The sequence below is a fragment of the Leucobacter sp. CX87 genome (genome assembly GCF_018682295.1).
GTDB lineage: Bacteria > Actinomycetota > Actinomycetes > Actinomycetales > Microbacteriaceae > Cx-87.
The window spans coordinates 57,672-113,107 of sequence record NZ_JAFIRI010000007.1 but is presented as its reverse complement, the minus strand read 5'-3'; the positions used below and the strand labels follow the sequence as shown (position 1 = coordinate 113,107).

Here is a 55,436-nt window from a genome sequence, read left to right as displayed (position 1 = left end):
CACGCTCACCCGCGGAATCGGCGAGGGTCTCGGCGTGCGCGGCCCTGTCACGAGCCCGACCTTTGTGCTCGCCCGTACCCATCCGTCGCTGGTCGGGGGCGCGCCGCTCGTACACGTCGACGCGTACCGGCTCGCGAACGCGCTCGAACTCGACGACCTCGACATTGATTTTGCCGGTTCGGTGGTCGTGGCCGAGTGGGGTGCGGGGCTCCTCGACGACCGCGACTCTTGGCTCGAGCTCGTGATCGAGCGGCCCTTGGGCGGGGCTGCCGACCGCGGGGGAGTTGACGGAGCAGTCGACGCGGACGAGGACGACACGGACGAGGCGCCGGTTGAGCCACGCATCATTCGGATTGAAGGACACGGCCCGCGCTGGGCAGACGGGGTTGCACTGTGACCGAACACGCGCTCTCCGCGGCGGCACACCCACAGGCTGAAGGCTCGGCGGAGGGGCTCACCGTGCCCCTCGCCTTGCGCGACGAACTGCGACTCGACTCGCCCCGCTCGCGCGAGGTGGCGGCTCCAGAGCTCGCCGGCCGCACCCTGCTCGCAATTGATACCGCGCTCGGCACGAGCGTGGCGCTCGGCAAGGACGGGATCATCTACGAGGCGTCGAGCGATGACCCGATGCGCCACGCCGAGGCGATCGGCGGCCTGCTCGCGCAGGTGCTCGAGCGCGCGGGCTGCGACCCCGCGACGATCGACGGTGTCGTCGCCGGGGTAGGCCCCGGGCCGTTCACCGGACTGCGAGTGGGCATCGCGGCGGCGCACGCCTTCGCCCGTGGCCGCGAGCTCCCGCTGCTCCCGCTGCAGGGGCACGAGGCGGTTGCCCTCGCAATGCTCGAGTGGGGCGCGGCGCCGAGCGAACTCCGCGTCGTGCAGGACGCGCGACGCCGGGAGCTCTTTGTGACCGAGTACGGCGGACTTGATTGGGCGGGCCTCCCCGTGCGCGCGGCCGGCCCCCTGCTTGAGGAGCGCGTGGCACACCGGCCCCGTCCGGGCGATGTCTGGCCCGCGCGGATCCCGGCCGCCCGGCTCGTGCAACTCGCGGCCCGTCGCCTGGCCGCGGGACGCGAGTTCGAGGCGGATCGCGCGGTCTACCTGCGCGTGCCCGACGTCCGCGCCCCGAGCGCCCCGAAGCGGGTCGTGCCGTGAGCGGGCGTGCGGGGGACGAGCTGATCCTGCGGGACGTCACGCTCGCCGACCTCGACGTACTGGCCGCGATGGAAGCCGAGCTCTTCGCGGGCGAGGCCTGGAGCCGCGACCTCGTGCGCGACGAGATCACCGGTAAGCACCGCCGATACCTCGCCCTTGAAGACGCCGCGACGGGCCAGATTGCCGGGTACGCCGGGCTGCTCGCCGTCGGCACCGAGGGCGACGTGCAGACAATCGCCGTCGCACCGGAGTACCGGGGGCAGGGGGCCGGCCGTCGGCTCATGCTCGAACTGCTCGCGGCCGCGCGCGAATGTGGCGTCCGCGAGCTCTTTCTCGAGGTCCGCGCCGACAATCCGGTGGCGCGCACGCTCTACACCTCGCTGGGATTTGCCGAGATCGGGCTGCGCCCCGGCTACTATCAGCCGGGCGCGATCGATGCGGTGGTGATGCGGCTGAGCCCGTTGCCGCCGACGCAGAACACCGACACGCACACCGAAGGAGAGGGGCGCTGATGGGCCACGAGCCACTCGTGCTCGGCATCGAGACGAGCTGCGACGAGACCGGAATCGGGATCGTACGTGGACGCACACTGTTGTCCAACGCGATCGCCTCGTCGATGGACGAGCACGCCCGCTACGGCGGCGTGGTGCCAGAGGTTGCGGCCAGGGCCCATCTCGAGGCGATGGGCCCGACCATCGACCAGGCCGTCGCCGAGGCAGGCATCAAGCTCGACGACCTCGACGCGATCGCGGTGACCTGCGGTCCCGGCCTCGCCGGCGCGCTCATGGTCGGTGTCGCCGCGGCGAAGGCGCTCTCGCTCTCGCTCGGCAAGCCGCTCTATGCCGTGAACCACCTCGTCGGGCATGTCGGTGCGGATCTGCTCGACGACTCGGCCGGTGAGCTCGAGCTGCCAACGGTCGCCCTGCTGGTGTCAGGCGGGCACACTTCGCTCCTGCTCGTGCGCGACCTCGTAGGGGACGTCGAGCTGCTCGGTGAGACGATTGACGACGCCGCAGGCGAGGCGTTTGACAAGGTCGCCCGCGTGCTCGGCCTGCCCTACCCGGGCGGGCCGGAGATCGACCGTGCGGCCGCCACCGGAAACCCCACCGCGATCCGCTTCCCGCGCGGCCTCAGCCTGCCCAAAGACATGGCGAAGCACCGCTACGACTTCTCGTTCTCAGGCGTCAAGACCGCCGTCGCCCGTTGGGTGGAGAAGGCGCGCGATGCCGGGACCGAGGTGTCCGTGCCCGACGTCGCGGCGAGTTTCCGTGAGGCCGTCGTCGACATCCTCACGGCGAAGGCCATCGCGGCCTGCCTCGACCACGGGGTGCCGCGCCTGCTGCTCGGCGGCGGCGTGGTGGCCAATGCGCGACTGCGCGAGGTCGCTCAGGAACGGGCCGACTCCGCGGGCGTCACGCTGCGCGTGCCGCCGCTCTCGCTGTGCACGGATAACGGCGCGATGATCGCGTCGCTCGGCGCCCAGCTCGTCATCGCGGGCCACGCCCCGTCGAGCCTGGACTTCGGCGCCGACTCGTCGCTACCGGTCACCGAGATCCAGGTGCGCTAGCGTCGGCCGCGCGGGCTGCAGTTGAGATTCGTTCGGCGAGGTACGCGACGTGCCGGCCGGCGGCCCGCGTCACGATGAGGGTGCCGGAGGCGTCGCCCCGAAGCTTCAGCCGGGTGCGCAGGGCGGCAGGATCCACGTCCACTGCGCGCTTCTTGATCTCGAGACGGCCGATGCCGCGTTCGGCGAGCGCGCGACGTAGCTCTTTCTCCTTGGAGGGAAGTTCCTCCAGCAGGCGGAACCCGGTCGCGAAGGGCGTGGACACCGCGCGGTCCGAGGTGAGATACGCGATGCCCGCGCCGAGCATCCCCGCGTCCAGCTCGTGCGCGAGTAGGCCGATGAGGCGCGCCCGGATGACAGCGCCGTCGGGCTCGTACAGGTACTCGCCGGGCTCGCGCACCTCGACATCGGGGGAGTCCGCGGGGGCCGACAGCTCGTGCGCCTCGCCGCCCCGGAACACGAGCGCTGAGCGTCCGACGCCCGGGGTCTGGGCTGCCCCGAACCAGACGCCGGTCTCGACGACCGCGCCGTCCACCGACACCCACTGGGCCTCGGCGTCCGCGGGGAGCAGGTCCCGGTCGAATCCCGGCCCAAGCTTGACGCCGGTCGGCAGGTCCCGGCCGTGCCCGAAGGCGAAATCGAGCGGGGGCAGATAGTCTTCAGGCGCGGTGAGTCTGCGGGTGTCGCGGTGCCCGGATGTGCGGCGCGCGGGGTCGAGAAAGACCGCATCGGCGTCCCCCCGGCCCAGCAGCACCGCGTCGCCCGTGAGCACTTCGAAGTCGCCCCCGCGCGCCTGCCCCGCGAGCCCGACGTTGTGTGCGGCGATCCGCGCGGTGAACGGGTCGATCTCGACCGCGCGCACGCCGAGGCCGGCGGCTAGGAACGCACGGGACTCGGCCCCGATCCCGCACCCGAGATCTGCGACGCGGGCGGATCCTGCCCGCAGGAACCGGGCCGCGTGGTGCGCCGCAACGAGCTGGCGCGTCGCCTGCTCGAGGCCAGCCTGAGTGAAGAGCATCGCGCGCGCAGCGTCGCCGAACTTCGCGACGCCTGCCTGCCGCAGTCGCGCCTGTGTCAGCAGCGCCGCGATGAATGCCGGGTCGACGCCCTCCTTGCGCAGCGTCGCGCCGACGCGGTCGGAGGGGGTGCCAGACGAAAGGGCCTCGCCCACGCGATCAAGCGCGGCGAGGCCCTCTGGGCTCGGAAGCTCGTCCCAGCCGGGGAGTGCGGTCATGCCTAGTAGTTGTAGCTGCTCGAAGCGCCAGCCAGCACGACCACGAAGATGATGAAGATGATGTACAGGACCCAGAAGGCCGTGAACACGTACCCGCAGATGAGGCCCGCGAGCGCCATGCCGTGGCCGGCCTCGCCCGTGCGCTTGATCTGCTTCAGGCTGATGTGGCCGAGGAAGATGCCGACAATCGGGACCAGGATGCCCGTAATGAGGGCGGCGATGGCCATGCCGTTGGTCGGGCGAACCGGGCCCGCGGGGTAGGGCTGCGCGGCCGCGTACTGGGGCGCCTGAGCCTGGGGCGCCGCGTAGGGCGAGGCGGGCTGCTGGGGCGCCGCGTACTGCGGGGCAGGCGCCTGCGGGGCGACATACTGTGGGGCAGCGGGCGGCTGCTGCGGGGCCTCGGGCGTTGCGCCGTAGTGCGGAACGGGCGGCACCGGGGGGATGCCGGTCGGCTCGGAAACGTTTGGATCGTTCGGGTTCGACATTACGAACACCCCTTCGTCGGTTCGGTGGCGGGCGGCCCGATGCCAGGTCCCCCGTCAATTCTGCCACTTGTCGCCACGGTCTGCCGCAATTCGGGGATTCCCGCTTGGCACTCGCCTTGCGTGAGTGCCAACTCGACCCCTAGAATCTGAATTAGCACTCTCGCATCGAGTGTGCCAATGCCAGCCTTCGTCGTTCAGAAATGAGGTCAATCGTGTCGGTCGCTATCAAGCCGCTCGAGGATCGTATCGTCATCCAGCAGGTCGCCGCTGAGCAGACCACCGCCTCTGGCCTGGTCATCCCGGACAGCGCCAAGGAGAAGCCCCAGGAGGGCGAGGTCGTGGCCGTGGGCCTCGGCCGCATCGATGACAACGGTAACCGGGTCCCCATGGACATCGCCGTTGGCGATCGCGTGATCTACTCGAAGTACGGCGGGACCGAGGTCAAGTACGCCGGCGAGGAGTACCTGGTGCTCTCCGCTCGCGACGTCCTTGCGGTCGTCGTTCGCTAAATTTCTTTCGCATACGGGCGGGGTCGACAGTGTCGGCTCCGCCCGTTTGTTGTTTCCGGATCCCGGCGGGGCCCCGCACCGCGTGGTCGTGAGGGGTCCCGGGGCGGAGTAGCCTGGGGACGTGCGGGATCGGATCGGCTATGTCTATGGGGTGAGCGCTTACCTCCTTTGGGGGCTTTTCCCGCTCTACTTCCTCACCCTTACTGACATCAACCCGTTCGAGTTGATCCCGTGGCGCGTGCTCGCATGTTTATTCTTCTGCGCCGTGTTTGTCGCGGTGCTGCGTAAATGGGGGCCGCTGCGAGAGGTGCTACGGTCACCGAAATCACGCGGATGGTTCGTGCTTTCGTCGCTGCTGCTGTACGCGAACTGGCAGATCTTCGTCATCGCGGTGATGACGGGCCACGTGATCGAGACCGCGCTGGGCTACTTCATCAACCCCCTCGTTACGATTCTGCTCGGCGTGGTCATTCGACGCGAGAAGCTGCGGCCGACGCAATGGGTCGCGGTGGGAATCGCCACGGTCGGCCTCGTCGTCACCGCGGTCGCCTACGGCACGATGCCATGGATCGCCCTGGGGCTCGCGGGCACGTTCTCGCTTTACGGTTTCGTGCGCAAGCAGGCGAACGAGCGAATTGATGCCCTGAGCGGGCTGACGGTCGAGACCCTCGCCGCCGTTCCGTTCGCGCTCGTGCAACTCATCATCGTCGGCGCGCTGGCCGCGGGGGCAGGGCTCCCGGTCACGGGGCTCTCTTTCGATGCCTTCCAGCACGGCCACTGGGTCTTCCTGCTTGTTCTCGGGAGCGGTCTCGTGACCGCAATACCGCTGCTGTTGTTCGGCGCGGCGAATCGCCGACTGCCGCTCACGCATATGGGTTTTCTCCAGTTCATCACGCCGATTCTGAACTTCATTACGGGAGCCTTCATCCTGCACGAGCCGATGGATCCGGCCCGCTGGATCGGCTTCACCCTCGTCTGGGTCGCGCTCGGGATACTCATGACGGAGGCCGTGCGCAGCTCGCGCCGTCGATGACTCGATCGTCGCTCGCCCGGCCGGGTGCGCGACGTCGACGCGGTGTCGCATTCCACTAACGTGGTGGCAACGCGGGGCGTGAGTCGCCCTCGATACCGTGACGAGGAGTGCCATGCCGACGATGCCAGACACCTGGGACGATGTCGACCGACAGATTGCCGCTGTACTGCAGATCGCCGGTCGCGCGTCCTGGGGAGCGGTTGCGCGCTTTCTTGACCTCCCGGAGCGAACGGTCGCGCGGCGCGGGCAGCGACTGATTGATCTCGGCGTCATCAAGGTCTCCACCTATCTCGACGCGATCACCGCATATGCCGCTCGGTCCGTGGTCGTGCGGCTGCGCGCGGCATCGGGTCAGGCGCGGGCGGTCGCTGCGTCCGTGGCAGAGCGCGCAGACGCGTCCTCCGTGTCGATCCTTGAAGGCTCTCGCCAGGTGGTGGCGCTGCTGATCCTGTCCGATCAGGCGCGCGTGGCGACGGTGCTGCTTGACGAGCTTCCCGCCATCCCCGGGGTGGTGAGCTCGGAATCGACGACGGTGCTGCGCCCGTACCGATCCGGTTATGACTGGATGGCGACCGGCGTTATCTCGGCCGGGGTGCGTGCCGAGGTTGAAGCGGAGATCTTGGGCGCGCTGGACGACGGGACGGGTCCCGTCTCGGGCCTGACCGAGGCGGACGAGCGACTCATCGCGCTCCTGGCGGAGGACGGACGGATGCCGGCTACGCGTTTGGCCGAGCAGCTCGGCCTGAAGACTGGCGCGGTGCGGCGTCGGATCGAGCAGCTCATCGCGACCGGCACGTTGCGGGTGCGGGCGGAGGTGCGGCCGAGCCTCTTCGGGTTGCACGTGGAGGCGATGGCGTGGCTGCGCGTGCCGCCGAGCAGGGTAGATGACCTCGGACGCCGTCTCGCCGAGTCGGGCTCGGTCAGATTCTGCTCGGCCACGACGGGCGAGTTTCAGCTCATGGTCGACGTGCTCGCTCGCGACGAACACGAGCTGCTCGAGTTTCTGGCGCAAACGGTTGGGTCAGTTGACGGTGCGCGTACGGGCGAGGTGGAGCTCGTGCTCGCCCCCGTTCGGCGCGGCCCACTCAGCATCAATGTAGGAGAATTCGCCTAGGAATCGCATAGGAATTAAAGTTTTGGCCACAAAGTTCGTAGAAGTTGCAATTCTCGGCCAATGATGGTGGAATGACCTCAGTCAACGATTGGACTGAAGATGTCACCCACCTCGCTTGCTCCCGCAGACCGGGACGCCGCCGCAAGCGCCCGAGTTTCGGCGCAGCTTGCCCCGGTGATTGGCATCACGGTGTGGCGGCGATCGCTGCCCACGTATCTCGGCGAACAGACGGACCTGTTCACGCTGGGCAGCGAGTACGCCGCCCGCGTGGCGGAGGCGGGCGGAATCCCGCTGCTGCTCGCGCCGGTGCCGGAATCGGCCGTGTCCGCGCTGCTCTCGCGTGTCGACGGGCTGCTGCTCTCCGGCGGACAGGATCTCTGCCGTGCCACCCGGGGGCTGCCTCCGGGGCCCGAGGAAGCTGGCGACGTTGACCCCGAACGTGACGCGTTTGAGCGCGCACTGCTGCTCGCGGCGCGGGCGGCGGGAACGCCGGTGCTCGGCATCTGCCGGGGGCTGCAGCTCACCAACGTCGTATTGGGTGGGAGCCTCGTCGAGGACATTCCACGCACGAGCACGCACCCGCTGCAGGACGCGCCCGAGGCGTTTCTGGGTGACCGGCACTCCGTAGCATTTCCCCAGGAAAGTCGGCTTGCCGCGCTGTATGGAACGTCCGAGCGGATGGTCAATAGCATCCACCATCAATCGATTGAGCGCCTCGGAAGCGACCTCGCGGTCGCGGCAGTCGCCCCCGACGGGATCATCGAAGCCGCCGAGTCGACCGATCCCGCATGGTCGTTCACCGGCGTGCAGTGGCACCCGGAAAAGCTGTCCGGCGCGAACGAGCTGGCCGAGGAACGCGCGCTCTTCGCCGCGCTGATCGCCGCAGCCCAGTAAACCTCTCCTCCCCAAAGCCGGCATCGCCGGAGACACCACTACGAAAGAGCATGATGACCAAGCAGATCTCCCTGACCTTCCCCAACGGCGCGCGGGCAATCGCAGACCTGAACCTCTCGAACGCGCCCGTGACGGCGCAGACGATCTGGGACGCACTGGAGACCCCGGTCGAGGTGCTCGCCGTGCACGCTGCGTTCGCGGGTCCCGAGATCATGACGGGCCTGCCCGAGTCGGCGCAGACCTTCGACCCCGAGTCGATTCCGGTCGAGAACCAGACGTGCTTCCCGGCCGCTGGCGACCTGCTCTGGTACTACCAGGCCCCCAACCAGATGAAGAACATGTCCGAGGACCTCTGGGAGATCGGGGTATTCTACGGCGACGGGGGACGAATCTTCGGCCCGCTCGGCTGGACTCCCTGCAACATCTTCGCGTCGATCACCGAGGGCCTCGACGAGTTCGCTGCCGCGTGCGGCAACACCCGCATCGACGGCGCCAAAACCATCACGATCGCTCGCGTGAGCTAGCCCCCACCCACCCTTCGCTTGAAAGTTAGGTCAGAAATGAAGAAAGCAGTGTCGCTTATCGCCATGGCGGGTGCAGCCGCCCTGGCGCTCACCGGATGCGCTTCCGGGAGCTCCGCCGAGGCAGGGTCTTCCGACCTTCCCTTCGCCGGTCAGACGATTGTCGTGAACTCCTTCGGTGGTGACTACGAGGCCACACTGCAAGAGGCCGTGATCAAGCCGTTCGAGGCTGAGACCGGCGCAAAGGTCGAGGTGGTGACCGCGTACAGCGCGGACGCGCTCGCGCAGCTGACCGCGCAGAAGGGCAAGCCGCAGCTCGACGTCGTGACCTTCTCGGGCGGCCAGGAGGTCGTGGCCGCGGCCGACGGGCTCCTCGCCCCGATCGCCGAGGGCGACATTGAGCTGGCGTCGGCGCTTGTGCCGACGGCGCTCGACGGTGTCAAGCGCGGCAAGGGCGAGGGTCCGGTCATTCAGATCGCACCCATGGGTCTGATCTACCTCAAAGATCAGGTGAAGAAAGCTCCGACGAGTTGGGACGCGGTACTCGAGCCCGAGTTCGCTGGCCACGTCGCGCTCACGGACTTCTCGAACTCGTACGGTCTGCTGACTTTCCTCGCGCTGAACGGCGTGCTCGGTGGCGACACCGATGACATTCAGCCCGGGCTCGACGCGGTGGGCGGCCTGCTCGCGCAGAACGATGCAGTCGTGACGGCGACCAGTCCCGAGATCCAGCAGGCCTTCACACAGCGCGACATCTGGCTGGCGCCGTACGCGCAGGACTACGCGTACACGCTGACCAAGGCCGGTCTGGACGTGGGGTTCTCGGTTCCCGAGAACAGTCCGGCGTCCTACATCACGGCCAGCGTCGTCGCGGGGAGCGGCAACGAGGAGCTCGCCACGGCGTTCGTGAACTACCAGCTGCGCCCCGAGGTGCAGCTCGCCTGGGCGGACGCACTGCGCTACTCGCCGACCAACATGGAGGTGGAGATCCCGGAGGAGTTCGCCGCCGAGGTCATCTCGGGTGACGCGTTGACCGACCTCGTACGGTTCGATCCGACCGAGATCGACGCCAAGCGCGCCGAGTGGGTCAAGGCCTGGAACAATCTCGTCGCCTCATGACCCAACCGTTGCACTTAGCAGCACGCTCCAGCCGCGGACGCCAGCGTCCGTGGCTGGAGCCGCTGCTCCTCCTGTCTCCGGCCATCGCGCTCATGGTGATCGGGTTCTTCCTGCCGGTGTTGCAGATGCTCGCCTCGTCAGTGACCAGCTTCCAGGGCACCAGCGGATTCTCGCTGGCCAACTACGCGGAAGTGTTCCAGAGCCAGTACTACCTGTCCGCGATGGGTCGCTCGCTGCGCCTGTCGCTCATTCAGACCCTGATCACGCTGGTGTTGGCGCTGCCGCTCGCGTATCTCATGACGCGGGTCTCGGGACGCATCTCCGGGATCCTGATGGCCATCATCATCCTGCCGCTCATGACGAGCGTGGTGGTGCGCACCTTCGGCTGGGTGGTGCTGCTCGCGCCGAACAGCGCGCTCGGCCAGCTTGCGAAGAGTATCGACCCGGTGGCGTTTAGTCAGGGGCTGCTCGGGACAGAAACCGGCATCGTCATTTCGATGGTCCAGGTGCTCCTGCCGTTCGCGGTGCTCACCCTGTTCGGGGTCATGCAGAATATTGACCCCAAGCTCGAGGAGGCCGCCCGCACGATGGGGGCCGGCTTCCTGCGGACACTGCGCACCGTGGTGTTCCCGTTGTCGCTGCCCGGGATCGTTGCCGGTGCGACCCTCGTGTTTGCGCTGTCAGTGAGCTCGTTCATCACCCCGCGCCTCGTCGGCGGCTCGCGCCTGCCGGTGCTCGCGGGAACGATCTACAACGACGCCACGGTCAACCTCGACTGGCCGTTCGCCGCGGCGCAGTCCACTCTGCTCTTCCTGGCGGTCGTGATGCTGATCTTCGCGACCTCCCGCATCGGATCGAGGAAATAGCCATGGTCAAAGCTGTCCCCGTATGGGTCCGCGCGATCGCCACGCTGCTGGCGGTCGTCGTTGGCCTCTACATGCTGCTGCCGATCGTGGTCGTCGCGATCTCGTCGGTGAACTCCGAACGGTTCCTCAGCTTCCCGCCGAAGGGCTTCAGCCTGCAGTGGTACGAGCTCGTCCTCACGACAGACACCTACCTACAGCCGTTCTTGACGAGTCTCTGGGTGGGCCTGCTGGTCACGGCGGTCGCTGCGGTCGTCGGCACCGCCGCATCGATTGCCCTCACCCGGTTCCAGATCCCCGGGTCGCAGGCGATCCTGAGCTTCCTCATGGCGCCCATCATCGTGCCGAGCATCATTCTCGGTATTGCGCTGCTCGCCTTCCTCTCCGTCTACGCGGACGGGGCGTCGCTCGGCGGCATCATCATCGGTCACATCGTGCTGGCGATCCCGTACGTAGTGCGCACCGTCTCCGGTGTGCTGCTGCAGCAAGACCGGTTCACGGAGGAGGCCGCCCGGACGATGGGTGCTCGCTGGTGGCAGCGATACCTTCTTGTGCTGCTGCCGATGTGCAAGTCAGGCATCTTCGCGGGGGCATTCTTCGCGTTCAACATCTCCTTCGATGACGCGGTGGTCGCGCTCTTCCTGCGCAGCCCGTCTGTCGAGACCCTGCCGCTCGCGATTTACGGACGGCTGGAGTTCAGCCCGGATCCCTCGGTCGCCGCGGTCTCCACTCTCATGGTGCTCGTCACCGTCCTGGTGCTCATCGGCTTCGAGCGCACCCTCGGACTCGGAAAGGTAATGGCCTAATGGCTGATCTGCTCATCTCAGGGCTCCGCAAGGAGTTCGGCTCCTCGGTGGCGCTGTCGGAAATCTCCCTCGACGTCGCCTCGGGCACGTTCATGTCGCTGCTCGGCCCATCGGGCTGTGGCAAGTCCACGCTCTTGCGCTGCATCGCGGGGCTCGAGACCGTCACTCAGGGCTCGATCCACATCGGTGCGGAGGACGTCACTCAGCTGCCGCCGGAGAAGCGCCGGCTGGGCATGATGTTCCAGTCCTACGCGCTGTTTCCGCACATGAGCGTGCTCGAGAACGTGCGTTTCCCCCTGCGCATGCAGGGGGAGGGCAGCAAGGCCGAGCAGCTCGAGCGGGCCGCCTTCGCGCTTGAGCGCGTGCAGATGGGACACCTGGCCGGGCGAAAGCCGAAGCAGCTCTCGGGCGGGCAGCAGCAGCGCGTCGCTCTGGCGCGCGCGATCGTCTCGCAGCCACGCATCTTGCTGTTGGACGAGCCGCTGTCGAACCTCGACGCCCGCCTGCGCGAGGACATGCAGATTGAGTTGCTCGAGCTCCACCGCGAGTTGGGTCTCACCACGGTGTTTGTCACCCACGACCAGGATGAAGCGATGAGCTTGTCGGACCTGGTGGTGCTGATGAACGTCGGCCGGATCCAGCAGATCGGTCGTCCCGAACAGATCTACGGCACCCCGGCAACGGTCTTTGCCGCAGACTTCCTGGGCGCAGCAAACCTGCTCGCGGGAACCGTGGGCGAGGCGGACACGCTGCGACTGACCGGCGGGCACGAGGTGCCCGTCCCGAAGCATCAGCTCCGCGCAGGCGCCGACGCGGTGCTGGGACTCCGGCAGGAGGACCTCCGCCTCGTCCGCGGCGCCGAGGACGACGCGAGCGTGCCGGTCGAGGTGATCGCGCCGGTCTTCCGTGGCGCGGAGGTGCAGTACGTGGTGGCCTACGGCGACCAGCGACTGCGCTTGGTGGCGGGTAAGCGCGGGGCGGTCATCCCGGCTGGCCCGGCACAGTTGAGCTGGCGTTCGGCCGATTCCTTCGTGTTGGAGCCCGCCGCACCGGTCAAATAGGACAAATCGGAGATGCGCCGGGGGCGCCTTGCGCCGCGGCCGACTCCGCGCGAGAAGTGTTTCCGGTACGCGACTCCGGCCCGGGCATAAAACCCGGGCCGGAGTCGTTTACGATGGTACAACCGCCACCACTCGCTGGACGAAGACGTTCCGCAATCAACACTCAGTAAAGAGGTCTTCATGGAACAGCGTGATCCGTTTGCGTTCACCGGGCTCACCTACGACGACGTGCTGCTGCTTCCTGCGCACACTGATGTCATTCCGAGCGAGGCGGATACCTCGACTCGGCTGACACGAAACATCAGCCTGGGCATTCCTCTGATTTCCGCGGCGATGGATACCGTGACCGAGACGCGCATGGCGGTGGCGATGGCGCGCAACGGCGGCCTCGGGATCCTGCACCGCAACCTCTCCATCCAGGATCAGGCCGAGATGGCCGACCGGGTGAAGCGCAGCGAGGCCGGCATGATCACGAACCCCGTCACGACGTCGCTCGAAGCGACCGTCGCCGAGGTGGACGCGCTCTGCGGCGAATACCGCGTGAGCGGACTTCCCGTGGTCGACAAGCAGGGGATCCTGCTCGGCATCATCACGAACCGCGACATGCGCTTCATCGAGCCGAAGCGCCGTGCATCGGTGCGGGTCGCCGATGCCATGACCCAGATGCCGCTGATTACGGCGCCGGTCGGCATTAGCCGCGAGGACGGCGCAACGATCTTTGCGACGCACAAGATCGAGAAGCTGCCCCTCGTGGACAGCGATGGCAAGCTCACCGGACTCATCACCGTCAAGGACTTTGACAAGGAAGAGCAGTACCCGAACGCGACCAAGGACGATGCCGGACGCCTGCGCGTCGGCGCGGCAATCGGCTTCTTCGGCGACGCCTGGAAGCGTGCGGGCGCGCTCGTCGACGCAGGCGTGGACCTCCTCGTCGTCGATACCGCCAACGGCGACAGCCGCGGCGTGCTCGAGATCATCGCGAAGCTCAAGGCCGACCCGGCGTTTGCGCACATCGACATCATCGGCGGCAACGTCGCGACCTACAACGGTGCCCGCGCGCTGGTCGAGGCTGGCGCCGACGCGATCAAGGTGGGCGTTGGCCCCGGGTCGATCTGCACCACGCGCGTCATCGCCGGCGTCGGCGTGCCCCAGGTGACCGCGGTCTACGAGGCAGCGAAAGCGGCGACGCCGGCTGGCGTGCCCGTCATCGCGGACGGCGGCCTGCAGTACTCGGGCGACATCGCGAAAGCCCTCGTGGCTGGCGCGAGCTCGGTCATGATCGGCTCGCTCTTCGCTGGTACGGACGAAAGCCCCGGCGACCTCGCCTTCGTGGGCGGCAAGCAGTTCAAGAACTACCGCGGCATGGGCTCGCTTGGCGCGCTCCAGACCCGTGGCGAGCGCACCTCGTACTCGAAGGACCGCTACTTCCAGGCGGACGTTCCGAGCGACGAGAAGCTGATTCCCGAGGGCATCGAGGGCCAGGTGCCCTACCGCGGCCCGGTCGGTTCGGTCGCGCACCAGCTCATTGGCGGCCTGCGCCAGTCGATGTTCTACGTCGGCGCGCGGACGGTTCCCGAGCTCAAGGAGCGCGGACAGTTCGTGAAGATCACGGCTGCCGGCCTCAAGGAATCGCACCCGCACGACATCCAGATGGTCGTTGAGGCGCCCAACTACAAGAAGTAGCAGTGCGAGGCGGGCCCGCCTGTCTGCGGCACCGGATAGACTCGATGTGTGAGCAACGAGATCGAGATCGGCCGCGGCAAGCGGGCCCGCCGCGTGTACACCTTCGACGAAATCGGCATTGTGCCGACCCGACGCACTCGGGACCCCGAGCTGGTGTCGACCAGTTGGGGTATTGACGCCTTCCACTTCGACATCCCCGTGCTGGGTGCGCCCATGGACTCGGTGATGTCGCCGGCCACCGCCATCGCGCTGGGACGCCTCGGTGGACTCGGGGTATTGAACCTCGAGGGCCTGTGGACCCGACACGAAGACCCGCAGCCCCTGCTGGACGAGCTTGCCGGGCTCGGCGACGGCGTCGAGACCACGAAGCGCATGCGCGAGCTGTACAGCGCGCCCATCCGCCCCGAGTTGATCCAGGAGCGCCTCCGCGAGGTCCGCGAGGCCGGGGTCACCGTCGCCGGCGCGCTGTCGCCACACCGGACGGCCGAGTTCTCCGACACCGTGATCGCCGCGGGCGTCGACCTGTTCGTGATTCGCGGCAACACCGTCTCGGCCGAGCACGTCTCGACCGATGACCGCGAGCCGTTGAACCTCAAGAAGTTCATCTACGAGCTCGACGTGCCCGTCATCGTCGGCGGGGCCGCGACGTACCAGGCCGCGCTGCACCTCATGCGCACCGGCGCGGCCGGTGTGCTCGTCGGCTTCGGCGGCGGCGCGTCATCGACCACGCGCGCCACGCTCGGCATCCGCGCACCCATGGCGTCGGCGATCGCCGATGTGGCGGGCGCGCGCAGCGACTACCTCGACGAATCGGGCGGGCGCTACGTGCACGTCATCGCCGATGGTGGCCTCGGCACCTCGGGCGACCTCATCAAGGCCGTGGCCTGCGGCGCAGATGCGGTCATGCTGGGTTCGGCCCTTGCCCGCGCCACCGACGCCCCGGGCGCCGGCTGGCACTGGGGCCAGGAAGCTCACCACGACGACCTGCCCCGTGGCACGCGCGTGCGCGTCGGCGCGGTCGCGCCGCTCGCGGAGATTGTGAACGGCCCCGCGCACGTCGCGGACGGAACGGCGAACCTTATCGGCGCGCTGCGCCGTGCGATGGCCACGACGGGTTACTCGGAGCTCAAGGAGTTCCAGCGCGTCGACATCGTGCACGCGCAGCGTTAGCGGGCGTCACGCTCCACCGGAGACCCTGAAGGGGGCGGCATGAGTCGGAAGAGAACTCAAGAAGCGAGTCGGACACTGCGACTCGGCCCGGAGGAGCGTGCCGCCGCCATCGCGGCGCTGCGGGATCCCGAGCGCGAGCTCGACGTCCTGGTCATCGGAGGCGGCATCGTCGGCACGGGCTCGGCGCTCGACGCCGTCACCCGGGGGCTCTCGACCGGCATCGTAGAGTCCCGCGACTGGGGGTCGGGCACCTCGAGCCGCTCGTCGAAGCTCGTGCACGGCGGGATCCGCTACCTCGAGCAACTCAACTTCGGGCTGGTGCACGAGGCCTTGATCGAACGCGGCCTGTTGCTGCAGCGCATCGCCCCGCACCTCGTGCATCCCGTCCGCTTCTTGTACCCGCTCACCAAGCCGGTCTTCGAGCGCGTCTATGTCGGCGCCGGCATGCTGCTCTACGACCTCTTCGCGCGGACGAGCCGGCGAGGCCCGGGCGTCCCGTTCCACACCCACCTGTCGCGGAAGCAGCTGCGGCGCGCGTCGCCGGGGCTCCGCAAGGACGCGTTCCGGGGCGGCCTCAGCTACTCCGACGGCCAGGTCGACGACGCGCGCTACGTCGCGATGGTCGCCCGCACCGCCGCCGCCTATGGGGCGCACGCCGCGAACCGGGTGCGGGTCGAGGGGTTTCTCAAGGTGGGAGAGCGCGTCGTCGGCGTGACCGCACGGGACCTCGTCACGGACGAGACATTCGAGATCCGCGCCAAGCAGGTGGTGAACGCCACCGGCGTCTGGACCGACGACACCCAGGCGATGGTGGGGGAGCGCGGACAGTTCAAGGTCCGCGCGTCTAAGGGCGTGCATCTCGTGGTGCCGCGCGACCGCTTCCAGTCGAAGCTCGGGCTGCTCCTGCGCACTGAGAAGAGCGTGCTCTTCGTCATCCCCTGGGGGCGGCACTGGCTGATCGGCACGACCGATACCGATTGGGACTTGGACAAGGCCCACCCTGCGGCGACCGCCGCCGATATCGACTACCTGCTCGAGCACGTGAATGCGGTGCTCGCGGTGCCGCTGACCCGCGACGACGTCGAGGGCGTCTTCGCGGGGCTGCGACCGCTCCTGTCGGGTGAGTCGGACGACACGTCGAAGCTCTCGCGCGAGCACATCGTCGCGCACGCGGTCCCCGGACTCGTCGTGGTCGCGGGCGGGAAATGGACGACCTATCGCGTCATGGCGAAGGACGCGATCGACGCCGCGGTCGACGCCCTCGAGGGGCGTACCCCCGCCTCGATCACCGAGGACGTGCCGTTGCTGGGCGCTGAGGGGTACCGGGCCGCCTGGAACCGTCGTGCCCGCGTGGCGCGCGCGTTCCAGGTGCACCCGGCGCGGATCGAGCACCTGTTGCACCGCTACGGCTCGCTGACGAACGAGGTCCTCGACCTCATCGGCGAGCGCCCCGAACTCGGCGAGCCGCTGCCCGGGGCCGATGACTATCTCGCCGCCGAGGTCGTCTACGCGGCGAGCCACGAGGGCGCGTTGCACCTCGACGACGTACTCGCGCGGCGCACCCGCGTCTCAATCGAGGCCTGGGACCGGGGCATTGCGGCGGCACCGGTCGCCGCCCGCCTCATGGGTGGCGTGCTCGGCTGGGATGAGGCACGGATCGAGCTTGAGACGGCACGATACCTGGAGCGGGTCGCCGCCGAGCGGGCGAGCCAGGATCAGCTCACCGACGCGGACGCCGACCGCGTGCGGCTGCAGGCGACGGAGCCCGGCGCGCCCGCGCTCGGTACCCCCTAACGCGCGCGCCGGGATCCTGCCGAGTTTCGCTCGCACCGAGCTTCGCCGACCACCAGGAAAAGCCCATTCTGGGCTCGGTAGACTGGCTGGACTCATTCCTCTTTCGTCCAGGAGTCCCGATTACATGAGCCGCACCTCGGCACCCACGCTCGGTCAGGTGATGCGGCGGCCCCGCTGGATCGGCGCATTGCTGCTTGCACTGCTGGTCGGCGGCGGCTTCGCCGGGCTGGCGCAGTGGCAGATGGGCCACGCCGTCAAGATCAACTCTGACTCGGCGATTGACAGCGAGACGCCGCTCGCCATCGAGGAGCTCAACCGCCCGGGCACTCCCGTGAATGACACCGCCGCAGGGCGTATGGTCACGGTCTCGGGCACCTTCGCACCCGGCGACTTCCGCGTCGTGGAGAACCGGGTCAACGACGGCAAGACGGGCGCCTGGGTCGTGGGCCACCTGGTCACCGACGACAGTCCCGCCAGCCACCTGTCGGTCGCGATCGGCTGGGCACCGGACACGCAGGGCGCCGAGCGCGCGCTCGCAAAGATCGATGTCGCGGATCTTGCGCCGGTCGAGCTCGAGGGCCGGTACATGCCCGCGGAGGGACCGGTCGTCCCGAAGCCAGACCAGGATCCATGGGTGCTCCGCACCATGATGCCGGCGCAGCTCGCGAACCTGTGGGCCGAATTCGACGGGCCCGTGTTCGCCGGGTACCTGGTGTCGCACACGCCCGAGGGCGGGCTTGCGGAGATCAATTCCGTGCCGCCGCTGCCCGAGGAGACGGTCAACTGGCTCAACCTCTTCTACGCGCTCGAATGGGTCGTGTTCGCGGGCTTCGCGCTCTTCTTCTGGTACCGGATCACGCGCGATGCCTGGGAGAAGGAACTCGACCAGCTCGCGATCGACGCCGAGGCTGAAGACCAGGCGGCAGGCTCGCCTGAAGAGACCGCGGCAGGCATCGGCGCCGGCGCGGATCCTGCCCCGAAATTTGCACCCCCCAGCCAGCCGTAGAATGGACCTCATGGCACTTCAGCCCAAACCCGCCGACTTCCCGCGCATCCGCAAGGCTCTGAGCGTGTACAAGGTGACCTCGGTCATCACCGGCACCATGTTGCTGCTGCTCTGCGCGGTCATGGTGATGAAGTACGCCTTCAAGGTCGAGCTGTTCCTCTTCACGCCGAACGGCTTCGCTGAGTTCATGCCGATCGTGCCCGAGGGCCAAGAAGAGGCCTTCGTGCGGCCCGGGTTCAACCTGTTCAAGGCGTTTCTCGTAGCCCACGGCTGGTTCTACGTCGTCTACCTGATCAGCAACTTCATGCTGTGGAGCCCGATGCGCTGGCCGTTCTGGCGCTTCCTCGTGCTCGCGCTCGGCGGCGTCGTCCCGTTTCTGTCCTTCATCATGGAGGGACGCGTCGTCCGCGAGGTCAACGCCGATCTCGCCCGCCGGGAAGCGGCTCTCGCCGCCGAGGCACCCCAGATTCCGATTGCTGCCCCCACGACCCCGGAAGGCCGTTCATGACCCAGACCCCTCACACCGCGCAGCGCCCAGTGCTCGTGGTCGACTTCGGAGCGCAGTACGCGCAGCTGATCGCGCGCCGCGTGCGCGAGGCCGGCGTGTACTCCGAGCTGGTGCCGCACACCATCACGGCCGCCGAGGTCGCCGAGAAGAACCCGCTCGGCATCGTGCTCTCGGGCGGCCCTTCGTCCGTCTACGCTGACGGCGCACCGGCGTTCGACGAGACGATCTTCGATCTCGGCATCCCGACGCTCGGCATTTGCTACGGCTTCCAGGTCATGGCGCGCGCGCTCGGCGGAAAGGTCGGCAACACCGGCGACCGCGAGTACGGCGCGACTGACGCCGAGATCATCGCTGGCGGCGGCGCGATTCTAGGCGACGGCCCCGCTGCGCAGAACGTCTGGATGAGCCACGGCGACGCCGTGCAGCAGGCGCCCGAGGGCTTCGAGGTGCTTGCGAAGACCGCGGTCACCCCGGTCGCCGCCTTCGGTAGCGCCGAGCGCCGCCTGTACGGCGTGCAGTGGCACCCCGAGGTCAAGCACTCGGCGCACGGTCAGCAGGTGCTCGAACGCTTCCTGCACGACGTCGCGGAGATCCCCTCAGACTGGAACTCGGGCAACGTCATCGCCGAGCAGATCGAGCTCATCCGCGCGCAGGTGGGGAACGCCCGCGTCATCTCGGCGCTGTCGGGTGGCGTTGACTCGGCCGTCTCGACGGCCCTCGTGCACCGCGCAATCGGTGACCAGCTGACGGCGGTGTTCGTCGACCACGGGCTGCTGCGCAAGGGCGAGCGGGAGCAGGTTGAGAAGGACTACGTCGCATCGACGGGCGTCCGCCTCATCACGGTTGATGCCGAGGACACGTTCCTCGGCCACCTCGCCGGCGTCACCGACCCCGAGGAGAAGCGCAAGATCATCGGCCGCGAGTTCATTCGCGCGTTCGAGAAGGTCCAGCTTGACCTCGTCGCCGAGGCGAAGGCCGAGGGCGAGAAGGTCAAGTTCCTCGTCCAAGGCACGCTCTACCCCGACGTCGTCGAGTCCGGCGGCGGATCCGGCACCGCGAACATCAAGTCGCACCACAACGTGGGCGGGCTGCCCGAGGACCTTGACTTCGAGCTCATCGAGCCGCTGCGCACCCTCTTCAAGGACGAGGTGCGCCAGATCGGCCGCGACCTCGGCCTGCCCGAGGCCATTGTGGGGCGCCAGCCCTTCCCCGGCCCCGGCCTCGGCATCCGCATCGTCGGAGAGGTCACCCGTGACCGCCTCGAGATCCTCCGCGAGGCCGACGCGATCGCTCGCGCCGAGCTGAGCGCGGCGGGCCTCGATGGCGAGATCTGGCAGTGCCCGGTCGTGCTGCTCGCCGACGTGCGTTCGGTGGGCGTGCAGGGCGACGGTCGCACATACGGTCACCCGATTGTGCTGCGCCCCGTCTCGTCCGAGGACGCCATGACGGCCGACTGGACGCGCCTGCCGTACGACGTGCTGGCGCGGATCTCGAACAAGATCACGAACCAGGTGCCCGAGGTGAACCGAGTGGTGCTCGACGTCACGTCGAAGCCGCCGGGAACGATCGAGTGGGAGTAGCCCTACTGAGGTAGGTCAGCAAAACGGGGGTGCTTCGGCGCCCCCGTTTTGCGTCTCTGGGACCGCGCCGCATCGCCCGGGCGGGAATCATGTCGGAAACGGGAATCATGTCGGAATGAACGGGCCTGAGCCGTGCAGAAAGATTCGCATTTCCGGCATGATTCGCCGGGCGTGTGGCGTGGGGCGTGGGGCGTGGGGCGTGTGGGGTGTGGGGTGCGGCGCACGGGGACCGTGCGACGCGAGGACCTGCCCCGGGCAGGATCCGCCCTAGTCGCGGGGCGGCATCATCGCCGCCACGATGCGGGACGCCGGTGCGGCAATCGCCTCGGCGAAGCCCGTTCCGGCCCAGAGGCAGGCGAACTCGGGGTGGTCGCTCGCAAGGGCCGCGGCGCGCAGCGGCGCCACGAGGGAGTGGATCTCGGGGAAGCCCGCCGGGGCGAACAGGTCCATCGCGGAGGCGAACTCGGTGACGAGCGCTCGCCCGTAGCGGCCCGAGAAGACCCGCGTCGGCGCGGTCTCGTGAGGGAGGGCCAGCGCCGTACGGTGCACAGCGTGCGTGCCCGCCTCGTCGGCGAGCAGGAACGCCGTGCCGAGCTGGGCGGCGACCGCGCCCGCCGAGAGCACCGCGGCGACCGCAGCGGGGGAGGAAATGCCGCCAGCGGCGATCACGGGAGTGTGCCCGGCCGTCGCGAGCACGTCGTCGAGCAGTATGGCGAGGGGCGTCGCGTCGGGCACGGCCATCTGGTCAAACGTGCCGCGGTGGCCCCCTGCGTCCGGTCCCTGGAGCGTGAGCGAGGTGGCCCCGGCGGAGAGGGCGGCCTCTGCTTCGGCGCGGGTCGTTACGGTGACGCTCGTACAGATGCCCTGCGCGCGCAACCAGCCCAGGGTATCGGGCGTGGGACAGCCAAACGTAAAGGAGACGACCTCGGGCGCCAGCTCACCGACTAGCGCGAGCTTCGCCTCGTAGTCTTCGCGGTCCTGCCCGACCCGAGGCAGCTCGAGCGTGACGCCCAGCGCCGCCGCGTAGGGAGCGAGCCGCGCCGCGTAGTCCTCGAGGGCTTCCTCGTCGATGACGGTGGGCCCGGGGACAAACAGATTGATGCCGAGGGCGCCGGGCCCCGCGAGCTCCCGCGCGCGGGAAAACCGTGAGCGCAGCTCGGCTGCGGTGAGATAGCCGCCCGCAACGAAACCGAGCCCGCCGCTGCGGGAAACCGCTGCGGCGAGCTCGGGAGTCGTCGGGCCGCCGGCCATGGGCGCGGCGATGATGGGTGCGGGAAGTGAACGCAGATCGAACATCTCAGTCAGCTCCCGCGGATGTGGCTAGTCGCCGCGCAGGATCGCGAGGATGCGCAGGATCTCGACGTAGAGCCAGATCAGCGTGACCATCAGGCCGAACGCGGCAGACCAGCCGTAGCGGCGGGGCACCTTGTTGCGGACGCCGTTCTGGATGAACTCGAAGTCCATGACCAGCGAGTAGGCCGCGAGGAACACGGCGAGGAGGCCGATGATCACGCCGAGCGGAATACCCATAACCTCGACACCGCGAACGCCCCACGGGTCAGTGACGGCACCCGTCATCATGAGGATCATGTTCAGGACCGAGAAGACGAGGTAGCCGACCATCGCGATGAGCACGATCTTGGTCATCTTGGGGCTGGTGCGAACCTTGCCGCTGCGGAACAGCAGCAGGGTGACACCGAACACCGAGAGGGTGCCGATGACGGCCTGCGAGACGATGCCGGGCCACTGTGCCTCGAAGAAGCTGGAGAGGCCTCCGAGGAAGAGGCCCTGTGCGACGGCGTAGCCGAAGATTAGGGCGACGTTCGGCTCCTTCTTGAACGCGTTCACCAACCCCAGGACGAGGCCGACGATCGCTGCGGGCAGCATCAGCTGCGGCAGGAACATCCAGCCGACCGCGGCAAAGGCTACGACGGTGACGAAGAGGGCCGCCGTCTTGGCGATCGAGTCTTCCATCGTCATGGGGTCGTCTGAGGGCAGGATGACGGGAGCGGCGGGAGCCTGTGCGGCGTCGACGCCAGGGCGCTCAACCTGCGCTGCGGGCTGGTCGTAGATGCGGCGAAGCTCCTCAGCGCTGAGGGACTTGCCGTTCAGCGCCGGGTTGCTGGTAAGGGCGGGGTTGCTCATGAGCAGGTGGTCCTTTGGTCGTTGCGGCCGGAGGGCCCTCTCAGCCTATCGAAAAGGGGCGCCCTGGCGGCTGGGATTTAGTCGGGTGTTCGCCCGCGGCGATAGGCTTGACGCATGCCGAACCCCCGGATTTCTTCAGCGCTGCGGGACGGCTTCGGCCGCCCGCTCGTCATCGGGCATCGCGGCGCCCCCGGGTATCGCCCGGAGCACACTGAGGCTGCGTACCGACTCGCGTTCGAGCTCGGCGCTGACGCGGTCGAGCCCGACGTCGTCGCAACGCGCGACGGCGTGCTCGTCGTACGGCACGAGAACGAGATCTCGGGGACGACCGATGTCGCTGATCACCCCGAGTTCGCGCGTCGCCGCACGACCAAGAAGATCGACGGCGTCAAGCTCACCGGGTGGTTCACTGAGGACTTCACCTGGGCCGAGTTGTCGACCCTCACCACGAGGGAGCGGCTGCGCAAGACCCGCCCCGACAACGCCGACTACGACGGCGAGGGCAGGATCCTGCGCCTTTGCGACGTGCTCGCCATCATCGATGAAGAGAGTGCCGCACGCAAGCGTCCTTTGGCAGTCGTCGTCGAGATCAAGCACGCCCACTACTTCGCAGGCATCGGCCTGCCCCTCGACGAGCTCCTGCGAGCCGAGCTCGACGCGAGCGGGTGGGCGGACCGTCCCGAACGACTCATCATCGAGTGCTTCGAACTCGGGGTGCTTGAGCGCCTGCGGGCTGTTGGGGCCGCCGCTCAGTTCATCTTTCTGACCGAGACCGAGGGGTCGCCGCCCGACGACCGCGCGCTGAACGGACGTGCTGCGCGACCGTATTCCTGGTACCGCAGTGATGACGGCCTCGACTGGCTGGTGGGCCGTGTCGACGGGATCAGCGTCGCGAAGGCCGATCTGCTCAGTGTCGCCCGTCGCGGGTTCGCCAACGGGACGACCGACCTCGTACAGCGGGCGCACCGGCGAGGGCTTGGGGTCTTTGTCTGGACCCTGCGCCCGGAGAACCGGTTCCTGAACCCTCGTTTTCGCCCGAGGGGAATGGCGACGGTGCCCCGTGGCGGGGAGGCCGCGATGTGGGGCGACTGGCCGGGCGAGTTCCGCCTCGTGTTGGAATCGGGGGTCGACGGAATCTTCGTCGATCACCCGGACCTCGGCGTCGCCGCGCGCGAGAGTATGGACGCCACGTAGAGCTGCCTGTCGGTGCTCGATCGTAGACTGGAGCCGATGAGTACCTTCGAACTTCTGGACCCTTCCGGTCAGCCAGCCGGCAACCCCGCACCCGGGGCAGATCCGCTGACCGCTGGGCTCAACCCGCCCCAGGAACGCGCGGTCACCTACCGGGGCCCCGCCCTGCTGATCGTGGCGGGTGCCGGCTCGGGGAAGACCCGGGTGCTGACGCATCGGATCGCCGGGTTGATTCGCAGCAAGGAAGCCTGGCCGAGCCAGATCCTCGCGATCACCTTCACCAACAAGGCCGCCGCCGAGATGCGCGAGCGCGCCGAGGTCTTGCTCGGCTCGGGTGCCGAGGGCATGTGGATCTCGACCTTCCACTCGGCCTGCGTGCGGATCCTGCGACGCGAAGCAGAGCGCTTCGGCTACGTGTCGGGGTTCACGATCTACGACTCGGCCGACTCGCGCGCGCTGCTCAAGCGCCTCATCAAGGACCTCGACGCCGACACGTACGGCTTCACCCCCGCGAACACGGGCTCGAAGATTTCTCGGTTGAAGAACGAGCTCACCGACGCCGATACGTACGCGTGCACCGCGAACGAGGCGGACCCGCGCGAGCGGCTGTTCGTGGAGATCTTCCGTGGCTACGAGCGCGAGCTGCGCCGGGCCAACGCGTTCGACTTCGACGACCTCATCGGTCAGACAGTGCATCTGTTCCGCACGTTCCCCGAGGTGGCGGCGGTGTACCAGCGCCGCTTCCGGCACGTGCTGGTCGACGAGTACCAGGACACGAACCACGCGCAGTACTCGCTGATCCGCGAGCTCACACGGCCCGTAGAGCCCGAGGAGGTCGAACGGCTCATGCCGCCCGCCCGCCCAGCGGAGCTTGACGACTCCGGTCGCATCCCCGCGGCGAGCCTGACCGTCGTGGGCGACTCCGACCAGTCGATCTACGCCTTCCGCGGCGCTGACATTCGCAACATCGTCGAGTTCGAGCGCGACTTCCCGGGCGCAGAGGTCATCAAGCTCGAGCAGAATTACCGCTCGACGCAGAACATCCTGAGCGCCGCGAACGCCGTGATTGGCAACAACTTCGACCGCCAGGACAAGAAGCTCTGGACGGACGCAGGCGACGGCGACGCGATCGTGGGATTCACCGGCTACTCGCAGCACGATGAGGCGCGCTTCGTTGCCGAGGAGATCGAGTCGCTGCACCGTCCGAGCGGCGGCGCCATCGACTACCAGGACATGGCGGTGTTCTACCGCACCAACGCGCAAACGCGGGCGCTGGAGGAGCTGCTCATCCGCTCGGCCATCCCGTACCGGGTGCTCGGCGGCACAAAGTTCTACGAGCGTGCCGAGATTAAGGACGCGATGGCGTACCTGACGAGCGTCATGAACCCGTACGACCCCATCGCCTGGTCGCGTCTGCTCGGTGTTCCCAAGCGCGGCATCGGCCCGATGGCGGAGGCGCAGCTCGCGAACTTCGCCGAGGCGCAGCAGATCTCGTTCCACGAGGCGATGCTGCGCGTCGACGAGCTATCGTTCGGGCCCAAGGTGCGCGGCGCGATCCTCGAGCTCGGGCAGCTGCTTGAGCGCGCGGCGCAGATGGCGGCGGGCACGCCGGCCACCGGGCAGGATCCTGCCGGCCCCATCGATGAGCCGGCGGCGGCCGACCCGGCGTCGGAGGAGACGCTGAGCCCCGGCGCGGGCAAACGGCCGGCCCCGGTCGCCGAGGTGCTCTCACTGATCCTGTCGGAGACGCAGATGATCGAGCAACTGCGTTCGCGCCGTGACCCGCAGGACGAGGCGCGCGCCGAGAACCTTGAGGAGCTCGTCGCCGTGGCCCGTGAGTACGACGTGCAGCACCCGGGCGCGGGTCTCGTAGAGTTCCTCACCGAGGTGAGCCTGGTCGCCGCGGCGGACGACCTCGACGACACGAGCGGCACGGTCTCGCTCATGACGCTGCACACCGCGAAGGGCCTCGAATACCGCGTCGTCTTTATGACCGGGGTTGAGGAAGGCCTGATGCCGCACCAGATGTCCGTCGACGAGGTCGGCGGCGTCTCGGAGGAGCGCCGACTGATGTACGTCGGCATCACCCGGGCGCGCGAGCGGCTCTTCATCTCGCTGGCGAGCACGCGATCGCAGTTCGGCAACGTCTCCGTGGCGCTGCCCTCGCGCTTTTTGCAGGAGATCCCCGAGGGGCTCATCGATTGGCGCCAGTCGCCCGGCGAGGTCACCTCGCACGGCGGCACACAGCCGCGGGCCCTCAACGGATCGGGCGGATCGGGCTGGTCGCGCTCGGGCGGGGCGACAAGCCGAAACGCCGACTCGCCCGTCAGCTTCGGCGGGGGCGGCCGCGGATCTGCCGCGATCTCGGAGCCCGCGAGCGGAAATATGCAATCAGCGCTCGACAAGTGGCGCGAGCGCAAGGAAGCCGCGAAGGCGTTGCAGGCGGCCGGCGGCGGCTTCCCGAACACGATCGTCGGCTCGATACGCGACAACGGTGACCTCGAGCTGGTGCCGGGCGACCGGATCCTGCACGACGACTACGGCGAGGGGCGCGTCGACGCGGTGACCGGTGTCGGTACCAAGCGGGTCGCGCACGTCATGTTCGACTCGGTCGGCGAGCGGAAGTTGCTGGTGAAGCTCGCACCGATCACGAAGGTTGCTGCGGAGGACTAGGCGGCGCCCTCGGCCCCCGGGGCCCTCGCGATCGGTCGCATCCCGGCGTATCGTTGCAACATGGGCGTAGAGCCAGAGTCAGTCGTGACGGATGCCGCCCCACCTCCTCCGGGTGGGTCGCGGATCTTCCTGCACGTCCTGATCAACACGGCCCTCGCGAACATTACGACGAGCTTTCTCTGGTTTGCGCTGGTGTTCTGGGTGTACCTCGAGACGTTGTCGGTGCTCGCGACCGGCATCATCGGCGGCGCATACTTGCTGCTGCTCGCGATCTTCGGGATGGTGTTTGGCACCGTCGTCGACCGGCATCGCAAGCAACGAGTCATGGTCTTTTCCGCGCTGGTCACCCTCGTCGCGTTCCTCACGGCGGCCCTGCTCTTCTTCACTCAGCCGGAGTCGGCGATGCTCGACCTCGGCGGCCCGCTGTTCTGGATCTTCTCCACGATCATCCTGGCCGGGGCGGTGGTCGAGAACCTCCGCAACATCGCGCTGTCGACGACCGTGACCCTGCTCGTGCCGGTCGAGCGGCACGCGAACGCCAACGGACTCGTCGGGACGGTGCAGGGCCTCGCCTTCGTCGTCACGAGCGTGCTGTCTGGCCTCTCCATCGGGTTCCTCGGGATGGGGTGGACGCTGATCATTTCGATTGTCCTGACCGCCCTCCCGCTCCTCCATCTCGTGCTCATTCGGGTGCCCGAGGCGAAACCCGAGCGGGTGGCCGGAGCCCAGGCGATCGACGTTCGCGGAGCGGTGGCCGCGATTCGTGCGGTGCCCGGGCTCTTCGCCTTGATCCTGTTCGCGACGCTCAATAACCTCATCGGCGGCGTCTATATGGCGCTCATGGACCCGTACGGGCTGACACTCTTCGACGTGCAGATCTGGGGGATCGTGCTCGGCGTCGCCTCGACCGGCTTCATTATTGGCGGCGCGATCATCGCCGCCAGGGGCCTGGGGAGAAACCCCATCCGCACCATGTTGCTCGTCGTGATCGCGATGGGGCTGCTGGGGGCGGTCTTCACGATCCGCGAGTCGTGGTGGCTGTATGCCGGGGGAATCTGGCTGTACATGGCGCTCGTGCCCGCGGTAGAGGCGGCCGAGCAGACGGTGATTCAGAAGGTGGTGCCGTTCGACAAGCAGGGGCGCGTCTTCGGCGCCGCGACCGCGCTCGAGTTCTCGGCGGCCCCGATCACGTCATTTCTGATCGCCCCGATCGCGCAGTTCTGGGTCATTCCGTATATGCGCACCGACGCCGGGGGCGACCGGTGGGGTTGGCTGTTGGGCGAGGGAGACGCGCGGGGGATCGCGCTCGTTTTCCTGTTCACCGGGGTCGCCATGATCGTCGTTGGCGGGCTGGCGTTCGCGACCCGGTCGTACCGGATCCTGTCGCACCAGTTTGCCGGCCAGCGGGAGTCGGTTCCGGTCGCGTCGGGGGAGCCCGACGCAGTGGGGGCGGGCTGAGGCGCTACGCCATCGCGACATTGCCGAGTAGGCGCCCGCTCGCCAAGGGGAGGCCTTTCGCTACGGGGCGGGCGAGTTCGCCGGCGGAGCCTCGCCCAGGATGGTGCGCAACTGCGCGAAGGCCTCGTCGAGTGAACTCTCGTCCGCGTCGATGTCGCCCTCTCCCGTGGCCCACTCGATCAGCATCGTCGTGACCGCAGCGTGGGCAAGGGAGGCGGCGAGATTCGCCTCAACCACGGGCGAATCAAGCCGCGAGTGTTCGGGGTGGGCGAGCAGCCACTGCGTCGCGACCTCGATGAGCGCCTCGCCCGATTCGACCATGGAGATCGACGAGAGACGGCGTGCGGCGGGCTGCTCGCGCGCCAGCTTCGCGCGGCCGCGGGCAACATCGGTGTGGACGTTGCGGTGTCCGATTGAGGCAAAAATGAGGCGGAAGATACCGCGCGGCAAATCGCCCGGGCACGTGTCGAGCACGGCAAACGCCTCGTCGCCCTGGAGCACGGTGATCGCGCGTCCGACGATCGCGTAGTCACGACCGGCGAAGTAGTTAAAGAAGGTGCTGCGAGACACGTCCGCGCGCTCGCAGATTGCTTCGACGGTGACGTGTTCGACGCCCAGATCGAGAGCGAGCTCAACGGCAGCGAGTTCGATGGCGTTCTCAGTGGCGCGACGTTTTCGAGCGCGAAGACCGAGTTTCGGTGGTGAAGAGCTCACTGAGAACTTCCTCTCTTCCTGGCGGGGAGCTGCCGGACGGGGTCTGCCCGGTTCACTCCCCAACGGTGACACTGAACCCAGTCTACCGCCGGGATTTCCAGGCTCCCTGGGACGGCTTTCTGGGGCGTGGCGCGGGTGTAGGCTGGATTTGCACGCGTATGGTCCCGTGATCCGGGGCACGACGTCGTGCATTCCTCGAGACACCGCGGCGCCGAAGCCATGCAGACTTACGGTTCCGCAACCAGCATGATGGGATAGGCGTGGATCTTTACGAGTATCAGGCACGTGATCTGTTCGAGCGATACGGGGTTCCGGTGCTTGCCGGCATCGTCGCTGAGACCCCGGAGGCCGTCCGGGCCGCTGCGGAGAAAATTGGCGGCGTTGTCGTCGTCAAGGCGCAGGTGAAGGCCGGGGGCCGCGGCAAGGCTGGCGGCGTGAAGGTCGCGAAGACGCCCGACGAGGCGTTCGCCGCCGCAGAGGCAATCTTGGGCCTCGACATTAAGGGCCACATCGTCAAGCGCGTGATGGTCGCGGCTGGCGCTCGCATCGCCCAGGAGTTCTACTTCTCGGTGCTGCTGGACCGCGCGAACCGCTCGTACCTCTCGCTGTGCAGCGTTGAGGGCGGCATGGAGATCGAGATCCTCGCGGTCGAGAAGCCCGAGGCGCTCGCGCGCATCGAGGTTGATCCGATCGGCGGCATTGACGCGGCGAAGGCCGAAGAGATTGCCCGCGCTGCGAAGTTCCCCGAGGAGCTCATTGGCAAGGTCGTCCCCGTGCTGCAGAAGCTGTACGAGGTCTACATCGGTGAGGACGCGACGCTCGTCGAGGTCAACCCCCTCGTCCTCACGGAAGAGGGAGACATCGTCGCCCTCGACGGCAAGGTCTCGCTCGACGAGAACGCCGGGTTCCGTCACGCGGAGCACGCGGCGCTCGAAGACCAGGACACGGTCGACCCGCTTGAGGCGAAGGCCAAGGCGCAGGATCTCAACTACGTCAAGCTCGACGGCGAGGTCGGTGTGATCGGCAACGGTGCGGGCCTCGTGATGTCGACCCTCGACGTCGTCGCCTACGCCGGTGAGAACCACGGCGGCGTGAAGCCCGCGAACTTCCTCGACATCGGCGGCGGAGCATCAGCTGAGGTCATGGCCGCTGGCCTCGACGTCATCCTCGGTGACCCGCAGGTGAAGTCAGTCTTCGTCAACGTCTTCGGTGGCATCACAGCCTGTGACGCGGTCGCGAACGGGATCGTCGGCGCGCTGAACACGCTGGGCGACACGGCCAACAAGCCGCTCGTCGTGCGACTGGACGGCAATAACGTCGAGGAGGGACGCCGCATCCTGAACGAGGCCGCGCACCCGCTCGTCACGCTGGCCGAGACCATGGACGAGGGCGCCGACAAGGCCGCCGAGCTCGCGAACGCGCGCTAGCCCACGACGAACGTTACGAAGAGAGAAGCACCAGAATGTCTATCTTCCTGAACAAGGATTCCAAGGTCATCGTCCAGGGCATCACCGGCGGCGAGGGCACCAAGCACACCGCCCGCATGCTCGCGGCTGGTACCCAGATCGTGGGCGGCGTCAACGCGCGCAAGGCCGGCACCACGGTCTCGCACGTTGACGCCAACGGCGCGGCCGTCGAGCTGCCCGTCTTCGCAACGGTCGCCGAGGCGATGGCCGCGACCGGGGCAGACGTATCGGTGGCATTCGTGCCCCCCGCGTTCACCAAGGACGCGTCTATCGAGGCGATCGACGCCGGCATCGGCCTGCTCGTCATCATCACCGAGGGCGTGCCGGTCAAGGACTCTGCCGAGCTCTGGGCGCACGCCAAGGCGACGGGAAACCACACGCGCATCATTGGCCCGAACTGCCCCGGCATCATCACGCCGGGTGAGGCGCTCGCGGGCATTACCCCCGCGACGATCACGGGCAAGGGCCCGATCGGCCTCGTGTCGAAGTCGGGCACGCTGACCTACCAGATGATGTACGAGCTGCGCGATCTCGGTTTCTCGACCGCGATCGGCATCGGCGGCGACCCCGTCATTGGCACGACGCACATCGACGCCCTCGCGGCGTTCGAGGCAGACCCCGAGACCGAGGCGATCGTCATGATCGGCGAGATTGGCGGCGATGCTGAGGAGCGTGCGGCGGAGTACATCAAGGCGCACGTGACGAAGCCGGTCGTCGGCTACGTCGCAGGCTTCACCGCGCCCGAGGGCAAGACGATGGGCCACGCCGGCGCAATCGTCTCCGGCTCGGCCGGCACCGCCCAGGCGAAGAAGGAGGCCCTCGAGGCCGCCGGTGTCAAGGTCGGCAAGACGCCGTCTGAGACGGCTCGCCTGCTGCGCGAGGTGTTTGCCGCGCGCTAGTTCGCGCGATTCACCAGGGCGGTCGGGGCTATTGCCTCGGCCGCCCTGGTGCGTCTGTGGCGTCTGGTGGGGCCGGGGAACGTTGTGCCGCGGCGCGGTGTGTGACGCTGCGTGTCGCACGCCCGGCGAGCACCTTGCTCCCGGTGTGACACTGGGCTGGCGGGGGAGCCCGCGCCGCAGTCCACCACGACCATTTACGGGGAGCACGACATGACCGAAACCATCGCCGCACCGACGCCGCGCGGCGCGCACCTCGTCGGCAGCATCAACCTCGACGACGCCGAGAGCGTCTTCCGCACCGCCGCGGAACACCTCGGTCCGTTGCTGCGCCGGATCCCGGACGGGGAGGTGGGCGAGCGCTTCCACTGGATCGTGTTCCAGGCCGATCGTGTCGGGGCCGTGGAAGGAATCGAACGGGTCGGTGACCAACCGTTCATCCAGCGCGGCATCGACTTCCGCCCAGTCCGCGTGGCAGACGGGGTGCGCGCCGCGGACATCGTGCTGCCCAGTCTGGGCTACGCCGACGCCGCGCTCGAGTCGTGGGCAATCTTCTCGAAGCTGCAGGACGCGGGCGTCATTGCCGATGCGACGCGCTTCCAGGTCTCGCTGCCGACCCCAATCGGCTTTGTCGCTGCGCTGGTCGCAGCGGAGGACCGCGCGGCCTTCGAGCCCGTGTACGAGGCGGCGCTCGCTGCAGAGCTCGAGCGGATCGTGGACGCGATTCCGCACGATCGCCTGGCGATCCAGTGGGACGCGGCGCTGGAGTTCGCGATCCTGGAAGCTGGCCGCACGGCCGCGCCGTCGCCCGCGTGGTTCGACGACGAATGGGTGGCCACGAGCGAACGCCTGGCCAGGCAGCTCGATCGCGTGCCTGCTGGCGTCGAGGCAGGGGTGCACCTGTGCTACGGCGACGTGGCAGAAAAGCACTTCGTTGAGCCGACGGACACGGCAAATCTCGTGCGGTTCGCGAACCTCGTGCGGGAGGCGACGACGCGCCCCATCACGTGGCTGCACCTTCCCGTGCCTATCGAGCGCGACGACGCCGCCTACTTCTCCCCGCTCGCACAGCTGAACCTGGCGGACGAGACTGAGCTGTACCTCGGGCTGGTGCACCGTCAGGACGGCGCTGAGGGCGCCCAGCGCCGGATCGACGCCGCGCGAGCGCACGCTGGCGAATTTGGCGTGGCCACCGAGTGCGGCTTCGGCCGGGCCCCCGAGGGAACGACGACCGCACTGTACGAGGCGCACCGCGCCGTCGCGGCCGCGCACGCGGGCGCGACCTCCAGCTGATTCACACCCGACGGATCAGCGGTCCTGGTTTCGTCCGCTCGGCGGGATGCCAGGTTGCTCGCCGCGTGGCGCGACTCGGTGCCGAGAGTCGCGCGTGAGTTTCCGCAGCCATCGTGAGCTAGCCTCGACGGGATGACCACGCTGCAGACGAACGCGCCGAGCGCCGAGCACGGCCCGCCCCGGCGTCCGCGCACCCCGCCGGTCGGGCTCGCCCGCGTGACGTTCGTCGCCGGCGTCGCGCTCGGGATCCTGCTCGCGCTGCACTTGGTGGTCCCCGACGTTGGAGGGCTCGCGCTTGCGCTCGACTCCGGCCTTCCCTGGCTCGGAATCCTGCTGCCGCCGCTCATATTCGCGGCACTGCTCTCGCGGGCTCGTGCGGCGATCGCCGCGGCGGTCGCGACTGCCGCGGTCTGGTGCGCGATCGTCGTGCCCCTCATCCTTCCGCTGTCGTGGACCGCGCCGCCTGTGGCGGACGCACACCTCACGATCGCGAGCCAGAACGTGCGCGCGGGCTCCGGCACCGCCGCGGAGACGGCCCAGGTCCTGGCCGCGCAGTCCGCAGACGTCGTCGCGCTACAGGAGATGGACGCGGAGTCCCGGGGCGCCGCCGCCGCCGTGCTTGATGAGCGCTACCCGTACTCGTACGGGGCGGGCACGATCGGGGTCTGGAGCGTGTACCCGTTCGAGAACGCCACGATGCTCGATCTGGGCCTGGGGTGGAACCGCGGCCTCTCGGTGGACCTGGTGACCCCGAGCGGACCGGTCAGCCTGTATGTCGTCCATGCCGCCTCCGCTCGTCTGGGCGACCACGGGGACCGCGACACCATGCTGGCGAACCTGGCCGACACCCTCGAACGGGACGTGAACGACCGGGTGATTGCGGTGGGGGACTTCAACGCCAGTTCCACCGACCGCTCGCTGCGCGCGCTGACTTCGGTGCTCGCCGAACCGCGGCAAAGCGGCGGCGGATTTGGCTTCACCTGGCCGAGCACCGCGCCGATCATGCGGATCGACCACCTCTTTCAGCGGGGAATGGACGTCGTGGCGAACACCACGCTGCGCGCTGGGCAGAGCGATCACCGCGCCATTGTCGCGACGCTCAACCTCTGAGCGATGGGGCGTGCCGGTCGGTCTGGCCCGGCTGCGCTCGATACACTGCTTGCGGCATGAAACGCATCCTGACGGCAGTGATCACTGCGATCGAGGCGGGCGCCGTCGCGCTGGCGGGACTCGTCATTGTGGCGATCCCGACGATCCTGCTCTGGATCATCACCTTTCAGCTCGGAAGCGAGCCGGGCGAGGTGCTCTCCGCCCTGTCCGCGGTCTGGCTGCTCGGGCACGCGGTGCCCCTCGGATTCACGCTCGATGCGCAATCCGCGCTGAGCTTCGGCCTCGCACCAGAGGCACTGCGGTTCACCCTCTCGCTCGCGCCGCTCGGGATCGGCCTCATCACCGCGGGCGCAGGCGCGCGGATCGGCTGGCGGCTCGGGCGTCGCGGTGGGGCGGGGGCCGTGGGATTGCCCGCAGGCCTCGCCGGGTTCGCCGCCGTCACACTGCTGCCGGTGGCGCTCGCCGCCCCGCTGCTTGCCGCTCCGGCTTGGGGCGCTGTGCTCGCGCCCACACTGTTCTTCACGCTTCCCGCCGTCGCGGGCTTCCTGCTGCGCGCGGCCCACGACGGCCACGAGTGGTGGCACCGCGCCCTGCGTGAGCTGCACCGCGGCATCGCTGGCCTGGGCTGGCGTCGTTCGCCCGAGGTCATCGCGGCTCTCGCCGACGCCCTGCGGCTCGCCGCAGCGACCCTCGCCGTGCTGCTCGCCCTCGCCGCGCTGGGCGTTGGGGTGAGCATTGTGGGCGGGTACGTCCAGGTCGTCACCCTGAGCCAGCACCTGCAGCTGGATCCCATCGGCGCGACCGCGGTCTTCATCCTGCAGATCGCATTCCTCCCGGTGGCCGTCATCTGGGCGCTCGCCTGGTTCAGCGGGTCGGGGTTTGCCATCGGTGCGGGCAGCTCGGTGACCCCGTTCGAGACGCTGCTCGGGCCCGTCCCGGCGCTCCCGATCTTCGGGGCCATCCCGCCCGCCTGGGGCACGTGGGGCTCAATTGCGATCCTGCTCGTCGTGCTCTGCGCGATCGCCTGTGGGGTGCTCTTCGCGGGTCGACGCGGGGCCGCCGGGGCGCTCCGGGAAGCGGGAATCGTCCTGAGCGGGGCGGCGCTCGTCGGTCTTGCGGTCGTCGGTCTCTCGGCGCTCGCGACCGGATCGATCGGCCCCGATCGACTCGACACCACTGGGCCAAACCCGTGGCAGGCCGGGGCGTTCGTCGCGGCCGAGGTCGCGTTCGGCTTGGCCATCGGCGCGTTCGCCGCACGCCATGACCTGACCCGCAAGCTCGCACGGTTGGGGCGTGCGGGGGCGGGCGCTACGGGCACTACGGACGTGCTGGGCGCAAGCGCTGCGCAGCAGAGCCCGCTCGACCCGGCCGACGCGGCGGACTTTGCCCCCGAAGTGACGCTGCCCTACGGTGTCGCCCGCGCAGTGCAGGAGGGCGTGCTGCCCGAGATCGACGACGCCGAGCAGGTGACCGAGGACTACGGTGCATCGGCGCTGCTGCCTGCGGACGAGCTCGACGACGCGGCGCATTCCGGCACGCCTGTTCGCGCTACCCTGCCGCCGCAGGAGGACGGGCAGTGGGCCCCGGCTGCCCCAGGGATCGAGGCTGAGCTCCAGCGCGCATCTGAACCGGAGCCCGTGCCCGCGCCGTTCACCGAAACTGACCCGATCGACGAGGAAGAAGCCCTCGTGCGCGCGTACGCCTGGGACGACGCGTCGTTTACCGGCGAGGTGCTGCCCGCGCCGGCCGATGACCACTCCGACGAGGCGAGCGGACGCGGCGCCGTGGCTCCGTGGTGGCGCCAGCTCGGCGAGCGCGCGACGCGACGCGGGGGCAAGGCGAAGGCTTCGGAGGCCGATGGCGAGACGGCCACCGACCTGCCCACGGTCGATCTGGGCAGTGACCCGCTCGCGCGGCCGGAGCAGCTAGACTAACGAGGTATCCACGGGAGCCCGCACGCGGCGGGCTGAGAGGGAGCGCGCGCGCTTCGACCGTTCAACCTGATCTGGGTCATACCAGCGGAGGAAGGAACCTCAGAATGATGCGTACCCGAATTGTGTATCGGACGGCGCGACGCGCGCTTCCCGTGACGATCGTCATTGCGGCCACGCTTGCCGTCGCCGGCTGCCAGGGGGCGGAGGCCACCGGCAGCGCGTCGCCGAACGCCGTGACGATCATGGTGCACGACTCGTTCCCGAACGACGAGTTCGCGCAGGCCGCGAGCGCGGCGACGGGCCTCGACGTCACGGTGTTGACGGCCGGCGATGGGGGAGAGCTCACGAATAAGCTCGTGCTCACCCAGGGCGCCCCGATCGCCGACGCGTTCTTCGGCGTAGACAACGCGCTCGTCTCCCGCCTCATCGAGCACGACGTCGTCGAGCCGTACGCGGCCGAGCTGCCGGAGGGCGCCGCCGACTTCGCGTTTGACGATGAGGGTTCGGTCGTTCCGGTCGACCACGGCGCCACCTGCGTCAACATTGATCCTGCGTGGTTCGCCGAGCGGGGTATCCCTGCACCGGTGAGCTATGAGGACCTGGCGAAGCCCGCCTACCGCGACCTCACGGTGCTGCTTGACCCGACCTCGTCCTCGACGGGGACCTCGTTCCTCGTCGGCACGGTCGCGCACTTCGGCGAGGACGCGTTCGCCGAGTACTGGGCGGACCTGCTGGACAACGGTGCGCTGCTCGCGCAGGGCTGGACTGAGGGGTACAACGGCCAGTTCACGCAGGGCGGCGAATCGGGCTCCCGCCCCATCGTCGTCTCGTACAGCACGTCGCCCGCCTGGACGGTGACGGAGGACGGTTCCGCGTCGACGACCGCGAACCTCCCCGAGACCTGCTCGACCCAGATCGAGTACGCCGGGGTGTTGCGCGGGGCGGAGAATCCGGAGGGTGCGCGTGCCGTGATCGACTACCTGCTCTCGCAGGAGTTCCAGGGCACTATCGCCGACACGATGTTCATGTACCCGGTCGACGCGAGCGTCACGCTGCCCGAGGAGTGGCTGCGGTTCGCCACGCTCCCCGAGTCGCTCAACGACCTGCCCGCGGCGACGATCGGTGCCGAACGCGACGAGTGGCTGCGCAGCTGGGGCGAGGCGACAGGTTTCTAGGGCCGGCAGGATCCCGCCGATGAATCGATCACCGCGCGTGCGGCGGCGAGCCCGCCACGTGCGGCGCTGGCCGCTCGGCAGTGTGATCGCGTGGGGTGCCGCCGTGCTGGTGCCGCTCGCGTTCCTGTTCGTCTTCTTCGTCTGGCCGGTCGTCGCCCTCGTGTCGACCGGCTTTCTGGGCGGCGTCGGCGGGCGCGCGGGCGGGATCGACCTCTCGGGGCTCACCGAGGTGCTCGGTTCGGCGCGCACCTGGCGGGCCCTGGGACAGACCCTCGCGCAGGCCGCCGCGGGCACGGCGCTTTCGGTCGTCCTCGGCGTGCCTGCCGCGTTCGTGCTCTACCGCCTGCGCTTTCGCGGGAGGGCGGCGCTGCGCGGGCTCCTCACTGTGCCGTTCGTGCTGCCGACGGTCGTCGTCGCGGTCGCGTTTCGCGCGGTGTTCGGCCCGGGGGGCCCGCTCGCGTTTCTCGACATCGACGGCAGCTTCGTCATCATTGTGCTCGCCCTCGCCTTCTTCAACGTGACCGTCGTGATGCGCACCGTCGGCGGATTCTGGGCGCAGCTCGATGCCCGCCCGGAACAGGCGGCGAGCTGCCTCGGCGCGAGCCCCGCGCGGGTGTGGTGGACGGTGACGCTGCCCGCGCTCACCCCGGCGATCGCGTCCGCCGCAGCCCTCGTGTTTCTCTTCTGCGCGACCTCGTTCGGCATCGTGCTCGTGCTCGGCGGGCGCGAGTTTCAGACCATCGAGACCGAGATCTACCGGCTCACGGTGCAGTACCTCGATCTGCGTGGGGCGGCAGTGCTCTCGATCCTGCAGCTCGTCATCGTCGCCGCGGCGATCGCCGTCTCGGCGCGCCTGCGCTCGGGGCGCGAACGCGCGGCGGCGATGCGGCCGGCGGCGGCCCGGATCCGGCGCACCCACCTGCCGGTACTTGCCGTCTTCGCGGTGACCATTCTCGTGCTGCACATGCTGCCCATCGGGTCGCTGGTGCTGCGCTCGCTGCGCACCGTCGACGGGGCCTGGACGCTCGAGCACTACCACAACCTCGTCGTGCCGCCGCCGGACTCGCCGCTGTCGGGTTCGGTGCTCGACTCGGCGTGGCTGTCTATCCGGCTTGCCCTCGTCGCGGCGCTCATCGCCGTGGTGCTCGGGGTGCTGGTCGCCCTCGTCGTGTCGCGGCGGCCCCGGTCGCGGGCGCTTCGTCGCGGGATCCACGCCTTCGACGGCGCCGTCATGTTGCCGATCGGGGTCTCTGCCGTGACCGTCGGATTTGGGCTGCTGCTCACGATGCATCGCCCGCTGGGCATCGGCATCGACCTCCGCAGCTCGATCGTGCTGATCCCGGTCGCGCAGGCGCTCATTGCGCTGCCGTTGGTCGTGCGCACGATCGCTCCGGTGCTGCGGGCGATCGACCCGAGGCTGCGCGACGCCGCGGCGACACTGGGCGCTGACGGGTGGCGGGTGCTCCGCACCATCGATCTGCCGGTCGCGGGCCGGGCGCTGGGGCTCGCGGTGGGCTTCGCCTTCGCCGCGTCCCTCGGCGAGTTCGGGGCGACCGCTTTCCTCGTTCGGCCCGACGCGCAGACGCTGCCCGTGGTGATCGCGCAACTGATTTCGCGCCAGGGCGTTGAAAACTACGAGGCGGCGATTGCGGCGTCGGTGCTGCTCGGTGCGCTGACCGCGGGGGTCATGCTGGTGGCCGAGCGACTTCGGGGAGACTGGGCGGGCGAGATATGACGAACGAGAGAGTGGGGCCGCGCGATACGGATGGGGAGGAGTCGATGATGGGGCAGACGGAGCAGGGGGCGAACCAGCCGGGTACGTCAGTGGCGGGAACGCCCGGGTTGGAAGCGATCGATCTCGTGCTCGCGTTTCCGAGCCCTACCGGCAGCCGGGGCGAGCCGCCCGCGCAGGCGCTTGCGGGGGCGAGCCTGATCGTTCATCGTGGCGAGATCGTCGCGCTGGTCGGGCCGAGCGGGTGTGGAAAATCGACGCTCCTGCGCGTCATCGCGGGGCTCGAACCCGACGCCGAAGGGGTCGTGCGATGGGACGGCGAGGACCTCGCCGGCGTTCCCACGCACCGGCGCGGTTTCGGGCTCGTCTTTCAGGACGGACAGCTGTTCGCGCACCAGAGCGTCGCCGAGAACATAGCGTACGGGCTGCGGGTGCAGGGGGTACCGCGTCATGAGCGAGACGCCCGTGTCGCTGAACTACTTGAGCTCGTCAGCCTGCCTGGGGCGGGCCCGCGAGCCGTGACCCACCTCTCCGGGGGCGAACGGCAGCGGGTGGCGCTCGCGCGCTCTCTCGCGCCCCGGCCGCGCCTGCTCCTCCTGGACGAGCCGTTCTCGGCGCTCGATCGTGAGCTGCGCGAGCGGCTCGCCTCCGAGACTCGCGAGATCCTGCGTGCGACCGGCACCACCGCAATCATGGTCACGCACGATCACGCCGAGGCGGCGGCCGTCGCCGATCGCGTCGTGCGCATGCGCGCCGGGAACGTCGAGGCGCAGTCGGATCCTGCCGCGCCACCCGTTGGCCAGGCCACGTGAGCGCGCACGCCGCCGCACGGGCTGACCGTCTCGCGGCCCGGCTCGCCGCCCGCGGGTTCGGCGCGGGCGGCGGGGTCGTACTTATCGACGGCGGCGCCGGATCGGGAAAGACCACGCTGGCTCGGCGCCTGGCGCACCGCCTCGGTGTCGGAGTCGTGCACCTCGATGCGCTCTACCCGGGCTGGGATGGCCTCGCCGCGGGTGCCCTGGCGGCCGAGACCGACGTGCTCGGACGCGGCGGCTATCGGCGCTACGACTGGGCGCTCGGGGAACCTGCCGAGTGGGTGTCGGTCGACCTCACGGCACCACTCGTGATCGAGGGATGCGGCGCGATCACTGCGGGCTCGCTTGCCGCGGCCCGCCAGGTCGGCCCCGCCATCGCGGTGTGGGTCGAGTGCGCTGAACCCGAGCGCCGAGCCCGCGCGCTTGAGCGAGACGGCGAGCTCTTTCGCCCCCACTGGGACCGCTGGGCCGCCCAGGAGGCGTCGCATCTGGTGGCACACGCGCCGATCGCGCTTGCCCGCGAAATCGTGCACACCGGCGAGCTCACACCCCGATGATGCGGCGCCTGTCGCGCGGGTAGACTGATCGAGTGCTGAACATCGTCGTGCTGATCTCCGGCGGGGGCAGCAACCTCCGCGCCCTTATCGATGCCGCGAGCGAACCGGGCTTCCCGGCGCGCATCGTCGCGGTAGGAGCGGACGGCGACGCCGGCGGAATCGCCCACGCGGCCGCTGCCGGGATCCCCTACTTCATCGTTCGCCCGCGCGACTACGCGGACCGCGGCGCGTGGGGGGAAGCGTTCCTCGCCGAGATCCAGCGCGCGTCGCCCGATCTCGTCGTGAGCGCGGGCCTCATGCGGATCCTGCCTGAAGACTTCGTGCGCGCCCTCAGCCCGAACCTGATCAACACGCACCCGGCACTCTTGCCGCTCTTTCCCGGGGCACACGCGGTGCGCGACGCGCTCGCCGCCGGTGCCACCGAGACCGGCCTCACCGTCCACGTCATCGATGAGGGCGTCGATACGGGTCCCGTCATCCGGCAGGCGCGCGTCGAGATCCGCCCGGGTGAGTCCGAAGCCGAGCTGCACGAGCGCATCAAACAGGTCGAACGCCCCCTCCTCATCGACGTCGTGCGCGACATCGCCGAGGAGCGAATCTCGCTCGCCGAGATCGCGCGCGCTGCCCACCCATAGTCCCGTTCTTTCTGCCCGTTCCGTATCCCCTTCGAAGGAGCCCCGCCCATGGCCGTATCGAGCCAAGACCCCAGCCTGTACGAACACCGCGACCAGGTGCCCGTGCGCCGAGCGCTGATCTCGGTGAGTGACAAGAGCGGGCTGCTCGAGCTCGCCGCGGCCCTCGCCGACGCCGGCGTGGAGATCGTCTCGACGGGATCCACCGCGAGCACGATCCGCGACGCGGGCCACTCGGTCACCGACGTGGCCGAGGTGACCGGGTTTGCTGAGGCCCTCGACGGCCGCGTCAAGACGCTGCACCCCGCTGTGCACTCGGGTCTGCTCGCCGACTTGCGTCTCGCCGACCACCGGGCGCAGCTCGAGCAGCTCGGCTATGCGCCGTTCGAGCTCGTCGTCGTGAACCTGTACCCGTTCGCCGAGACGGTCGCCTCGGGCAAGCCCGACGCCGACGTCGTCGAGAACATTGACATCGGTGGCCCCGCGATGGTGCGCGCCACCGCAAAGAACCACCCGAACGCCGCGATCGTCGTCTCGCCCGTGCGCTACGGCGAGGTCATCTCGGCCGTCCGCGCCGGGGGCACCACGCTCGCGCTGCGACGCTCGCTGGCCGCCGAGGCATTCGCGCACACCGCGCAGTACGACGAGATGGTCGCGACCTGGTTCGCCGACGCTGAGGAGCGCGGCTGGGCCGATGCCCCCGCCGACGATGACGCCGCGGCCGACGCCTCGGTCGACGCGTTGTTCGAGAACCCCGATGGCTTCGTGACCGTGTTCTCGGGCGGCGTGCGCACTGCGGTGCTGCGCTACGGCGAGAACAGCCACCAGCGCGCCGCGCTCTTCTCCGAGGCGGATGCCGCAGGCATCGCGCAGGCGACGCAGCTGCACGGCAAGGAGATGTCGTACAACAACTACGTCGACGCCGACGCCGCCGTCCGGGCCGCCTACGACCACGAGCGCGCGGCCGTCGCGATCATCAAGCACGCAAACCCGTGCGGCATCGCCGTGGCGCCCGAGGGTGCCGCTGACGAGATCGCCGCGGCGCACGAGCTGGCGCACGCCTGCGACCCGGTGTCGGCCTTCGGCGGCGTCATCGCCGCGAACCGCACGGTCACCGCTGAGATGGCCAAGACCGTGGCGGGCATCTTCACCGAGGTGCTGGTTGCCCCGGGCTTTGAGCCCGAGGCCGTCGAGATTCTGACGCAGAAGAAGAACATCCGCCTGCTCGTGCTGCCGATCGACTTCGCGGCGAACCCGGTTGAGACCCGGCAGGTCTCGGGCGGCTTCCTCATGCAGGATGCCGACCGTCACTTTGCGCCCGCAGCGTCATGGACGCTTGCCGCGGGTGAGGCGGCTTCTGCGGAGACGCTTGCCGAGCTCGAGTTCGCTTGGCGTGCGTGCCGCGCGGTGAAGTCCAACGGCATTCTGCTCGCGCAGGACGGCGCCTCGGTCGGCGTCGGCATGGGCCAGGTGAACCGGGTGGACTCGTGCCGCCTCGCAGTCTCCCGCGCGGGTGAGCGCGCACAGGGCGCGGTCGCCGCGTCCGACGCGTTCTTCCCCTTCGCCGACGGCCTGCAGGTGCTGCTCGACGCGGGCGTGCGCGCAGTCGTGCAGCCCGGCGGATCGGTGCGCGACGAAGAGGTCATCGCGGCGGCCGCCGCCGCGGGCGTGACCATGTACTTCACGGGTGAGCGCCACTTCTTCCACTAGGCACGTGCGCGCAGGAGGCCCCGGGACTCGCGTCCCGGGGCCTCCTGCGTTCTGCGCCCTGGCCGGGATCTGGGCCCGCGACCCGTCTCGATCTGCGGCATCCTTTTCGACGAAGCCGCAGTTTGAGACGTCTCGATGGTGGCTAGCCGCGTGGGTCGAGGAGTGCGGGCTGCAGAGGGAGCGGTGCGAGTGGTGCACTCAACGCTGAGGCCACCCATGCTGCGCATTCGTATGGCCGGTACAGGACGTCGTCGCTCAGCAACCGAATGACATGGAACCCGGCAGCTCGGGCTCGGTCCAGCCTGCGGATGTCCTTGGCATACTGGGCCTTGTCGGTGCGGTGCTGATCTCCGTCGAACTCCACGATGGTTCGTCGTTCCTCACTTACGAGATCGAATCGCCCGATCCAGCCGGCCGCGTCGTGCAACTCGACCTGGAGCGTGAAGTACTCGGCCAGACCGAATGCATCGAGCATGAGCCGAGTCAGCGTCTCCATCCGGGATTCTGCGCCGACCTTGGACAGCGAAAGGGCAAGACGAAGCCGCGTGGCACCGCGTCCGCGAAACGCCACGGCGTGTTCGTGGAGACGCCCCAAAGCGACGTGAGGCGGTAGCTGACGGTCTCGGCCCCGCGGGCGAACAAGACTGTCGATCGCAACGACGAGTTCCCGCAACGGCAGGATCCCTGCGCTCTGCATCACAGCCGCGCTGGGCATCACTATGGGGACGCCTCGGAGGGTTTCGAATGGCGCCGGGTTGCTCAGGGAGTGACCGGTCACTCCCTGAGTCCTGTTTCTCTCGAGCCCAGGCGGAGCGACCACATGGAGAGCGAACTTCGTGCGAATCGGGCAGCCGTAGAGCACGAGCGCAGTTGTGTGGCCGATCGCTTCGCCTGGGCGAAGACGGGGGAGTACATGAGCGGCAGCGCGGGCCGTTCGCGCGTGCAGCGAGGCGTCCGATGAAGGTGCTACGAGTAGGGAACGTACCCCGTAGTGCGGCGCGGCGAGTGCGGGGTGGCGAATCGAGCTGAGCGTTGACCCAGCAGAAAGAGCCTCCTGAACGCTGAACACGGGAGGCAACTCAGGGGTTTGGCGTCTCGGATGAGGCATGTATTGATTCTTAGTTCCCGGGTTGATGGGTGGGCACTCAAACCGAATCTGGGGAGAACCTTGTTCATAGAGCTCTTGTGGACAACGGGTTGCATCCCAGAAGTGGCTCGCCACGGATCGAGAAGTCTCAATCTGCGGCATGAACTCTCGGGAAGCCGCAGATTGCGACGGGTCGGCGAGGGATGGGGTCGGCGGAGTGAGGGGGGAGGGAGGGCTTGGAAGAGGGGGAGGGGGAGGGGGAGGGGAAGATGAATGGTGGTGCAAGGGGCAGGCCCGAAAACAACGAAGGCCCCGAGGGATTCCCCCGGGGCCTTCGTGAATCAGCGCGAGCTAGGCGCGCGCCGGGCGCCTAGCGCCAGCGATCGCCCCAGGTCACCGACTCGCCTGCCGCCGAACGCGTCTGCGGGACGCCGCGCGGGTTGTCATCGCGCAGCTCCACGGGCAGGAACGCCGCCGACACGGACTGGTAGCTCACGGGGCGCTGGAAGCGAGAGATGGCCGCCGTGCCAACGGACGTGCTCGAGTCGTTCGTCGTCGCGGGCCACGGGCCGCCGTGCGTCGTGGCGGGCGTGACGGCGACGCCGGTGGACCAGCCGTTGAACAGCACGCGGCCGACCTGCAGCGCCATGGCCTGCACGAGCGCGCGCAGCTCCGCCACATTCTCGGTCGAACCCGCGAGCTCAGCGTCGGACAGGTGCAGCGTCGCCGAGAGGTTGCCCTCGAACAGCTCGGGGAGGAGCGGGGCGAGCTCGGTGCCCTCGGGCACCTCGACGATGACCGAGAGCGGGCCGAAGGCCTCTTCCAGGATCGCCTCGCGGCCGGCGCGGAGGTCGTCGAGCGAGACCGCGACGACGGTCGGCGTGGCCCAGCCCTGCCCGTCTTCGTCGAAGCGGAGCCCGCCCTCGACGATGACGCGGACTCCGGGCGCCGCCAGGATCGCGTCGCGGCGGGCCGAGTAGCTCTGGGCGAGGCGCGGGCCGAGCAGGCGGTGCTCGGCGACGGGCCCCGCTGCGGCAGCGATCGCCGCGTCCAGCTCGTGTCCCTCGGGGGCGAAGACGAAGCCGGGCTTCGTGCACAGCTGGCCGGCGGATCCGGATACCGCGGTCACGTACCCGGCCGCGATCTCGTCGCGACGCTCGTCGAGCGCGCCCTGCGTCACGAAGACGGGGTTCACGCTGCCGAGCTCGCCGAAGAACGGGATCGGGGTGGGGCGGCTGGCGGCGATATCGGCGAGCAGGCGCCCGACGAAGATCGAGCCGGTGAATGCGCCGCCCTTGATCCGCGGATCCTTGAGCACGTCGACACCGGCCTGCTGGCCGTGGATGAGTTGGAAGGTGCCCTCGGGCATACCGGCGGCGGTCAGAGCGTCGCCGAGCACCTTCGCGGTCGCGTCCGACAGCTCGGGGTGGCCCGAGTGCGCCTTCACAATAAGCGGGCAGCCCGCGGCGAGGATGGCGGCGGAGTCGCCGCCGGCCACCGAGAACGCGAAGGGAAAGTTCGACGCCGAGAAGTTGATGATCGGGCCGAGCGGGAGGTGCGTGCGACGGATGTCCGGGCGGACGCCGAGCGCGAAGGCTGAGTCTGCCTCGTCAATGCGGGCATCAAGGTAGCGCCCGTCGACCAGCGCCTCGGCGAACAGCCGCAGCTGCACGGCGGTACGAGTCACCTCGCCATTCAGGCGAGCCTCGGTGAGCCCGGTCTCGCGCTGAGCGATCTCGACCAGGTGAGGCTTCGCGGCCTCGAGTGCATCGGCCGCGGCCACGAGCGCGTGGGCGCGATCTTCCGGTTTCGTGGCGGCAAACAGCGGTGCTGCCTGGGCTGCGCGCGCGACGACAGACTCGAGTTCGGGGGAAAGGGCGGCGTTCGCCATACTCTGCAACCTCCATGGGTGCGGGGAAAGAATCCGGTCCCTCCCATTGTGCCATTGCACTGGGGTGCGCCCAAACCCGGGCACGGTGCGGCCCCTGAGAATCACCTTGCTACGCGCGTGCTGTGGGCGGTCAGTTGCGCCGCCGATACTATGGGGGTATGGAAATTCTCAGGAACATTGCGCTGGTGCTGCACTTCATCGGCTTCGCCGTCATCATCGGCGGAGTGATCGCCCAGATCCCCGCGCTCAAGGCGGGCGCGGCAAAGCTGAGCCCCGGGATCCTGCACGGTGGTTGGCTGATGCTGCTTTCGGGCCTCGCGCTCGTCGGCCTCGCCTACGGCCGCGGCATGGGCGACTACATCGACAACGCGAAGATTGGCGTCAAGCTGGTCGTGCTCATCGCGATCGTCGTGATCGCGCTGATCAACAAGAAGAAGGATCGCGTCGCCGGCTGGGTGTTACCGACGATTGGCGGCCTGACCGTGCTGAACATCATCCTTGCGGTGTTCTGGTAAACAGCCCCGCAGGATCCCGGCGCTTCGCGCCGCAACGCACGGCGGCCCGCCCCTCATTCGAGGTGGCGGGCCGCCGTGCGTTTTGGGTTGTTACTCGGCGTCTGAGGCGGCTCGCTTGAGCGTGCCGATCTTCGCGCCGTCCTGGTCGAGGACCGTGAGATTGTCTCCCTTGACCGTTGCGGTGACCGCCTTGCCGAGCCAGGTGTCGACGCCCTCGCAGAACATCATCGTGGAGGCGAGCGGCCCGAAGGTGACCGTGTCGCCGTCGACCTCGAAGGTTCCCACGAGGCGGTTGCAGCCGTCTGTTCCCGAGACCTTACCGTCCTCGCCGAGCTGCAATCCGGGCTCGTTCTGCTGCTTCGAGTCGGGTGTGCCCCACGTGCCGTAGGCGGAGGCCTGCTGTGCGCAGGCACTGAGAGACAGGGCCAATACGGCCGCGGCCGCGGCGGCGGCGAAGATGCGTGACTTCATAGCTGAAGCGTATATCTTCGACGCCGCGCGGCGGAGGATTTTCTGCGAACTACCGCGAAACCTTCGGCTGCTGCTGAGTGATGCAGTGGATCCCGCCGCCGCGCGCGAAGAGCGGGCGGGCGTCGATGCCGATGACCTCGCGGCCCGGGTAGACCTCGCGGAGCACGCCGAGCGCGCGATCGTCGGAGGGGTCGTCGAAGGCGCAGGCCAGCACGGCGCCGTTGATGACGAGGTGGTTGATGTAGCTGTAGTCGACGAAGCCCTCGTCGTCGCGCAGCGCCTCGGGTGCGGGGAGGTCGATGATCTCGGGGGCGCGGCCGTGCTCAGCGAAGTAGCGCTCGGCGACGGCCCGATTTTCGCGCGCGATCGCGTGGTCGGGGTGCGACTGCGAGTCCTGGCGGTGCATGAGCAGCACCTCGGGGGTCGCAAATGCGGCGAGGATGTCGGAGTGGCCGCGCGTGCCAAAGGTTTCGTGGTCGCGGGCCAAGCCGCGGGGCAGCCAGAGTACGCTGTCCACGCCGATCGTGCGCGCGAGCTCTGCTTCGACGTCCTGCTGGCTGAGGCGGGGGTTTCGGCCCGGATCCAGCTGCACAGTGCGCGTGACGATGACGCGGCCGGTGCCGTCCACCTGGATCCCGCCACCCTCGTTCACCATCTTCGAGGAGATGAGCTCGGCGCCGGCGGCCTCGGCGACGATGCGACCGATGTGCTGATCCTTGTCCCAGCTGGCCCATTCTTGCCCGCCCCAGCCGTTGAAGACGAAGTCGACCGCGCCAAGCTGGCCGTCGTCGCTGATGACGAAGCTCGGGCCGATGTCGCGCATCCAGGCGTCGTTGAGGGGAGCGCTGAGGAGCTCGATCGCTCCCGAGAGGTGCGTCCGCGCTACGTCCTCGTCGCCCGGGTTCACGACGACGGTGACGGGCTCAAAGTCCGCAGCGGTATTGGCGACAGCGGCCCAGGTCTGGCGGGCCTCGGCGACCTCGGCCTCGGTCTCGCCGAGCGTGTAGCCGCTCGTGGGCCACGCCATCCAGAGGCGCTCCTGCTCGTGGCCCTCGATGGGCATGTTCCAAGTAGTGGGGGTGGTCATCGCGGATACTCCTCGGGCTCTTCGGTGAACGTCGGTGTGTCTGGGTAAACGTATGTGTACAGTCTAGCCGGTACAGTGCCGACACATTTAGTTGAAGTCTTGCGTAATTAGATTCAAGTGAATATACTTTGAGAGTGCCCCCACTGGGGCGGAAAGTCAGAGGACATCATGGAGTTCGGAATCTTCTCGGTCGGGGACCTCACCCAGGATCCCACCACCGGCATCACCCAGACCGAGCAGGAGCGCATCCGCGGCCACGTCGCTATCGCGAAGAAGGTCGAGGAGATCGGCATGGACGTCTTCGCGACCGGCGAGCACCACAATCCGCCGTTCTTCCCGTCCTCGCCCACGACCTCGCTCGCGTACATCGCGGCGCAGACCGAGCGCATCACGCTCTCGACGGCGACCACGCTGATCACCACGAACGATCCCGTGAAGATCGCGGAGGACTACGCGACACTGCAGCACCTCTCGGGCGGCCGCGTCGACCTCGTCATGGGCCGGGGCAACACCGGCCCCGTGTACCCCTGGTTCGGCAAGGACATCCGCCAGGGAATCCCGCTGGCAATCGAGAACTACGCCCTGCTTCGTCGCCTGTGGACCGAAGAGGTCGTCGATTGGGAGGGCCAGTTCCGCACGCCCCTGCAAGGCTTCACCTCGACGCCGCGCCCGCTCGATGGCGTTGCCCCGTTTGTGTGGCACGGCTCGATCCGCAGCCCTGAGATCGCGCACCAGGCCGCGTTCTATGGCGACGGCTTCTTCGCCAACAACATCTTCTGGCCGAAGGAGCACACCGCTCGCCTGATTGACATCTACCGCGAGCGCTACGAGCACTACGGCCACGGCAAGGCGCACCAGGCGATCGTCGGGCTCGGAGGACAGTTCTTCATGCGCAAGAACTCGCAGGATGCGATCAATGAGTTCCGCCCGTACTTCGACAACGCCCCCGTCTACGGCCACGGCCCCAAGATGGAGGACTTCATGGATCAGACCCCGCTGATCGTGGGCAGCCCGCAGCAGGTTATCGACCGCACCCTCTCGTTCCGCGACTGGGCCGGCGACTACCAGCGCCAGCTGTTCCTGATCGATCACGCCGGCCTGCCCCTGAAGATCGTCCTCGAGCAGCTCGACCTGTTCGGCGAAGAGGTGCTGCCGGTGCTGCGCGCCGAGTTCGCGAAGAACCGCCCGGCCGACGTCCCCGAGACGCCGACGCACGCCAGCCGCGTCCAGGCGGCCCGCGCCGCAGCCGCAGAGGCCGTGACGGCGCAGGCTGCCGCCACCGCCGAGTCGGACGCACGATGGTAGGCCAGGATCCTGCCCGCGGCGAGATCTCTCGCCTCGCGCTCGATGCGTGGGAGGCCCTGTTCCGGGCGCAGTCCGTCCGGTACCGGGAGTTCCAGGCGTCGGACGCGTGGGCCGGCCGCAGCGACCGCGACTACGACGTGCTCTACACGCTGAGTCGAGACGACGCGGGGATGCGGCAGAAGGATCTCACCGACTGCCTCTTGATCTCGCAGCCGTCACTCAGCCGCCTGATCGAGCGGCTGGTGGCCGAGGGCCTCGTCGACCGTCGGCCCGACCCGGCCGATCGCCGCGGTGCGATCCTGAGCCTCACCGAAACGGGGCGCCAGCTGCAGCGCAAGATCGGTGCGGGCCATGCCCGCGACGTGACCCGCGCGCTCGCCCAGCGCCTCACCTCCGAGGAGATGGCCACGCTGCGAGACCTCTCGCGGAAACTCTCCGCCGCACTTCCCGAACCAACCGCAGTTTCCGAAGGAACCCCCTCATGACTATCCAACTCGTCGCCGTCTCCGGCGGCCTCGGCACCCCGTCCAGCACCCGCATGCTCGCCGACCGCGTGCTCGGCCCCGCGTCGCGCGCGCTCGAGGCGCAGGGCGGCACGGTCGAGGTGACCGTGATCGAGCTGCGCGAGCTCGCGGTGCAGATCGCGAACAACCTCTTGACCGGATATGCCGAGCCTGCCCTTGCGGAGGCGCTCGCCGCAGTCCGTCGGGCCGACGGGATCGTCGCTGTGACGCCCGTGTTCAACGGCTCGATGGCCGGGCTGTTCAAGTCCTTCTGGGATCTCGTGGAGCCCGACGCCATCCGTGGCGTCCCGGTCGCGCTCGGGGCCACCGGGGGCACCGCGCGGCACTCGCTCGTCACCGAGATGGCGATGCGCCCGCTGTTCGCCTACCTACGCGCGTTCCCGCTGCCCACCGGCATGTTCGTCGAGACCGACGCGTGGGGTTCGCGGGCGGGCGCCGAGGTCATCGACGAGCGCGCCGGCACGCTCGGGCGTGAGCTTGCCGACGCGGTGCGGCTGCTGCGTGGCGGCATCGCTGCGCAGGATCCCGCCGTGTCCGGCGCGGGCGATGCCCGTGCGCAGGCGCTCGACACGGCCCCGGCCATCGCGCCGTCGGTCGACGAGGTGGCCGCGACGGCGGCGGCTCAGGAGAAGAACGCCAACGAGTCGGAGTTTGCGGCGCTCATGTCCCGGTTCGCCGGGGCCGAGGTGGGCTAGGCGAGACCCCGCCGCCCGATCGTCGCGGTGTTGACCCGTCGAGGTTCCGGGCGAGCTGCGTGACCGTGTCGGCGAGTTCAACGGGTTCGATAACTTCCACTCGGGAGGTCAGCGCGATGCGGGCAACCGTCAACGAGAGGCGACCGAGGTCTTCGCTACGAATCTGCAGGAGACATTGATCGTCGGTCACCTCGAGGGGGGTGTGTTCGATCCAGCGAAGCACACTTTCGAGCGTGGCGAACGGGGAGTGGACGATGAGCGTCGCCTGCTGCAATTGGGGTGTCGACCCGATCGATCTGGCGATGAAGGTCCCCGCGTCGCCGCCGGGAATCTGCCGTGGCGCGAAGTGTCTGCCTACCAGGCGGGGCTTACGAAGACGGTCGAGCCGGAACGATCGCCAGTCGCTGCGATCTGCGTCCCAAGCAGCAAGATACCAGCGACGCCCGGCCGATACGAGCCGGTGAGGTTCGACGAACCGCGTGCTCCCTTCGCCGTCACCCCGTTGATACGCAAAGCGCACGTACTCATGATCGCGACAAGCGGCGGCGAGCACGCTCAGTGCGTCGGGGTCAACGAAGTCCGCAGAGTGGCCCAGGCTCACAGAGCTCATGCTGGAATGCAGGGCCGAGACGCGTCGGCGCAGGCGATGCGGGAGAAGGGTTTCTATTTTTGTCAGTGCGCGCAACGAGGTCTCCTCGAAACCGTCGATGGCTGCCTCAGCGGCATAACGCAATCCGACGGTGACGGCGACAGCTTCGTCGTCGTCGAGCACCAGGGGTGGAACATGCGCGCCCGTGGCCAGTCGATAGCCCCCGTACCGCCCTGACGTGGAATCGACCGTGTAGCCCAGCTCGCGGAGTCGGTCAACATCACGGCGCACCGTTCGCTCTGTCACCTCGAGCCGCGTGGCGAGCTCGGCGCAGCTCCAGAACCGATGGGTCTGTAAGAGCGACAGCAGTTGCAACGCCCTGCCCGTGGGATCGTTTCGCATTGCATCAGTGTCGCAGCACCGCGGACATATTGTGTCCGCAATCCTGCATATCTTCGGAGCAGCCGGTCGACCACCGATCGGATCGCACCCTGAGGAGCCCCACATGAGTCCATCGGATTTTCCCGAACCCACACGCGTTTCTGTCAACGGAGTGGAACTCGAAGTCTTTGAAGCTGGCCGGCAGAACGCCGGAAACCCGATCGTGCTGTGCCACGGGTGGCCCGAGCACGCTTACTCGTGGCGCCACCAGCTGCCTGCCCTGGTCGCGGCCGGATACCACGTCATTGTGCCGAACCAGCGTGGGTATGGGCACTCCTCCCGCCCGAGTGAGGTGGCAGCGTATGACATCGGGCAGTTGTCAGGTGATCTTGTCGCTCTGCTCGATCACTACGGGTACGAGGACGCCACTTTCGTGGGGCACGACTGGGGAGCGTTCGTGGTCTGGGGGCTGAGCATGCTGCACCCCCGCCGCGTGAAGCAGATCGTTGCGCTGAGCCTGCCGTACCAAGAGCGTGGGGAGAAGCCCTGGATCGAGTTCATGGAGGAGATGCTTGGCGGCGACTTCTACTTTGTCCACTTCAACCGTCAGCCGGGTGTCGCGGATGCTGTGCTCGACGCGCACACCGCTCAGTTCCTGCGCAACTTGTTTCGCAGAAATGAACCGGAACGTGCGCCCGAGCCGGGCATGGCGTTCATGAACCTTGCCCAGGCTGAGGCACCCCTCGGAGATCCACTGATGAGCGATCGTGAACTTGCCGTCTTTATTTCCGCATTCGAGGCGTCGGGGTTCAGCGGAGGTATCAACTGGTATCGAAATCTCGACCGCAACTGGGACTTGCTCGCAGAGGCGGATCCCATCATCCGGCAGCCCGCGCTCATGATCTATGGCGATCGAGACACGATTATGCGCTCTGCACGGCTGAGCGCCTTCGTGCCGAACGTGGAAGTAGTCAGCCTGGATACCGGTCACTGGATCCAGCAGGAACGCCCAGATGAGACCAACCAGGCAATCGTGGGCTGGTTGGCGCGGCAGGAGGACGGGCCGGCTCAGGCCGAGGCGCCTTAGAGGCCGGCGGCCTCGAGCGCGCCCGGCAGCCAGGCGAGGGCGACCTCGCTCATGTCATCGAACGAGGACGCGTCGTGCCGGCCATACTCGCCCACGCGGGTTGCGCCCTGGGCAACAAAGCGGCGGTCAAGGTTTTCGCTGCCCTGACTGTAGGTGCCGCTGTAGAAGGTATCGCCGAGGCCGAACATGGCGTACCGGACCCCGGTGAGGTCGGGAAGCGCGGCGTCAAACGCCTCGGCGAAAGGCAGCGCCGAATTCGGCAGGCCGCCATCGCCGTGAGTCGAGCAGACCACGAGGTAGAAAGTGTCGGCGTTCATGCCTGCCGGGTCGACGTCTTGCAGGTCGAACACCTCGACGTCGTCGTGGGTCTCGCGCAGCTTCGCGCCGAGGTCCTCGGCGATCAGCTCTGAGTTGCCTGACTCGGTGCCGTAGACGACGGTGATCTTCACAGCGCGGTTCCTTTCATTGAATGCTCAGTGGTGCGTGCGGCGTCGCCGTGGGCGATCGCCCGCATATGGTCGCGGTCGGGAAGCTTTCGCCGGGTCCTGCCGGCGGGCGCGCTCTCGCGTTCGTGCTCGTCGAGCCGTATCCATTGAGCGTAGCTAACTGACTCGTGCTGGAGCTGGCTGCCGAGCCCCGCGAAGCCGCGGCGCGCAGGATCGGGGGCGATCAGACCGGCCGTGAGGTCGGACAGGATCTCGTCGGCGACGTTCTTCGCGCAGGTGCGGTTCTCGGGAATGGCCCCGCGGGGTCCGCGCTTGGCCCACCCCGTGCGGTACAGGCCCGGCTCGATGCGTCCGGTCTCGGAATCTTCGTCGAGCTGACGGGCGAGCGGGCCGGCGGCGTCCCGGACGAAGCCGATGGCGCTGATCACCGAGCTGGCGCGCACCGAGATTGCGCCCGGGCCGTTGGCCGACACGATTGAGACGGACTCAGCGCGATCGCTCCCCAGGATCGCGAGCGGCGTGGTGTCAAAGTGCAGCGTCACCTCGGGGCCCGGGTGGGCCGCGCGGCTCTCGGCAGTGAGCGCGGCGATGGCCTCAAGCCGGGCAGCGGCAGCGCGATCTGCCGGTGTGCCCTCGGAGGCCGTGACCGCCTCGGGGAGCGGCGCCGCCAAGCGGTAGCGCGCCCGCGGCAGCGCCTCGAGCTCGCGAATCATCTGGGCCTCGCCCTTCATCTCGCTCACGCTCGATCGGATGAGGACGCTCACGCGCTGGGCTGGCTGATCGAGGTAGTGATCGAGGGCGTGGTCGGCGACGTCGCTCTCGGCATAGCCCGTGCGATCCTTCACGAGAAAGCGCAGCACGTCGAGGGCGACGTTGCCGCCTCCGACGAGGACGACGTCGGTGCCAAAGCTCGGCAGTTCCGGCCGCTCGCCCGGGTGGGCGTTCAGTGTGCGCGTGATCGCCCCGGCGCCGAACACCCCGGGGAGGTGGTCGCCGGGCACGCCCAGCGCGCGGTCATGGCTGAGCCCGGTCGCCAGCACGACGGCGTCGTAGTGGGCGCGGATGTCGGACAGGGCTACGTCGACGCCGGGCTGCGGTTCCGCCTGCACGTCGCCGTGGACGTTCACCCCGCCTGCAAAGCGGACGCCCGGTGCGGTGAACAGTCGCTCGAACTGGCGCGTGATGGCCTTGGTGTGCTGGTGATCCGCGGCGACCCCGTAGCGGATGAGACCGTAGGGGGAGGCGAGGCGGTCAAAGATCGTGACCTCGACCCCGGGGGAGCCGCGCAGGAGAGACTGCGCGAGATAGCACCCGGACGGGCCGCTGCCGACGATGGCGATGCGTCGGGGAGCAGACTGATCCTGCGTGGTGCTCGGCATGGTGCTGTCCTCGGTGATCGAGAGGGCGTCTCTGAAGTGCGGTGGGGAGAGGGCTTCACCCCGCACCCTCAACTCTGTCATGCGGGGGTGCACCAGAGCTGGATATATCGATTTGTGCAGGCGAGACGCAGGTCGGCCGCGCGCTTCCGCTGGGCCCCGGTTCACGCCAGAATAGGGCGAGAACTACACGAGGGAGCACGCGCATGGGGCGTATTTTGGTGATCGAGCACGAGGGCGATGCTGGCCTCGGTCTGGTCGGGGAGCGGCTGCGCGAGCAGGGGATGGAACTGACCGTCGTGGGCCCGGCGACCGGTGCGCCGGTGCCGGCGACGCTCGACGGCGCCGACGGGCTCATCGTGCTGGGCGGCTCGATGGGCCCGAACGAGGACGAGAAGGCGCCCTGGCTGCCCGCGACCCGGGCGCTCTTGCGCTCGGCGGTCGAGCAGGAGGTCCCGACGCTCGGCATCTGCCTGGGCGCGCAGCTTCTGACGGCCGCGACCGGGGGCCGCGTGCACGAGATGCCGCAGGGCCCGGAGGTCGGCCTCAACGCGGTCCGTTTCGCCGAGGCGGCGGCGGCCGACCCGCTCTTTGGCGGGCTGAGCGGCTCCGAGGTGCCCGTGTTGCAGTGGCACTGGCTTGAGGCTGAGCGGCTGCCGGACGGCGCCCGCCTCCTGGCGTCAAGTGAGGGCTGCGCGAACCAGGCATTCCGGCTGGGGGAGCGCGCCTGGGGCGTGCAGTTCCACCCCGAAGCGCTGGGCGATACCGCCCAGGCCTGGGCAGACGACAGCGTGGAGGACCTCGCAGAACTGGGGATCGACGGCACTGAGCTGGTCGGCGCGGTGCGCGCGGCGGAGCCGGAACTTCGCGACATCTGGGGCGCCCTCGCGGGACGCTTCGCCGAGATCGTCGCGGGTCGCTAGCGCCGACGTCCGCGCGAGGACGCCGCCCGAACAACAAAGCGGCGCCCGAGCCACCGTGAGGTGGTCCGGGCGCCGCTTTGTGCGCTGGAGCCTACGCGCCGGCCCCGAAGCTCAGCGCTTCGCTGACGAGCGCTGCCTGCTCGACCGCGTGCACCTTGGCCGACCCGGTGGACGGAGCCGCCGAGGACGGGCGCGAGACGCAGCGAATCTTGTCGTTCGCGAGGTGCTTCGACAGCTCGAGCGAGATGAACGGCCAGGCGCCCTGGTTCTCCGGCTCGTCCTGCACCCACACCAGTTCCGCGTTCGGGTACTGCGACAGCGTGGAGGTGAGCTCGACCTGGGGCACCGGGTAGTACTGCTCGATGCGCACGAGCGCGACCCGCGGGTCGGGGTGCTTATCCAGCTCCGCGCGCAGGTCGTAGTACGTCTTTCCCGAGACAAGGATGACGCGCTCCACAGCCGCGCGATCCTGCACCTGCGGGTCGTCCAGGACCGGCTGGAACGCGCCAGTCGTGAAGTCCTCGACGCTCGACGTTGCCCCACGAAGCCGCAGCATCGACTTCGGAGTGAAGACGATGAGCGGGCGGCGCGGCCGCGAGTACGCCTGGCGGCGCAGCAGGTGGAAATAGCTCGCCGGCGTCGACGGACGTGCGACGGTCATGTTGTTCTCGGCGCACATCTGCAGGTAACGCTCGATACGTGCGGACGAGTGGTCCGGGCCCTGGCCCTCGTAGCCGTGCGGTAGCAGCATGACGACCGAGGAACGCTGGCCCCACTTCTGCTCCGCGGACGAGATGAACTCATCGATCACGGTCTGCGCGCCGTTTGCGAAGTCGCCGAACTGTGCTTCCCAGAGCACGAGGGCGTCCTCGCGCTGCAGCGAGTAGCCGTACTCGTAGGCGAGCGCCGCGTACTCCGAGAGGAACGAATCGTAGATCCAGAAGCGAGCCTGGTCCTCGGACAGGTTCAGCAGCGGGATCCACTCCTGACCGTTCTGGCGGTCGTGGAAGACGGCGTGCCGCTGGGCGAAGGTGCCGCGGCGGGCGTCCTGACCCGCGAAGCGCACCGCGGTGCCCTCCACGAGCAGCGAACCGAGGGCGAGCAGCTCGCCGAAGCCCCAGTCGATGCCGCCCGAGCGACTCATCTCGACGCGCTTGTTGATGAGCTGCTGCAGCTTCGTGTGCACGGTGAAGCCGGCCGGCTTGTTGCCGAAGGCGTCACCCACGCGCTCGATGACCGAGCGGTCGACGCCGGTCGTTTCGGGCGCCTCGGCGGGCGGGGTCTCGACCGGGAGCTCGGCGGCGACGCCGGTCGTATCGATCACCGGGATCGACGACGTCTGGGCCGCGTGCGTCTCCTGGAACGCGCGCTCGAGGCGATCGGTGAAGTCTTGCTTCGCCTTCTCGTATTCCTCGGGCGTGATGTCGCCGCGACCCACGAGGGACTCGGTGTACAGGCG

General features: G+C 68.6%; 52 protein-coding genes and 1 riboswitch (2 of these 53 cut by a window edge). Of the genes, 39 read left to right on the top strand and 13 right to left on the bottom strand.

What is annotated here, in order from left to right; genetic code table 11:
- The 4 genes in view from tsaE to tsaD are tightly spaced (each overlapping or abutting the next) and all read left to right on the top strand, a layout consistent with a single transcriptional unit that may run on beyond the window.
- On the top strand, positions 1-397 hold the 3' portion of the coding sequence (tsaE, locus tag KOE53_RS11370) for a tRNA (adenosine(37)-N6)-threonylcarbamoyltransferase complex ATPase subunit type 1 TsaE (RefSeq protein ID WP_188058610.1). It extends 86 nt beyond the left edge of the window; the window shows 397 of its 483 coding nt (coding positions 87-483); the start codon falls outside the window, past its left edge; it ends in the stop codon at positions 395-397.
- On the top strand, positions 394-1,155 hold the full coding sequence (tsaB, locus tag KOE53_RS11365; RefSeq protein WP_353055641.1) for a tRNA (adenosine(37)-N6)-threonylcarbamoyltransferase complex dimerization subunit type 1 TsaB: 762 nt from the start codon (positions 394-396) through the stop codon (positions 1,153-1,155). Before tsaE ends, tsaB begins: the two co-directional genes overlap by 4 nt.
- Positions 1,152-1,667, top strand: coding sequence for a ribosomal protein S18-alanine N-acetyltransferase (gene rimI, locus KOE53_RS11360; protein ID WP_353055640.1), 516 nt, complete (start codon positions 1,152-1,154; stop codon positions 1,665-1,667). Before tsaB ends, rimI begins: the two co-directional genes overlap by 4 nt.
- A complete protein-coding gene (gene tsaD, locus KOE53_RS11355; protein WP_188058572.1) occupies positions 1,667-2,722 on the top strand; it encodes a tRNA (adenosine(37)-N6)-threonylcarbamoyltransferase complex transferase subunit TsaD in 1,056 nt (351 codons plus the stop codon). Before rimI ends, tsaD begins: the two co-directional genes overlap by 1 nt.
- Here the strand turns inward: tsaD and KOE53_RS11350 are convergent.
- Positions 2,700-3,953: a THUMP-like domain-containing protein gene (locus KOE53_RS11350; RefSeq protein WP_188058571.1), complete on the bottom strand. Its 1,254-nt coding sequence runs from the start codon at positions 3,951-3,953 to the stop codon at positions 2,700-2,702. The genes tsaD and KOE53_RS11350 overlap by 23 nt on opposite strands.
- A 2-nt stretch (positions 3,954-3,955) precedes the next feature.
- Complete coding sequence (locus KOE53_RS11345) at positions 3,956-4,438, bottom strand: DUF4190 domain-containing protein (protein ID WP_188045709.1); 483 nt, start codon at positions 4,436-4,438, stop codon at positions 3,956-3,958.
- A 212-nt stretch (positions 4,439-4,650) separates the two neighbouring features.
- On the opposite strand from KOE53_RS11345, the gene groES reads away from it, so the two are divergent.
- From groES to guaA, 15 genes are all read left to right on the top strand, one after another.
- Entirely contained in the window at positions 4,651-4,947 is a 297-nt protein-coding gene (groES, locus tag KOE53_RS11340) for a co-chaperone GroES (RefSeq protein WP_188045708.1), read from the top strand.
- A gap of 121 nt (positions 4,948-5,068) precedes the next feature.
- Positions 5,069-5,980 (top strand): EamA family transporter RarD, encoded by a 912-nt coding sequence (gene rarD, locus KOE53_RS11335; RefSeq protein WP_188058570.1) that lies wholly within the window; start codon positions 5,069-5,071, stop codon positions 5,978-5,980.
- A gap of 112 nt (positions 5,981-6,092) precedes the next feature.
- Positions 6,093-7,094 (top strand): Lrp/AsnC family transcriptional regulator, encoded by a 1,002-nt coding sequence (locus KOE53_RS11330; protein WP_188058569.1) that lies wholly within the window; start codon positions 6,093-6,095, stop codon positions 7,092-7,094.
- A gap of 99 nt (positions 7,095-7,193) precedes the next feature.
- On the top strand, positions 7,194-7,988 hold the full coding sequence (locus KOE53_RS11325) for a gamma-glutamyl-gamma-aminobutyrate hydrolase family protein (protein ID WP_188058568.1): 795 nt from the start codon (positions 7,194-7,196) through the stop codon (positions 7,986-7,988).
- 53 nt (positions 7,989-8,041) lie between these two features.
- Positions 8,042-8,512 carry a DUF3830 family protein gene (locus KOE53_RS11320; protein WP_188058567.1) on the top strand — a complete coding sequence of 157 codons (471 nt, stop codon included), beginning with the start codon at positions 8,042-8,044 and terminating at the stop codon, positions 8,510-8,512.
- A 36-nt stretch (positions 8,513-8,548) separates the two neighbouring features.
- Complete coding sequence (locus tag KOE53_RS11315) at positions 8,549-9,628, top strand: extracellular solute-binding protein (RefSeq protein ID WP_215401702.1); 1,080 nt, start codon at positions 8,549-8,551, stop codon at positions 9,626-9,628.
- Positions 9,625-10,494, top strand: coding sequence for an ABC transporter permease (locus tag KOE53_RS11310; protein ID WP_215401701.1), 870 nt, complete (start codon positions 9,625-9,627; stop codon positions 10,492-10,494). The genes KOE53_RS11315 and KOE53_RS11310 overlap by 4 nt, the downstream gene beginning before the upstream one ends.
- A gap of 2 nt (positions 10,495-10,496) precedes the next feature.
- Positions 10,497-11,297: an ABC transporter permease gene (locus KOE53_RS11305; protein WP_188058566.1), complete on the top strand. Its 801-nt coding sequence runs from the start codon at positions 10,497-10,499 to the stop codon at positions 11,295-11,297.
- Entirely contained in the window at positions 11,297-12,358 is a 1,062-nt protein-coding gene (locus tag KOE53_RS11300) for an ABC transporter ATP-binding protein (RefSeq protein WP_188058565.1), read from the top strand. Before KOE53_RS11305 ends, KOE53_RS11300 begins: the two co-directional genes overlap by 1 nt.
- A 180-nt stretch (positions 12,359-12,538) precedes the next feature.
- Entirely contained in the window at positions 12,539-14,041 is a 1,503-nt protein-coding gene (guaB, locus tag KOE53_RS11295) for an IMP dehydrogenase (RefSeq protein ID WP_188058564.1), read from the top strand.
- Positions 14,042-14,089: 48 nt separating this feature from the next.
- Positions 14,090-15,211 carry a GuaB3 family IMP dehydrogenase-related protein gene (locus KOE53_RS11290; protein ID WP_188045705.1) on the top strand — a complete coding sequence of 374 codons (1,122 nt, stop codon included), beginning with the start codon at positions 14,090-14,092 and terminating at the stop codon, positions 15,209-15,211.
- A gap of 39 nt (positions 15,212-15,250) precedes the next feature.
- Complete coding sequence (locus KOE53_RS11285; RefSeq protein ID WP_188058563.1) at positions 15,251-17,005, top strand: glycerol-3-phosphate dehydrogenase/oxidase; 1,755 nt, start codon at positions 15,251-15,253, stop codon at positions 17,003-17,005.
- 124 nt (positions 17,006-17,129) lie between these two features.
- Positions 17,130-18,011, top strand: a complete 882-nt coding sequence (locus KOE53_RS11280) for an SURF1 family protein (RefSeq protein WP_251364313.1) — start codon at positions 17,130-17,132, stop codon at positions 18,009-18,011.
- A 10-nt stretch (positions 18,012-18,021) separates the two neighbouring features.
- Positions 18,022-18,519 carry a DUF3817 domain-containing protein gene (locus tag KOE53_RS11275; RefSeq protein WP_188045703.1) on the top strand — a complete coding sequence of 166 codons (498 nt, stop codon included), beginning with the start codon at positions 18,022-18,024 and terminating at the stop codon, positions 18,517-18,519.
- Positions 18,516-20,099 carry a glutamine-hydrolyzing GMP synthase gene (gene guaA, locus KOE53_RS11270; protein ID WP_188045702.1) on the top strand — a complete coding sequence of 528 codons (1,584 nt, stop codon included), beginning with the start codon at positions 18,516-18,518 and terminating at the stop codon, positions 20,097-20,099. The genes KOE53_RS11275 and guaA overlap by 4 nt, the downstream gene beginning before the upstream one ends.
- Positions 20,100-20,366: 267 nt before the next feature.
- Here guaA and KOE53_RS11265 read toward each other — a convergent pair whose 3' ends face one another.
- Together KOE53_RS11265 and KOE53_RS11260 are read right to left on the bottom strand one after the other, a co-directional pair.
- Positions 20,367-21,395, bottom strand: a complete 1,029-nt coding sequence (locus KOE53_RS11265) for a nitronate monooxygenase (protein WP_188058562.1) — start codon at positions 21,393-21,395, stop codon at positions 20,367-20,369.
- A gap of 24 nt (positions 21,396-21,419) precedes the next feature.
- Positions 21,420-22,244: a Bax inhibitor-1/YccA family protein gene (locus KOE53_RS11260; protein WP_188045700.1), complete on the bottom strand. Its 825-nt coding sequence runs from the start codon at positions 22,242-22,244 to the stop codon at positions 21,420-21,422.
- A gap of 114 nt (positions 22,245-22,358) precedes the next feature.
- Here KOE53_RS11260 and KOE53_RS11255 point away from each other — a divergent pair, with 114 nt between their 5' ends.
- Genes KOE53_RS11255 through KOE53_RS11245 form a run of 3 tightly spaced genes read left to right on the top strand, consistent with a single transcriptional unit; the run spans position 22,359 to position 27,566 of the window.
- On the top strand, positions 22,359-23,438 hold the full coding sequence (locus KOE53_RS11255) for a glycerophosphodiester phosphodiesterase family protein (protein WP_188058561.1): 1,080 nt from the start codon (positions 22,359-22,361) through the stop codon (positions 23,436-23,438).
- A gap of 36 nt (positions 23,439-23,474) precedes the next feature.
- Positions 23,475-26,108 (top strand): ATP-dependent helicase, encoded by a 2,634-nt coding sequence (locus KOE53_RS11250; RefSeq protein WP_188058560.1) that lies wholly within the window; start codon positions 23,475-23,477, stop codon positions 26,106-26,108.
- A gap of 60 nt (positions 26,109-26,168) precedes the next feature.
- Complete coding sequence (locus KOE53_RS11245; RefSeq protein ID WP_188058559.1) at positions 26,169-27,566, top strand: MFS transporter; 1,398 nt, start codon at positions 26,169-26,171, stop codon at positions 27,564-27,566.
- 60 nt (positions 27,567-27,626) lie between these two features.
- On the opposite strand, the gene KOE53_RS11240 is transcribed toward KOE53_RS11245, so the two are convergent.
- Complete coding sequence (locus tag KOE53_RS11240) at positions 27,627-28,280, bottom strand: TetR/AcrR family transcriptional regulator (RefSeq protein WP_241095534.1); 654 nt, start codon at positions 28,278-28,280, stop codon at positions 27,627-27,629.
- Between the two features lie 260 nt (positions 28,281-28,540).
- Between KOE53_RS11240 and sucC the strand changes: the two genes are divergently transcribed.
- From sucC to purH, 11 genes are all read left to right on the top strand, one after another.
- The gene (gene sucC, locus KOE53_RS11235; RefSeq protein WP_188045696.1) at positions 28,541-29,707 is read left to right on the top strand and encodes an ADP-forming succinate--CoA ligase subunit beta; all 1,167 of its coding nucleotides are present in this window, start codon (positions 28,541-28,543) and stop codon (positions 29,705-29,707) included.
- 35 nt (positions 29,708-29,742) lie between these two features.
- Positions 29,743-30,645: a succinate--CoA ligase subunit alpha gene (gene sucD, locus KOE53_RS11230; RefSeq protein WP_188045695.1), complete on the top strand. Its 903-nt coding sequence runs from the start codon at positions 29,743-29,745 to the stop codon at positions 30,643-30,645.
- Positions 30,646-30,855: 210 nt separating this feature from the next.
- Entirely contained in the window at positions 30,856-31,935 is a 1,080-nt protein-coding gene (locus tag KOE53_RS11225; protein WP_188058558.1) for a hypothetical protein, read from the top strand.
- Positions 31,936-32,067: 132 nt separating this feature from the next.
- Positions 32,068-33,045, top strand: a complete 978-nt coding sequence (locus KOE53_RS11220) for an endonuclease/exonuclease/phosphatase family protein (protein WP_188058557.1) — start codon at positions 32,068-32,070, stop codon at positions 33,043-33,045.
- A 56-nt stretch (positions 33,046-33,101) separates the two neighbouring features.
- Entirely contained in the window at positions 33,102-34,979 is a 1,878-nt protein-coding gene (locus tag KOE53_RS11215; RefSeq protein WP_188058556.1) for a cell division protein PerM, read from the top strand.
- A riboswitch (TPP riboswitch) is annotated at positions 34,980-35,089 on the top strand.
- The gene (locus KOE53_RS11210; protein ID WP_188058555.1) at positions 35,084-36,154 is read left to right on the top strand and encodes a thiamine ABC transporter substrate-binding protein; all 1,071 of its coding nucleotides are present in this window, start codon (positions 35,084-35,086) and stop codon (positions 36,152-36,154) included. Its footprint overlaps the riboswitch before it by 6 nt.
- 19 nt (positions 36,155-36,173) lie before the next feature.
- Positions 36,174-37,889, top strand: coding sequence for an ABC transporter permease (locus KOE53_RS11205; protein ID WP_188058554.1), 1,716 nt, complete (start codon positions 36,174-36,176; stop codon positions 37,887-37,889).
- A complete protein-coding gene (locus KOE53_RS11200; protein WP_353055639.1) occupies positions 37,886-38,698 on the top strand; it encodes an ABC transporter ATP-binding protein in 813 nt (270 codons plus the stop codon). The genes KOE53_RS11205 and KOE53_RS11200 overlap by 4 nt, the downstream gene beginning before the upstream one ends.
- A complete protein-coding gene (locus KOE53_RS11195) occupies positions 38,695-39,258 on the top strand; it encodes a nucleoside/nucleotide kinase family protein (protein ID WP_223160208.1) in 564 nt (187 codons plus the stop codon). The genes KOE53_RS11200 and KOE53_RS11195 overlap by 4 nt, the downstream gene beginning before the upstream one ends.
- Positions 39,259-39,290: 32 nt before the next feature.
- Complete coding sequence (gene purN, locus KOE53_RS11190) at positions 39,291-39,893, top strand: phosphoribosylglycinamide formyltransferase (RefSeq protein ID WP_188058553.1); 603 nt, start codon at positions 39,291-39,293, stop codon at positions 39,891-39,893.
- A gap of 48 nt (positions 39,894-39,941) precedes the next feature.
- Complete coding sequence (gene purH, locus KOE53_RS11185) at positions 39,942-41,600, top strand: bifunctional phosphoribosylaminoimidazolecarboxamide formyltransferase/IMP cyclohydrolase (RefSeq protein WP_188045688.1); 1,659 nt, start codon at positions 39,942-39,944, stop codon at positions 41,598-41,600.
- Positions 41,601-41,742: 142 nt separating this feature from the next.
- Here purH and KOE53_RS11180 read toward each other — a convergent pair whose 3' ends face one another.
- Together KOE53_RS11180 and KOE53_RS11175 are read right to left on the bottom strand one after the other, a co-directional pair.
- Entirely contained in the window at positions 41,743-42,096 is a 354-nt protein-coding gene (locus KOE53_RS11180) for a DUF559 domain-containing protein (RefSeq protein ID WP_188058552.1), read from the bottom strand.
- Between the two features lie 961 nt (positions 42,097-43,057).
- On the bottom strand, positions 43,058-44,578 hold the full coding sequence (locus KOE53_RS11175; RefSeq protein ID WP_188058551.1) for an aldehyde dehydrogenase (NADP(+)): 1,521 nt from the start codon (positions 44,576-44,578) through the stop codon (positions 43,058-43,060).
- A gap of 158 nt (positions 44,579-44,736) precedes the next feature.
- On the opposite strand from KOE53_RS11175, the gene KOE53_RS11170 reads away from it, so the two are divergent.
- Entirely contained in the window at positions 44,737-45,093 is a 357-nt protein-coding gene (locus KOE53_RS11170) for a hypothetical protein (protein WP_188044715.1), read from the top strand.
- A gap of 90 nt (positions 45,094-45,183) precedes the next feature.
- On the opposite strand, the gene KOE53_RS11165 is transcribed toward KOE53_RS11170, so the two are convergent.
- Both KOE53_RS11165 and KOE53_RS11160 read right to left on the bottom strand, forming a co-directional pair.
- Positions 45,184-45,564, bottom strand: a complete 381-nt coding sequence (locus tag KOE53_RS11165) for an META domain-containing protein (RefSeq protein ID WP_188044714.1) — start codon at positions 45,562-45,564, stop codon at positions 45,184-45,186.
- A gap of 49 nt (positions 45,565-45,613) precedes the next feature.
- Entirely contained in the window at positions 45,614-46,651 is a 1,038-nt protein-coding gene (locus tag KOE53_RS11160; protein WP_251364312.1) for an agmatine deiminase family protein, read from the bottom strand.
- 168 nt (positions 46,652-46,819) lie between these two features.
- Between KOE53_RS11160 and KOE53_RS11155 the strand changes: the two genes are divergently transcribed.
- From KOE53_RS11155 to KOE53_RS11145, 3 genes are read left to right on the top strand one after another with little or no spacing between them, the layout of a single operon-like run.
- The gene (locus tag KOE53_RS11155; protein WP_188058550.1) at positions 46,820-47,956 is read left to right on the top strand and encodes an LLM class flavin-dependent oxidoreductase; all 1,137 of its coding nucleotides are present in this window, start codon (positions 46,820-46,822) and stop codon (positions 47,954-47,956) included.
- Positions 47,950-48,441, top strand: coding sequence for a MarR family winged helix-turn-helix transcriptional regulator (locus KOE53_RS11150; RefSeq protein WP_188044712.1), 492 nt, complete (start codon positions 47,950-47,952; stop codon positions 48,439-48,441). The genes KOE53_RS11155 and KOE53_RS11150 overlap by 7 nt, the downstream gene beginning before the upstream one ends.
- The gene (locus tag KOE53_RS11145; protein ID WP_188058549.1) at positions 48,438-49,175 is read left to right on the top strand and encodes a CE1759 family FMN reductase; all 738 of its coding nucleotides are present in this window, start codon (positions 48,438-48,440) and stop codon (positions 49,173-49,175) included. Before KOE53_RS11150 ends, KOE53_RS11145 begins: the two co-directional genes overlap by 4 nt.
- On the opposite strand, the gene KOE53_RS11140 is transcribed toward KOE53_RS11145, so the two are convergent.
- Positions 49,141-50,166 carry a helix-turn-helix transcriptional regulator gene (locus KOE53_RS11140; RefSeq protein ID WP_188058548.1) on the bottom strand — a complete coding sequence of 342 codons (1,026 nt, stop codon included), beginning with the start codon at positions 50,164-50,166 and terminating at the stop codon, positions 49,141-49,143. The two genes, KOE53_RS11145 and KOE53_RS11140, sit on opposite strands and share 35 nt — an antisense overlap.
- Before the next feature lie 103 nt (positions 50,167-50,269).
- On the opposite strand from KOE53_RS11140, the gene KOE53_RS11135 reads away from it, so the two are divergent.
- A complete protein-coding gene (locus KOE53_RS11135; protein ID WP_188058547.1) occupies positions 50,270-51,232 on the top strand; it encodes an alpha/beta fold hydrolase in 963 nt (320 codons plus the stop codon).
- On the opposite strand, the gene KOE53_RS11130 is transcribed toward KOE53_RS11135, so the two are convergent.
- Together KOE53_RS11130 and KOE53_RS11125 are read right to left on the bottom strand one after the other, a co-directional pair.
- On the bottom strand, positions 51,229-51,681 hold the full coding sequence (locus KOE53_RS11130; RefSeq protein ID WP_188058546.1) for a flavodoxin domain-containing protein: 453 nt from the start codon (positions 51,679-51,681) through the stop codon (positions 51,229-51,231). The two genes, KOE53_RS11135 and KOE53_RS11130, sit on opposite strands and share 4 nt — an antisense overlap.
- Complete coding sequence (locus tag KOE53_RS11125; RefSeq protein WP_188058545.1) at positions 51,678-53,057, bottom strand: FAD-dependent oxidoreductase; 1,380 nt, start codon at positions 53,055-53,057, stop codon at positions 51,678-51,680. The genes KOE53_RS11130 and KOE53_RS11125 overlap by 4 nt, the downstream gene beginning before the upstream one ends.
- A gap of 203 nt (positions 53,058-53,260) precedes the next feature.
- On the opposite strand from KOE53_RS11125, the gene KOE53_RS11120 reads away from it, so the two are divergent.
- A complete protein-coding gene (locus tag KOE53_RS11120; protein ID WP_223160207.1) occupies positions 53,261-53,977 on the top strand; it encodes a type 1 glutamine amidotransferase in 717 nt (238 codons plus the stop codon).
- A 91-nt stretch (positions 53,978-54,068) separates the two neighbouring features.
- Here the strand turns inward: KOE53_RS11120 and KOE53_RS11115 are convergent, their stop codons facing one another.
- On the bottom strand, positions 54,069-55,436 hold the 3' end of the coding sequence (locus KOE53_RS11115) for a multifunctional oxoglutarate decarboxylase/oxoglutarate dehydrogenase thiamine pyrophosphate-binding subunit/dihydrolipoyllysine-residue succinyltransferase subunit (RefSeq protein WP_188044700.1). 2,373 nt of this gene lie beyond the right edge of the window; the window shows 1,368 of its 3,741 coding nt (coding positions 2,374-3,741); the start codon falls outside the window, past its right edge — the gene reads right to left on this strand; the stop codon is at positions 54,069-54,071.

What these genes read in the sequence shown, in the direction of transcription:
- tsaD (WP_188058572.1), top strand. Translation starts at nt 1,667, where the DNA reads ATGGGCCACGAGCCACTCGTGCTCGGCATCGAGACGAGCTGCGACGAG.
- KOE53_RS11350 (WP_188058571.1), bottom strand. Translation starts at nt 3,953, where the DNA reads ATGACCGCACTCCCCGGCTGGGACGAGCTTCCGAGCCCAGAGGGCCTC.
- KOE53_RS11345 (WP_188045709.1), bottom strand. Translation starts at nt 4,438, where the DNA reads ATGTCGAACCCGAACGATCCAAACGTTTCCGAGCCGACCGGCATCCCC.
- KOE53_RS11330 (WP_188058569.1), top strand. Translation starts at nt 6,093, where the DNA reads ATGCCGACGATGCCAGACACCTGGGACGATGTCGACCGACAGATTGCC.
- KOE53_RS11325 (WP_188058568.1), top strand. Translation starts at nt 7,194, where the DNA reads ATGTCACCCACCTCGCTTGCTCCCGCAGACCGGGACGCCGCCGCAAGC.
- KOE53_RS11320 (WP_188058567.1), top strand. Translation starts at nt 8,042, where the DNA reads ATGACCAAGCAGATCTCCCTGACCTTCCCCAACGGCGCGCGGGCAATC.
- KOE53_RS11315 (WP_215401702.1), top strand. Translation starts at nt 8,549, where the DNA reads ATGAAGAAAGCAGTGTCGCTTATCGCCATGGCGGGTGCAGCCGCCCTG.
- KOE53_RS11310 (WP_215401701.1), top strand. Translation starts at nt 9,625, where the DNA reads ATGACCCAACCGTTGCACTTAGCAGCACGCTCCAGCCGCGGACGCCAG.
- KOE53_RS11305 (WP_188058566.1), top strand. Translation starts at nt 10,497, where the DNA reads ATGGTCAAAGCTGTCCCCGTATGGGTCCGCGCGATCGCCACGCTGCTG.
- KOE53_RS11300 (WP_188058565.1), top strand. Translation starts at nt 11,297, where the DNA reads ATGGCTGATCTGCTCATCTCAGGGCTCCGCAAGGAGTTCGGCTCCTCG.
- guaB (WP_188058564.1), top strand. Translation starts at nt 12,539, where the DNA reads ATGGAACAGCGTGATCCGTTTGCGTTCACCGGGCTCACCTACGACGAC.
- KOE53_RS11285 (WP_188058563.1), top strand. Translation starts at nt 15,251, where the DNA reads ATGAGTCGGAAGAGAACTCAAGAAGCGAGTCGGACACTGCGACTCGGC.
- KOE53_RS11280 (WP_251364313.1), top strand. Translation starts at nt 17,130, where the DNA reads ATGAGCCGCACCTCGGCACCCACGCTCGGTCAGGTGATGCGGCGGCCC.
- KOE53_RS11275 (WP_188045703.1), top strand. Translation starts at nt 18,022, where the DNA reads ATGGCACTTCAGCCCAAACCCGCCGACTTCCCGCGCATCCGCAAGGCT.
- guaA (WP_188045702.1), top strand. Translation starts at nt 18,516, where the DNA reads ATGACCCAGACCCCTCACACCGCGCAGCGCCCAGTGCTCGTGGTCGAC.
- KOE53_RS11265 (WP_188058562.1), bottom strand. Translation starts at nt 21,395, where the DNA reads ATGTTCGATCTGCGTTCACTTCCCGCACCCATCATCGCCGCGCCCATG.
- KOE53_RS11260 (WP_188045700.1), bottom strand. Translation starts at nt 22,244, where the DNA reads ATGAGCAACCCCGCCCTTACCAGCAACCCGGCGCTGAACGGCAAGTCC.
- KOE53_RS11255 (WP_188058561.1), top strand. Translation starts at nt 22,359, where the DNA reads ATGCCGAACCCCCGGATTTCTTCAGCGCTGCGGGACGGCTTCGGCCGC.
- KOE53_RS11250 (WP_188058560.1), top strand. Translation starts at nt 23,475, where the DNA reads ATGAGTACCTTCGAACTTCTGGACCCTTCCGGTCAGCCAGCCGGCAAC.
- KOE53_RS11245 (WP_188058559.1), top strand. Translation starts at nt 26,169, where the DNA reads ATGGGCGTAGAGCCAGAGTCAGTCGTGACGGATGCCGCCCCACCTCCT.
- sucD (WP_188045695.1), top strand. Translation starts at nt 29,743, where the DNA reads ATGTCTATCTTCCTGAACAAGGATTCCAAGGTCATCGTCCAGGGCATC.
- KOE53_RS11225 (WP_188058558.1), top strand. Translation starts at nt 30,856, where the DNA reads ATGACCGAAACCATCGCCGCACCGACGCCGCGCGGCGCGCACCTCGTC.
- KOE53_RS11220 (WP_188058557.1), top strand. Translation starts at nt 32,068, where the DNA reads ATGACCACGCTGCAGACGAACGCGCCGAGCGCCGAGCACGGCCCGCCC.
- KOE53_RS11215 (WP_188058556.1), top strand. Translation starts at nt 33,102, where the DNA reads ATGAAACGCATCCTGACGGCAGTGATCACTGCGATCGAGGCGGGCGCC.
- KOE53_RS11210 (WP_188058555.1), top strand. Translation starts at nt 35,084, where the DNA reads ATGATGCGTACCCGAATTGTGTATCGGACGGCGCGACGCGCGCTTCCC.
- KOE53_RS11205 (WP_188058554.1), top strand. Translation starts at nt 36,174, where the DNA reads ATGAATCGATCACCGCGCGTGCGGCGGCGAGCCCGCCACGTGCGGCGC.
- KOE53_RS11200 (WP_353055639.1), top strand. Translation starts at nt 37,886, where the DNA reads ATGACGAACGAGAGAGTGGGGCCGCGCGATACGGATGGGGAGGAGTCG.
- purH (WP_188045688.1), top strand. Translation starts at nt 39,942, where the DNA reads ATGGCCGTATCGAGCCAAGACCCCAGCCTGTACGAACACCGCGACCAG.
- KOE53_RS11180 (WP_188058552.1), bottom strand. Translation starts at nt 42,096, where the DNA reads ATGGAGACGCTGACTCGGCTCATGCTCGATGCATTCGGTCTGGCCGAG.
- KOE53_RS11175 (WP_188058551.1), bottom strand. Translation starts at nt 44,578, where the DNA reads ATGGCGAACGCCGCCCTTTCCCCCGAACTCGAGTCTGTCGTCGCGCGC.
- KOE53_RS11170 (WP_188044715.1), top strand. Translation starts at nt 44,737, where the DNA reads ATGGAAATTCTCAGGAACATTGCGCTGGTGCTGCACTTCATCGGCTTC.
- KOE53_RS11165 (WP_188044714.1), bottom strand. Translation starts at nt 45,564, where the DNA reads ATGAAGTCACGCATCTTCGCCGCCGCCGCGGCCGCGGCCGTATTGGCC.
- KOE53_RS11160 (WP_251364312.1), bottom strand. Translation starts at nt 46,651, where the DNA reads ATGACCACCCCCACTACTTGGAACATGCCCATCGAGGGCCACGAGCAG.
- KOE53_RS11155 (WP_188058550.1), top strand. Translation starts at nt 46,820, where the DNA reads ATGGAGTTCGGAATCTTCTCGGTCGGGGACCTCACCCAGGATCCCACC.
- KOE53_RS11150 (WP_188044712.1), top strand. Translation starts at nt 47,950, where the DNA reads ATGGTAGGCCAGGATCCTGCCCGCGGCGAGATCTCTCGCCTCGCGCTC.
- KOE53_RS11145 (WP_188058549.1), top strand. Translation starts at nt 48,438, where the DNA reads ATGACTATCCAACTCGTCGCCGTCTCCGGCGGCCTCGGCACCCCGTCC.
- KOE53_RS11140 (WP_188058548.1), bottom strand. Translation starts at nt 50,166, where the DNA reads ATGCGAAACGATCCCACGGGCAGGGCGTTGCAACTGCTGTCGCTCTTA.
- KOE53_RS11135 (WP_188058547.1), top strand. Translation starts at nt 50,270, where the DNA reads ATGAGTCCATCGGATTTTCCCGAACCCACACGCGTTTCTGTCAACGGA.
- KOE53_RS11125 (WP_188058545.1), bottom strand. Translation starts at nt 53,057, where the DNA reads ATGCCGAGCACCACGCAGGATCAGTCTGCTCCCCGACGCATCGCCATC.
- KOE53_RS11120 (WP_223160207.1), top strand. Translation starts at nt 53,261, where the DNA reads ATGGGGCGTATTTTGGTGATCGAGCACGAGGGCGATGCTGGCCTCGGT.